The organism is Dokdonella sp., assembly GCF_017744955.1.
Lineage (GTDB): Bacteria > Pseudomonadota > Gammaproteobacteria > Xanthomonadales > Rhodanobacteraceae > Dokdonella_A.
The window spans coordinates 1-56,153 of record NZ_JAGIAG010000008.1; the positions used below are offsets into that span (position 1 = coordinate 1).

The 56,153-nt window shown below is 67.8% G+C and carries 55 protein-coding genes (1 of these 55 running past the window's edge); 16 read left to right on the plus strand and 39 right to left on the minus strand.

The genetic code is table 11. The features are described 5' to 3' along the window. Positions 1–467: 467 nt before the first annotated feature. The 12 genes from J7520_RS15085 to J7520_RS15140 form a co-directional block, all read right to left on the minus strand. Entirely contained in the window at positions 468–1,613 is a 1,146-nt protein-coding gene (locus J7520_RS15085; RefSeq protein WP_291189773.1) for a type III secretion HpaP family protein, read from the minus strand. 4 nt (positions 1,614–1,617) lie between these two features. Continuing rightward, on the minus strand, positions 1,618–2,103 hold the full coding sequence (locus J7520_RS15090) for a hypothetical protein (protein WP_291189776.1): 486 nt from the start codon (positions 2,101–2,103) through the stop codon (positions 1,618–1,620). Continuing rightward, a complete protein-coding gene (locus J7520_RS15095; RefSeq protein ID WP_291189779.1) occupies positions 2,100–3,452 on the minus strand; it encodes a FliI/YscN family ATPase in 1,353 nt (450 codons plus the stop codon). Before J7520_RS15095 ends, J7520_RS15090 begins: the two co-directional genes overlap by 4 nt. Next, complete coding sequence (locus tag J7520_RS15100; protein ID WP_291189782.1) at positions 3,439–4,146, minus strand: FliH/SctL family protein; 708 nt, start codon at positions 4,144–4,146, stop codon at positions 3,439–3,441. The genes J7520_RS15095 and J7520_RS15100 overlap by 14 nt, the downstream gene beginning before the upstream one ends. Beyond that, entirely contained in the window at positions 4,143–4,796 is a 654-nt protein-coding gene (locus tag J7520_RS15105) for a hypothetical protein (protein WP_291189785.1), read from the minus strand. Before J7520_RS15105 ends, J7520_RS15100 begins: the two co-directional genes overlap by 4 nt. Further along, positions 4,786–5,658, minus strand: coding sequence for a type III secretion inner membrane ring lipoprotein SctJ (sctJ, locus tag J7520_RS15110; protein WP_291189788.1), 873 nt, complete (start codon positions 5,656–5,658; stop codon positions 4,786–4,788). The genes J7520_RS15105 and sctJ overlap by 11 nt, the downstream gene beginning before the upstream one ends. An 11-nt stretch (positions 5,659–5,669) precedes the next feature. Beyond that, on the minus strand, positions 5,670–6,059 hold the full coding sequence (locus J7520_RS15115; RefSeq protein ID WP_291189792.1) for a hypothetical protein: 390 nt from the start codon (positions 6,057–6,059) through the stop codon (positions 5,670–5,672). Between the two features lie 166 nt (positions 6,060–6,225). Next, a complete protein-coding gene (locus tag J7520_RS15120; RefSeq protein ID WP_291189796.1) occupies positions 6,226–6,579 on the minus strand; it encodes a hypothetical protein in 354 nt (117 codons plus the stop codon). A 14-nt stretch (positions 6,580–6,593) separates the two neighbouring features. Continuing rightward, positions 6,594–7,781 (minus strand): FHA domain-containing protein, encoded by a 1,188-nt coding sequence (locus J7520_RS15125; protein WP_291189799.1) that lies wholly within the window; start codon positions 7,779–7,781, stop codon positions 6,594–6,596. Continuing rightward, the gene (sctC, locus tag J7520_RS15130; RefSeq protein WP_291189802.1) at positions 7,781–9,721 is read right to left on the minus strand and encodes a type III secretion system outer membrane ring subunit SctC; all 1,941 of its coding nucleotides are present in this window, start codon (positions 9,719–9,721) and stop codon (positions 7,781–7,783) included. Before sctC ends, J7520_RS15125 begins: the two co-directional genes overlap by 1 nt. A gap of 86 nt (positions 9,722–9,807) precedes the next feature. After that, positions 9,808–11,877: a type III secretion system export apparatus subunit SctV gene (gene sctV / locus J7520_RS15135; protein WP_291189806.1), complete on the minus strand. Its 2,070-nt coding sequence runs from the start codon at positions 11,875–11,877 to the stop codon at positions 9,808–9,810. Positions 11,878–12,154: 277 nt separating this feature from the next. Beyond that, a complete protein-coding gene (locus J7520_RS15140) occupies positions 12,155–12,490 on the minus strand; it encodes a flagellar biosynthetic protein FliO (RefSeq protein WP_291189809.1) in 336 nt (111 codons plus the stop codon). Positions 12,491–12,627: 137 nt separating this feature from the next. Between J7520_RS15140 and J7520_RS15145 the strand changes: the two genes are divergently transcribed. Genes J7520_RS15145 through sctT form a run of 6 tightly spaced genes read left to right on the plus strand, consistent with a single transcriptional unit; the run spans position 12,628 to position 17,208 of the window. Beyond that, positions 12,628–13,725 carry an ATP-binding protein gene (locus tag J7520_RS15145; protein ID WP_291189812.1) on the plus strand — a complete coding sequence of 366 codons (1,098 nt, stop codon included), beginning with the start codon at positions 12,628–12,630 and terminating at the stop codon, positions 13,723–13,725. Then, the gene (locus tag J7520_RS15150; protein WP_291189815.1) at positions 13,722–14,351 is read left to right on the plus strand and encodes a response regulator; all 630 of its coding nucleotides are present in this window, start codon (positions 13,722–13,724) and stop codon (positions 14,349–14,351) included. Before J7520_RS15145 ends, J7520_RS15150 begins: the two co-directional genes overlap by 4 nt. Beyond that, entirely contained in the window at positions 14,348–15,442 is a 1,095-nt protein-coding gene (locus J7520_RS15155) for a FliM/FliN family flagellar motor switch protein (protein WP_291189818.1), read from the plus strand. The genes J7520_RS15150 and J7520_RS15155 overlap by 4 nt, the downstream gene beginning before the upstream one ends. Continuing rightward, positions 15,429–16,109, plus strand: coding sequence for a type III secretion system export apparatus subunit SctR (sctR, locus tag J7520_RS15160; protein WP_291189821.1), 681 nt, complete (start codon positions 15,429–15,431; stop codon positions 16,107–16,109). The genes J7520_RS15155 and sctR overlap by 14 nt, the downstream gene beginning before the upstream one ends. 10 nt (positions 16,110–16,119) lie before the next feature. After that, a complete protein-coding gene (gene sctS / locus J7520_RS15165) occupies positions 16,120–16,386 on the plus strand; it encodes a type III secretion system export apparatus subunit SctS (protein ID WP_291189824.1) in 267 nt (88 codons plus the stop codon). A gap of 42 nt (positions 16,387–16,428) precedes the next feature. Further along, on the plus strand, positions 16,429–17,208 hold the full coding sequence (gene sctT / locus J7520_RS15170; RefSeq protein WP_291189827.1) for a type III secretion system export apparatus subunit SctT: 780 nt from the start codon (positions 16,429–16,431) through the stop codon (positions 17,206–17,208). A gap of 115 nt (positions 17,209–17,323) precedes the next feature. Here sctT and sctU read toward each other — a convergent pair whose 3' ends face one another. The 7 genes from sctU to J7520_RS15205 all read right to left on the minus strand — a co-directional run bounded on the left by sctU (position 17,324) and on the right by J7520_RS15205 (position 22,537). Beyond that, complete coding sequence (sctU, locus tag J7520_RS15175) at positions 17,324–18,394, minus strand: type III secretion system export apparatus subunit SctU (RefSeq protein WP_291189830.1); 1,071 nt, start codon at positions 18,392–18,394, stop codon at positions 17,324–17,326. Positions 18,395–18,425: 31 nt separating this feature from the next. Further along, positions 18,426–18,980, minus strand: a complete 555-nt coding sequence (locus J7520_RS15180; RefSeq protein WP_291189833.1) for a DUF6683 family protein — start codon at positions 18,978–18,980, stop codon at positions 18,426–18,428. Between the two features lie 4 nt (positions 18,981–18,984). Next, positions 18,985–19,566 (minus strand): GNAT family N-acetyltransferase, encoded by a 582-nt coding sequence (locus J7520_RS15185; protein WP_291189836.1) that lies wholly within the window; start codon positions 19,564–19,566, stop codon positions 18,985–18,987. Between the two features lie 127 nt (positions 19,567–19,693). Further along, the gene (locus J7520_RS15190) at positions 19,694–20,458 is read right to left on the minus strand and encodes a hypothetical protein (RefSeq protein ID WP_291189839.1); all 765 of its coding nucleotides are present in this window, start codon (positions 20,456–20,458) and stop codon (positions 19,694–19,696) included. A gap of 81 nt (positions 20,459–20,539) precedes the next feature. Further along, a complete protein-coding gene (locus J7520_RS15195; RefSeq protein WP_291189842.1) occupies positions 20,540–21,271 on the minus strand; it encodes a hypothetical protein in 732 nt (243 codons plus the stop codon). A 272-nt stretch (positions 21,272–21,543) separates the two neighbouring features. After that, positions 21,544–22,203, minus strand: a complete 660-nt coding sequence (locus tag J7520_RS15200) for a hypothetical protein (RefSeq protein WP_291189845.1) — start codon at positions 22,201–22,203, stop codon at positions 21,544–21,546. Positions 22,204–22,255: 52 nt separating this feature from the next. Then, a complete protein-coding gene (locus J7520_RS15205; protein ID WP_291189848.1) occupies positions 22,256–22,537 on the minus strand; it encodes a hypothetical protein in 282 nt (93 codons plus the stop codon). A 269-nt stretch (positions 22,538–22,806) separates the two neighbouring features. On the opposite strand from J7520_RS15205, the gene J7520_RS15210 reads away from it, so the two are divergent. The 4 genes from J7520_RS15210 (at position 22,807) to J7520_RS15225 (ending at position 25,691) form a co-directional block, all read left to right on the plus strand. Then, positions 22,807–23,475, plus strand: a complete 669-nt coding sequence (locus J7520_RS15210) for an energy transducer TonB (RefSeq protein ID WP_291189851.1) — start codon at positions 22,807–22,809, stop codon at positions 23,473–23,475. Between the two features lie 63 nt (positions 23,476–23,538). Further along, the gene (locus J7520_RS15215; RefSeq protein WP_291189854.1) at positions 23,539–24,045 is read left to right on the plus strand and encodes a DUF456 domain-containing protein; all 507 of its coding nucleotides are present in this window, start codon (positions 23,539–23,541) and stop codon (positions 24,043–24,045) included. Positions 24,046–24,052: 7 nt separating this feature from the next. Next, complete coding sequence (locus tag J7520_RS15220; protein WP_291189857.1) at positions 24,053–24,745, plus strand: AraC family transcriptional regulator; 693 nt, start codon at positions 24,053–24,055, stop codon at positions 24,743–24,745. A 67-nt stretch (positions 24,746–24,812) separates the two neighbouring features. Further along, entirely contained in the window at positions 24,813–25,691 is an 879-nt protein-coding gene (locus tag J7520_RS15225) for an EamA family transporter (protein WP_291189859.1), read from the plus strand. On the opposite strand, the gene J7520_RS15230 is transcribed toward J7520_RS15225, so the two are convergent. Beyond that, a complete protein-coding gene (locus tag J7520_RS15230; RefSeq protein WP_291190213.1) occupies positions 25,678–26,097 on the minus strand; it encodes a hypothetical protein in 420 nt (139 codons plus the stop codon). The two genes, J7520_RS15225 and J7520_RS15230, sit on opposite strands and share 14 nt — an antisense overlap. Before the next feature lie 164 nt (positions 26,098–26,261). Between J7520_RS15230 and J7520_RS15235 the strand changes: the two genes are divergently transcribed. Both J7520_RS15235 and J7520_RS15240 read left to right on the plus strand, forming a co-directional pair. Then, complete coding sequence (locus tag J7520_RS15235; RefSeq protein WP_291189862.1) at positions 26,262–27,101, plus strand: universal stress protein; 840 nt, start codon at positions 26,262–26,264, stop codon at positions 27,099–27,101. Beyond that, a complete protein-coding gene (locus J7520_RS15240; RefSeq protein ID WP_291189865.1) occupies positions 27,101–27,676 on the plus strand; it encodes a GNAT family protein in 576 nt (191 codons plus the stop codon). Before J7520_RS15235 ends, J7520_RS15240 begins: the two co-directional genes overlap by 1 nt. On the opposite strand, the gene J7520_RS15245 is transcribed toward J7520_RS15240, so the two are convergent. From J7520_RS15245 to J7520_RS15260, 4 genes are all read right to left on the minus strand, one after another. Beyond that, entirely contained in the window at positions 27,673–28,815 is a 1,143-nt protein-coding gene (locus J7520_RS15245; protein WP_291189867.1) for an AAA family ATPase, read from the minus strand. The genes J7520_RS15240 and J7520_RS15245 overlap by 4 nt on opposite strands. Positions 28,816–28,930: 115 nt before the next feature. Next, positions 28,931–29,941, minus strand: coding sequence for a type I glyceraldehyde-3-phosphate dehydrogenase (gene gap, locus J7520_RS15250; protein WP_291189870.1), 1,011 nt, complete (start codon positions 29,939–29,941; stop codon positions 28,931–28,933). A gap of 101 nt (positions 29,942–30,042) precedes the next feature. After that, positions 30,043–31,686, minus strand: a complete 1,644-nt coding sequence (locus J7520_RS15255; protein WP_291189873.1) for a TonB family protein — start codon at positions 31,684–31,686, stop codon at positions 30,043–30,045. Further along, the gene (locus J7520_RS15260) at positions 31,676–32,044 is read right to left on the minus strand and encodes a BlaI/MecI/CopY family transcriptional regulator (protein ID WP_291189876.1); all 369 of its coding nucleotides are present in this window, start codon (positions 32,042–32,044) and stop codon (positions 31,676–31,678) included. Before J7520_RS15260 ends, J7520_RS15255 begins: the two co-directional genes overlap by 11 nt. A gap of 276 nt (positions 32,045–32,320) precedes the next feature. Between J7520_RS15260 and J7520_RS15265 the strand changes: the two genes are divergently transcribed. Both J7520_RS15265 and J7520_RS15270 read left to right on the plus strand, forming a co-directional pair. After that, positions 32,321–32,893, plus strand: coding sequence for an outer membrane beta-barrel protein (locus J7520_RS15265; protein ID WP_291189879.1), 573 nt, complete (start codon positions 32,321–32,323; stop codon positions 32,891–32,893). 38 nt (positions 32,894–32,931) lie between these two features. After that, complete coding sequence (locus J7520_RS15270) at positions 32,932–33,654, plus strand: porin family protein (RefSeq protein WP_291189882.1); 723 nt, start codon at positions 32,932–32,934, stop codon at positions 33,652–33,654. Positions 33,655–33,675: 21 nt separating this feature from the next. On the opposite strand, the gene J7520_RS15275 is transcribed toward J7520_RS15270, so the two are convergent. From J7520_RS15275 to J7520_RS15340, 14 genes are all read right to left on the minus strand, one after another. Further along, positions 33,676–34,992 carry a dicarboxylate/amino acid:cation symporter gene (locus J7520_RS15275; RefSeq protein WP_291189885.1) on the minus strand — a complete coding sequence of 439 codons (1,317 nt, stop codon included), beginning with the start codon at positions 34,990–34,992 and terminating at the stop codon, positions 33,676–33,678. 302 nt (positions 34,993–35,294) lie between these two features. Further along, positions 35,295–36,992, minus strand: a complete 1,698-nt coding sequence (locus J7520_RS15280; RefSeq protein WP_291189888.1) for a BatD family protein — start codon at positions 36,990–36,992, stop codon at positions 35,295–35,297. 5 nt (positions 36,993–36,997) lie between these two features. Further along, positions 36,998–38,920, minus strand: coding sequence for a tetratricopeptide repeat protein (locus J7520_RS15285; protein ID WP_291189891.1), 1,923 nt, complete (start codon positions 38,918–38,920; stop codon positions 36,998–37,000). Beyond that, on the minus strand, positions 38,917–39,921 hold the full coding sequence (locus tag J7520_RS15290) for a VWA domain-containing protein (RefSeq protein ID WP_291189894.1): 1,005 nt from the start codon (positions 39,919–39,921) through the stop codon (positions 38,917–38,919). Before J7520_RS15290 ends, J7520_RS15285 begins: the two co-directional genes overlap by 4 nt. Continuing rightward, complete coding sequence (locus J7520_RS15295) at positions 39,914–40,429, minus strand: DUF4381 domain-containing protein (protein WP_291189897.1); 516 nt, start codon at positions 40,427–40,429, stop codon at positions 39,914–39,916. The genes J7520_RS15290 and J7520_RS15295 overlap by 8 nt, the downstream gene beginning before the upstream one ends. Further along, complete coding sequence (locus J7520_RS15300) at positions 40,426–41,361, minus strand: DUF58 domain-containing protein (RefSeq protein ID WP_291189900.1); 936 nt, start codon at positions 41,359–41,361, stop codon at positions 40,426–40,428. The genes J7520_RS15295 and J7520_RS15300 overlap by 4 nt, the downstream gene beginning before the upstream one ends. A gap of 99 nt (positions 41,362–41,460) precedes the next feature. After that, on the minus strand, positions 41,461–42,447 hold the full coding sequence (locus tag J7520_RS15305) for a MoxR family ATPase (RefSeq protein WP_291189903.1): 987 nt from the start codon (positions 42,445–42,447) through the stop codon (positions 41,461–41,463). Positions 42,448–42,571: 124 nt separating this feature from the next. Further along, positions 42,572–43,732, minus strand: a complete 1,161-nt coding sequence (locus J7520_RS15310; RefSeq protein ID WP_291189906.1) for an EAL domain-containing protein — start codon at positions 43,730–43,732, stop codon at positions 42,572–42,574. A 115-nt stretch (positions 43,733–43,847) separates the two neighbouring features. Continuing rightward, positions 43,848–46,169: a hypothetical protein gene (locus J7520_RS15315; protein WP_291189909.1), complete on the minus strand. Its 2,322-nt coding sequence runs from the start codon at positions 46,167–46,169 to the stop codon at positions 43,848–43,850. 72 nt (positions 46,170–46,241) lie between these two features. Beyond that, positions 46,242–48,506 (minus strand): type IV pilus secretin PilQ, encoded by a 2,265-nt coding sequence (gene pilQ / locus J7520_RS15320; protein WP_291189912.1) that lies wholly within the window; start codon positions 48,504–48,506, stop codon positions 46,242–46,244. 24 nt (positions 48,507–48,530) lie between these two features. After that, complete coding sequence (locus J7520_RS15325; RefSeq protein ID WP_291189914.1) at positions 48,531–49,058, minus strand: pilus assembly protein PilP; 528 nt, start codon at positions 49,056–49,058, stop codon at positions 48,531–48,533. A gap of 1 nt (position 49,059) precedes the next feature. Beyond that, positions 49,060–49,773: a type 4a pilus biogenesis protein PilO gene (gene pilO, locus J7520_RS15330; protein WP_291189917.1), complete on the minus strand. Its 714-nt coding sequence runs from the start codon at positions 49,771–49,773 to the stop codon at positions 49,060–49,062. Continuing rightward, the gene (locus J7520_RS15335) at positions 49,770–50,528 is read right to left on the minus strand and encodes a PilN domain-containing protein (protein WP_291189919.1); all 759 of its coding nucleotides are present in this window, start codon (positions 50,526–50,528) and stop codon (positions 49,770–49,772) included. The genes pilO and J7520_RS15335 overlap by 4 nt, the downstream gene beginning before the upstream one ends. After that, complete coding sequence (locus J7520_RS15340; RefSeq protein ID WP_291189922.1) at positions 50,528–51,586, minus strand: pilus assembly protein PilM; 1,059 nt, start codon at positions 51,584–51,586, stop codon at positions 50,528–50,530. Before J7520_RS15340 ends, J7520_RS15335 begins: the two co-directional genes overlap by 1 nt. 240 nt (positions 51,587–51,826) lie before the next feature. On the opposite strand from J7520_RS15340, the gene J7520_RS15345 reads away from it, so the two are divergent. Together J7520_RS15345 and J7520_RS15350 are read left to right on the plus strand one after the other, a co-directional pair. After that, positions 51,827–54,310: a penicillin-binding protein 1A gene (locus J7520_RS15345; RefSeq protein ID WP_291189925.1), complete on the plus strand. Its 2,484-nt coding sequence runs from the start codon at positions 51,827–51,829 to the stop codon at positions 54,308–54,310. A gap of 1 nt (position 54,311) precedes the next feature. Further along, on the plus strand, positions 54,312–54,935 hold the full coding sequence (locus J7520_RS15350) for a hypothetical protein (protein ID WP_291189927.1): 624 nt from the start codon (positions 54,312–54,314) through the stop codon (positions 54,933–54,935). Positions 54,936–54,989: 54 nt separating this feature from the next. Here the strand turns inward: J7520_RS15350 and J7520_RS15355 are convergent, their stop codons facing one another. After that, a protein-coding gene (locus J7520_RS15355) for a citrate synthase (protein WP_291189930.1) crosses the window boundary here: on the minus strand, positions 54,990–56,153 show its 3' portion. The gene runs 129 nt beyond the window's last position; the window shows 1,164 of its 1,293 coding nt (coding positions 130–1,293); the start codon falls outside the window, past its right edge; the stop codon is at positions 54,990–54,992.

Genomic DNA, 56,153 nt, shown 5'->3' on the forward strand with positions numbered 1-56,153 from the left:
CGTCGCGCGGATGCGCGTGGCGCCCAGGCTGGGATCCACGCGCCCCAGCGAGCTGTCGATGCTGCCCTGGAACTGCGTGTTCTCGGTGAAGTTGCGCAGAGTGGAAATGCCGGTCATGGGAGTCCCCTTCGATGCGTGGATGGTTGAAGCGCGAGCGTGAGTCTGCAAATTTCGTCACGGACGCGACAGCCGGGACTATCCCTAGCTAGGGATTACCCTTGGAGATGATCGACGCGCGAAGGGGCTCGGCAGGGGTGCGAAAAACGGCGATGCGCGCGACGGGAATGTCCGGGCCCCCTGTCTACAATCTCGACCGGGAATACGTGGAGATGTCGATAGGCGGACGCGAGCGGGCGGCAGCGGAATTCGAAGGCGCACCAAGCGAATGCGCGGATCGGGCCTGTTCCGCCGATCCGCGACGAGCCCGCGGGCGCAGTCGCGCTCGCGGAACGTCCCGCGAGCGCCGGCTAGGCGTGGAAGATCGGCTCGATCGTCAGCTTGCCGAGCGCGCTGTCGGCGAAGCGCTGCATCAGCTCGTCCTGGCTCGCGAGCAGCGTGTCGTAGGCGTCGCGCGAGCGCACGTCGGCGCGCAGCTGCCAGCCGTTGTCGGTCTTCGTCAGCCAGAGGTCGGTGCCGGGCAGCACATCGTTCTGCATGCGCAGCAGCACCTCGCGCGAGCGCCCGCGCGTGCTGCGCGGATCGCTGACCAGCATCTGGCGTACGTGCTTCTGCACCAGCTCGGACAGCGCCGGCGCGACGTTGCCGAAGGACGCGGCCGCCTGTGCTTGCTGCGCTCCGTTCGCCGCCTGTTGCTGCGGTTGTGGCGCGTTGGCGGTCTCGGCGGACATCGGCGTCGGCGTGCTGCCGCTGCCGGTCTGCGCCGCCCCTGCGTCGCCGCCTCCCTCCATGTCGTCCTCGCCGTGCGCGACGCGCGCGGTCGGAGCGGCCTGGGTCTCGCCGTCGGCAGCCTTGCGCGCCAACGCCTGCGCCGTCTCGGCATCGCCGGAGTCGACCTTGCGCTTGTTCTCCACGCCCTGCTTGCCGTTCGGCGCGGCGGCGTCGTCCGGAGCGGTCTTGACCGGCTCGCTCCGCGGCGTCGGTGTTTCGCTGCTGCGCATGGGCTGCTGCTCGGTCTCGGCGGTGCGCTGCGCATCGTCGGCGCGGGCCGGATTCGGCGCAAGATCCTGGCGATCCGACTTCGGCGCCGGCGCCTCGTGCGACGGCGATGCCGCGCGCTCGTTGTGGACCGGCTCGTCCTTGCGTTCGTCGACCGGCGCGAAGGCGTTCTGCAGCATCGCGCGGAAGCGTTCGGCCGTGTTGAGGCCGGCCAGCGCGCCGCCGAATTTCGGCGTCGCAGCGCCGTCCGTCGTGGGTCGTGCCTCCGTTCCCGGCGGCTTGCCGGCCAGGGTGCGATCGTCGCGGCCCTGCGACTGCATCAGATTGCGGAACTGCGCGACTTCCTCGCGCGTCGGCGCCTCGCCGGCCTGGCGCGCGACGCCTTCGCGCACGCCGGTCTCGACGGCGACGCGCTCGACCCGCGCCTTCTCGTCGGCGGCGTGGCGGCGCTGGCGATGAGCGGCCTGACTGGTTTGCACGTCGTTGTTGATCAGCATGACGTCACCTCATTGCGTGCGCGGGCACACGGTACAGCTCTTCGCCGTCCTGTTCCTCGCGTCGTTCCTGTTCGGCCTGATGCCGGCGCGACCAGTCGCCGCGGAATTTCTCCAGCGCGTCGACCTTGGCCTGCGCGCGGCGCAGCTGGACGATTTCCTCGCGCAGCTTCGCCTCGGCCTGCACCACGTCCCGCTCCGCCGCGGCGACCGCGGCGTCGCTCCTGACGATCTCGCCGTCGAGCCAGAGCCGATGCCGCTCGGCGCGCTCGAGCCAGTCCGGCGCCAGCCGCTGCGGGTCGTCCAATGCGCTTTCGCACGCCTGCAGATGCGCGCGGCGGCGGTCGCCGACGTCGGAGCGCGCCTGCTTGGCCAGATCGCGGCGCTGCTCGGCCTGCGCGACTTCGGCGCGGCACTCCGAGACGCGCTTCTGTATCGCCTCCAGGCGCAGGTCGCGCACGCGGCACAGCGGTTCGAGCGGGAATCGTTTCATCGGAACATACCGGTCAGGCGCACGACGGCGTCGTCGTAGCCGCTGAGGGCTTCGGCCGGCTGGCGCAGGAAGGCGTTGATGTCGTTGATCTTCGACACGGCGACGTCGGCTTCCGGATCGTTGCCCGCACGATACTCGCCGAGCTGGAGCAGGAGTTCAATGTCGCGATACTTCGACAGATAGCGGCGCAGCAGGCCGGCCGCTTCCTGGTGTTCCTGCGACGCCACGCGCGGCATCACGCGGCTGGCGCTGGACAGGATGTCGATCGCCGGATAGTGGTTCGAGGCGGCGAGCTTCTTCGACAGGTAGATGTGGCCGTCGAGGATCGAGCGCACTTCCTCGCCGACCGGATCGCTGCCTTCCTCTTCCTCGATCAGCACGGTGTAGAACGCCGTGATGGTGCCGCGATCGTTGTTGCCGGCGCGCTCGAACAGGCGCGGCAGCGCCGAGAACACCGACGGCGTGAAGCCGCGCCGCGTCGGCGGCTCGCCCATCGCCAATCCGACGTCGCGCAGCGCGCGCGCGAAGCGGGTGACCGAATCCATCATCAGCAGGACGCGCAGGCCCTGGTCGCGGAAATACTCCGCGATCGCCGTGCCGACGTAGGCGACGCGGCTGCGTTCGAGCGCGGGCCGGTCCGAGGTCGCGACGATGACGACGCTGCGGCGCAGGCCCTCCTCGCCGAGGCTGTCCTCCATGAACTCGCGCACTTCGCGGCCGCGTTCGCCGACCAGCACGATCACGTTGACGTCGCTCTGCGCGCCGCGCGCGAGCATGCCGAGCAAGGTGCTCTTGCCGCCGCCGGCGGTGGCGAAGATGCCCAGGCGCTGGCCTTCGCCGACGCTGAGCATTCCGTCGATCGCGCGCACGCCGGTGGGCAGCGGCCGGTCGATCAGACGGCGCTTGAGCGGATTGGGCGACGACGCGTAGACCGAGGCGCGCTGGCGCGCGTCGAGCGGACCGAGGTCGTCGAGCGGTTCGCCGTGCGCATCGAGGATGCGACCGAGCAGGCCGCTGCCGACCGGTACGCTCGCTTGGCGCCCCGTCGCGGTGACGGTGGTCGCGGCCGAAATGCCTTCGAGCGGACCGAGCGGAGTCAGCAGGGTGTGGTTGCGCGAAATGCCGACGACCTCGGCCGGCAGCTGGAAACCGCTGTCGGCTTGTTCGAGCAGGCACAGCTCGCCGATCGCGGCATTGATGCCAGTCACGCGCACCAGGGTGCCGTAGGCCTCGGCGACGCGGCCGACGCGCTGCAAGGTCTCGCCGCTGGCGAGCGCGCGCAGCAGCGGCTGCGGCGCCGTCGCGGCGATCGCTTCGGTCGTGCCGGCCGGGTCTTCAGTCAGCGGCATCGAGGGATTCTCCGGCGGCGGACGTCGCGGACGGTTCGTCCGGCCGGGTGTCGCTCGGCGCGACCTCGGCGTGCGCGACCTGCTCGCGCGCCATCGCCAGGATCGTGCGCACCTGATCGAGCTGTTCGCGCAGGCCGGCGCGCACGACGCCGCCCTCGGTCTCGATCACGCAGTCGAATTCACCGAACTCCGGCGTCGCGACGATCTCGGTGGTCGGCGTGCCGCCGATGCCCAGGCCGTCTCCGGCGAGGCGCAGCCGCGTCGCTTCGGCGACGTCGGGGTGCACGCGCACGACGAGATTCGGCTCGAACGCGAGCTGCCGCACCGCTTCGCCGACCAGTACCGGTACCAGCTTGTCGGCGCCGAGCGCGGGCGCGATGCGTTCGACCACGGCGACCGCGAGGTCGGTGATCTGGCCGCGCATGCGCTCGGCGAGCTGCTCGCGCGCGGTGTGCAACGCGGCGACCGCGGCGGCGAACTGGTCCAGTCCGTCGCGCCGTCCCTCGGCGAGTCCTTCCGCGCGTGCCTCAGCGCGCGCGGCGTCGAGTTCGCCGTCGAGCGCATGGATCGCCTGGTTGGCCTGATCGACCAGTTCCTGCGCGCGGCTCAGCGGCAGCCAGGCCGAGGCCGGAATCACGCGGCCGTTGACGCCGAGGGCGTAGCGCTCCTTAAGGTCGATGAAGGCCGCGGTCACAGGTGCGCGACGGCCGCGCTCTCGCGCGCCGCTCCGAGATATTGGGTGACGGTCTCCGGCGGCAGCCAGGCGTCGCGGCGCTCGCCGGACGCGCTCGACGGAAACGCGAGCTTGACGCGTTCGGCCAGCAGTGGGTGCTGGTTCGCGGCATAGGTGATCAGTTCGACGCGGCCGCGCTGGCGCAGCAGCTCGGCGATCGCGTCGGCATTGTCGAGCACGCGCGCGAGGCCGGCCAGCGCGCAGTGGCGCACGCCATCGGGCACCGCGCCGCGCCAGGGATCGGTGCTCAGCGCGAACGAGACGCGCGCGGCACCGATCGCTTCGCGCAGGCGCAGCACCTCGCTGCGGTCGACGCGCGCGCGCAGCGCCGGCGAGAACGCGAGCGCGCCGAGATCGAGCGCCGCGCCGCGCAGGCGTTCGCCGGAAAACAGAGCCGCCGGATGCTGCTCGATCCAGGCGGATTCGTTGGCGGCGCCGAGGTCGAACAAGGTCGGCGCCGCGCGCTCGATGCGCAGCGCCAGCATGCGCCTGCCGAGTGGCGTACTGCGCGCGCGCTCGACCAGGACCGGTGGTACGTCGCCGAAACGGCTCGCGTGCGCGCCGTCCAGGCTGGACTTCAACAGCGCGGACCAGCGCGCATCAAGTGCCATCGCGACGGCTCTGATCGGCCGAGCGGCCGCTCAGGAACGCGGCCAGGGCGGAGCGGCTGCGCCACAGCAGCAGCAGCGCGGCGAGCAGGGTCAGACCGGCGAACACGATCAGGAGGCCTCGCGTGACGTCCATGCGCATGGCGAAGCGCTGCAGATCGCCGGGCGCATCCTTGCTCGTGCTCGGTTCGGCGGCGGTCGGCGCCGCGCCATCCTGGAACGCGGCCCGGGTGAAGAACTTCACCGTCACGCGATCGGGATTGTCGAGGCCTTCCACGGCGTCCTTGACGATCGCCTTGATGTCGGTCTCGCGCTCCTGCACGCGCGCGCCCGGCGCCACGACCAGCACCACGGCCGCCGAGGCCGAATCGGTCTTGCCGCCGATCAGGTCGCGGTCCGGCAGGGCCACGTGCACACGCGCGTTGATCACGCCGTCGATCCGCTGCAGCGTGTCGGAAAGCTCCTCGCTGAGCGCGTACAGGTAGCGCGCCTTGTCCTCGGTCGGCGAGGCGACGAAGCCTTCCTTCTTGAACACCTCGCCCATCGACGGGTGCGCGCTGCGCGGCAGGCCGGCGGCCTCCAGGATCGCCATCGCGCTCGGCAGGTCCTTCTTGCCGACCTTGACGGTCCATTCGGTGCCTCGGTCGGCCTTGTTCTTGTCGACGTCGATGCCCATCCGCAGCAGCGCCGCAGCGACCTCGTTCGCCTGCGTCTCGTCGAGGTTGGAGTACAGCACCTGCGAGTCGCTCATGCAGCCTGCGAGCCCGAACGCGAACAGCAGCACGGTCAGGACACGCAGGACGAAGCGCGATCCGGCCGCGCGCGGTTCGGATCGGACGGGGTGTTGCTGGCGGGCCGGAAGCATGGCGGCGATCTCTACGATTGCTGGCGGAACAGCTGCTGCACACCGTCGGACGTGCGGTTGGCGACGTTCGAGGTCATCTCGGCGTGGAACAGGAACTCGTGGCACTTCACGGTCATCTGCATCATCTCGCCCGGCGTGGGTTCGGCGCCGGCTTCGAGATTGGCCGTGATCTCGTTGATGTTGCCGACGCGGCCGTTCAGCGACTCGAAGTTCTGCAGTACTGCCTGGAAGCCCGGCGAAATCGGCTCGATCGCCGGCGGCGCCGAAACCTGGGCAGGCGCTGCGTTCGCGTACGCCTCCTGGAAGCGGGCGACGTCGTAGACCGCGGCCTGGCTCTGTGGACCGCTCACCTGCGGCACTGCGGTCAGCGCCGCCAGGTCGATCGACTGGATCGGTGTCATGAAAGCCTCTCCTCTGATGGCTGCAACACGCCGGTACGGCACCGCGCACGAACTTCGACGCTCCCCGCCCGGCGCCGCCCGGGACGGGCGGCGCGGCCCTTGCGGGCCGGCGGATTTCCGAAGCGACGCCGTTCGCGGCGCGGGCCGGTCGAACCGGCGCGGACGTTTAGTTCTTGCGACCCAGGGTTTCCAGCGCCGAGCCGACCGCGTTGTTCGAGGTCGCCGAGTTGGTCGACAGGAACTGCATCTTCAGCGAAGCCGCGGTCAGCAGCGTCACCGTCGACGGCTGGTCCTGGCCGTTCTCGCCGATCTGCGAGGACAGGTCGGTGATCTCGGTCGCCTGCTTGTCGAGCACCTTGCCCCACGCCTTCGCCATCGCCTGGTACCAGCTGTTGGCGGCCGTGTTCGAGACCGGACCCGGCAGCGAGTTGCCCGGCGGATTGAACGAGCCGGCACCCGGATTCGCGATCGGCGCCGGTGCGCCACCGCCCAGCATCATGTTCGGGATGTTGTTGCTCATCGCAGTTTCTCCTCTCAGAGTAATGCGCCTTTCACGCTTTCGCGCGAATAGCGCTGGATATTGCCCGCACCGTCGCGGACAAGTACTTCACCGTTCTCGACGCCGATGAATGTGTTGCCGCTCGGCAACTTGCCACCCTTGAAGTACGTGGCGCCGTCGGCTCCGCGCAGATACGGATCGTCTTCGGAACCGAAGACGTCCTTGATGCGCTTCGCGTCCGGCACGACGTGCTCCGGCTGCTCGGGATCGAGATTGTTCGGACTCACCTTCAGACCGCGGTTCTTGTTCAGATCCTGAATCGTGCGCGACGCGAGAATCTTCTTCAGCTCCGTGCGGTCGCCGAAATGCCCTTCCACCGCGACCACGCCTTCGCCGATCCATTTCGTCCTGACCGGAAGCGAGCTGAGGCGGAAGGATTCGGAGACGTCGGCCTCGAGCTGCGGACCGCTCTTGACGTCGATCTCGGCCTTGATATTGCGCTGCGCGAGGCGCGTGCGCAGGGTTTCCAGGTCCTGATCGCGCTCGACATAGCCGCTGACGAGCGGCTGATCGGCCTTGCTGCCGGCGTTGATGCGCAACCCCTTGTAGCCCAGCTGGTCGATGATCGCGCGCAGTTCCCCGTCGCGCGGCTGCGCCGGCGCGGGCGCGGCCGGCGGCTGGGCGTTGTTCTGCGCCAGCAGCAGGGCGCCGATGCTGGCCCCCATCAGCGCCATCGCGACGACCAGGGTGGCGATGCGATTGCTGCGCTGACGCGGCGGCTGCTCGCCCGCTTCCGCGCGCGGCGCCGGTTCGAGCTGCGACAGCAGGGTTTGCCAGCGCTCGCTCCAATGCGGACCCAGCGCGAAGCAGGCGCCGCCGATGCGCAGCAACGAGAACGGTTTGATTTCCTGCGGATCGCCCGGATGCAGCACGCGATCGTCGATGCGCACCTCGGCGTCGACCGCGCGCACGGCCAGATCCTCGCCGTTGCGCGTGACGATGCAATGGTGCGCGGCGACGCCGGCATCGCTGAAGATCAGGTCGCAGTCGTCGCTGCTGCCGATCATCAGGAAGCTGCTTTCCTGCAGCTTGCGCTCGGCGCCGGCGTGCACGCCGGCGAGCACGCGCAAAGCCCACACGTCGGCCGCGCTGTGCCCGTTGCCCTTGACCATGGTCTTGGGCGCCTCTTCGGCGGGACGTTTGCGCGTCGACCAGACTTGCATCAGGGCGTTCCTCCAGCGGCTGCGGCGGGCTGGGTCGTCGCCGCAGGGACGACCTCGTGCGCGGGCACCGGTGCAGGAGCGGGTGCCGCATCGCGCGCGCCGTCGGTCGGAATTCCGTAGCGCGCCTTCTCTTCTTTCGACGCCCACGGCAGTTCGGCGTGATCGCGCGCGTCCTGGTCGACGCGGATCTGGTCGACGCTGACGTCGGGCGAGCTCGGCACGCGCTGGTCGGTGATGCGATTCGCGGCGACCAGGCGCGGCGTGATCAGGAACAGGCGCTCGAAGCGCTGGCGGTCCTTCTCGACCTGGCGGAACAGGTTGCCGAGCAGCGGGATGTCGCCGAGCACGGGAATCTTGCCGTCGTGCTTCTCGTCCTGGTCGGTGATCAGGCCGCCGAGCAGCAGGCTCTGGCCTTCGTCGATCAGCGCCTGCGTGTTGACCGCCTTGCGCTGCACCAGCGGGACGTTGACGACCTGGCCGGCGAGGTTGGTCTGGTTGACGTTCACGTTGCCGTCTTCGATCTGCACGATCGTGCGGATGCGGCGGCGGCCGCTCTCGTAGACCAGATGCGGCGTCACGCGCAGCACGGTGCCGGCGACGACGTTGAACAGGTCCACGTCGTACGCGCCGGCGACCGGCACGTAGACGGTCTGGCTGTTCTCGATCACCGCCTCGGTGTCGTTCAGCGTCATCACCTGCGGGCGCGCGACGATGTTGGTGATGTCGTCGGTGGCGAGCGCGTTGATGCGCGCGATGAACTTGCCGGCGTCGCCGACGATCGCACCGATCTGGAAGCCGTCGAGCTGGTTCAGCAGTCCGATGTTGTTCGCGCCGAGCGCGTCGGCCAGCGTGCGGCCGCGCGGGTCGACGCCGCTGCGGCCGAAATTGACCGCGGTGCGCGCGTTCTGCCAGCGCCAGTCGATGCCGTACTTCTTCGCCTTGCCCTTGTTGATGTCGATGATGGTCGCTTCGATCTCGACCATCTGCGGCTCGACGTCGAGCGCCTGCACCAGGCGGTCGTACATGCCGATGCGATCGGGCGCGTCGCGCACGATGACCGCGTTGCGGAACGTGTCGGCGACGATGCGCGCGTTCGGGGTGGCGTCGGCGGCGGCGTTCTGCACCGGTTGCGGCGGGGGCAGCGGAATGTCGCCCTCGTCCTGGCGCGCGGCGTCACCCTCGCCCGGCGGAATCAGCGGCGGCTTGCCGACGCTGGCGAGGCCGCTGCCACGCAGCTTGTTGCCGGAGCGCGGCAGCAGGCGGTCCTGCGCCACGTAGGCCGACTGTGCCGTCGGCGCGACCAGCTCGCGCAGCAGGGTCGCCACGCCCGGCACGGTCTGCTGGCGGTTGCCGATCGTCATCGTCATGTCGGCCGCCCAGGCGTAGCGCAGCTTGTAGTACTTGAATACGGTCGCGTTGCTCGGGCTCTGACCGTTGATCGCGTCGGCGAGCTGCTGCACCTGTTCGACGAAGCGCGGCGCGCCGGTGACCATCACCAGGCCGTTGCCGCTGGTCGCGGTGAACGTATTGCCGTCGTCGCCGAGCTTCATCTTCTGGAACGCGCCGACGAAGTCCTCGACGCGCGCCGGCGGCAGGTTCGCGTAGCGCGTGATGCGTTCGGAGGTCAGATAGACGTAGACGGCGGAACCGTCGTAGTAGCTGATCAGGTCGTTCGCCGCGCAGATCGACGTGAACACCTTCGACGGGCTGCCGCCGCGCTGACCGCTGATCGTCGCGGCGCGGGCGCGGACCTGCTGGCTGACCACCACCGACAGACCCTGGTCGCTGAAGAATTCCTGCAGGAATTCCGCCAGCGGCTGGCCCTGGGGATTGAAGCTGACCTCCGCGCGCTTGAACGGAATCGGCGCGGCCTGGGCCGCGGTTCCGCACAGCATCATCGTGGTCAACAGCAGCGCCATCAGACCGACCCGTATCCGCATTGTGTTCTTCCCCGTTCCCGCTACTCGCATCCTCTACCCCTAGCCTGAATGTTTCCGAAAGTGCCGTTCGAATTCTTCTTACGGCTTCACGCCGCCGCCAGCTGCCCCAATGGCACCAGCTTAACGTCGGGTACCAGCTCCTGATACGACAGCACCGGCAGCGCCGGAAACTCGATTTCGGTCAGCTTGCGCAGATGCCGGCGCACGTCCATCGACGAAAGCAGGACGACGTTCGCGTCGACGCTGCTGCGCACGCGCGCGTGCACCTGCTGCAGCAGGCTTTCCGCCAGCTGCGGCTCGACCGCCAGTTGCGCACTGCCGCCGCTGACGTGCACCGAGCGGCGCAGGCGGTCTTCCAGTTCCGGATGCGCGACCAGCACGTGCAAGGTGCGGCTGGCACCGGCGTAGCGGTCGCTGATGTGGCGCCGCAGCGCGACGCGCACGTATTCGGCGACCAGCACGATGTCCTTCTCGCGGCTCGCCGCGTCGGTGATCGCCTCGAACACGTCGCGCAGGTGGCGCACCGGAATGCGCTCCTCGACCAGACGCTTGAGGATATCGGCGACACGTTGCGGCGAGACGACACGCAGCATCTCGCGCACCAGGTCCGGGTAGTCGCGGCTGAGGCCGTTGAACAGGTTCGAAGTTTCCTGGATGCCGACGAACAGGTTCAGGTGCTGCTCGAAGGCGTCGCGCAGGTGGCGGCGCAGTACTTCCAGCGCGCCGATCGCGCCTTCGCCGCCAGCCGCCTCGGACGTCTCGCGCCACTCGCCGGGGAACGCCGGCAGATAGACCTGGCCGTCGACGTCGCCGCTCGGCGGCGGCAGCGCGGCGCGGTCGCCGCTGCGCGGCGCCGGCAGGAAGCGCGCACCGGGATGCAGGCGGCCATTGCCGACGCGCACGCCGTGCACGAACACGCGGTAGGCGTTCGGCGGCAGGTTCTGGCCAGCCCGCAGCGCCGGTGCCGGCATCGGCACACCATATTCTTCGCGCAGGGTGCCGACCGTCTCGCGCAGCACGTTGCGCACGTTGGCGGGACCGAGCTGCTGCAGGGTCTGCAGATCCATTTCGAGGAGCAGGGCCGGCGGTGCCGACAGCTCGTCGCTGGCGACCACGTCGAGCGGCAGCAGCTCCTTGCTGTCGGAGACGCGGAACAGCTTGCGCAGGAAACCGACGCTGTGGCGGAAGCGCCAGGCACCGAGGGTGGTGAAGGCCAGTCCGAGCAGCAGGAACACGAGCACCGGGAAGCCCGGCACGCTCATCATCAGCAGCGCGATCAGGCCGGTGACCAGGATCACGCGCGGCTCGTTGGAGATCTGCGAGGCGATCGCCGCGCCGAGGTGCTTGTCTTCGCCGTCGTTGGCGGTGCGGGTCACGATCAGGCCGGCCGACATCGAGGCGAGCAGGGCCGGGATCTGCGACACCAGGCCGTCGCCGATGGTCAGGATGCTGTAGGTATGGACGGCCTGGCCGAGGCTCATGCCGCCCTGCAACATGCCGACCGCGAGGCCGCCGAGCAGGTTGATGATGATGATGACGATGCCGGCGATCGCGTCGCCTTTGACGAACTTCATCGCGCCGTCGAGGCTGCCGTGCAGCTGGCTCTCGACCTCGAGCAGGCGACGCTTGCGCTTGGCCTCGTCCTTGTCGACCAGTCCGGAGCGCAGGTCCGAGTCGATCGACAGCTGCTTGCCCGGCATCGCGTCCAGCGAGAAGCGTGCGGCGACCTCGGCCACGCGCTCGGCGCCCTTGGCGACGACGATGAACTGCACCACGGTGATGATCAGGAAGATGACCAGACCGACCACCAGGTTGCCGGAGACCACCACGTTGCCGAAGGTGTCGATGATGTGGCCGGCGTCCGCGTGCAGCAGGATCGAACGGGTGATCGCGATCGACAGCGCCAGGCGGAACAGCGTGGTCAGCATCAGCACGCTGGGGAAGCTGGAGAACGCGGTCGGCGCCGGAATGTAGATCGCGATCAGCAGAAGGCCGATGCCGACCAGGATGTTGATCGCCACCAGCGTGTCGATCACCGGCATCGGCAGCGGCAGGATCATCAGGGCGACGATCGCGACCACGCCGAAAACGAGAACGATGTCGCTGTAACTGCGCGAGCCGCTACCGAACTTGAACAGGGACGCGACCGCGTTCATTGCATGCTCTCCATGGTCCCGCCGGAGACCTCGCGCGTTGTCGCTGGTGCGGGTTCGTCGCGAACGGAATCGCGTCGATTGCCGCGGGAATCCATGTCCATAACCCTGTCCACAAGGAGTTTTGGCATCCATCTCGGCCGTTTAGACGGCCAGACGACGAGTAGGGCTGCTTGTGACGAGCGGTCAACCAAACGCTCGTGTGAACGGCAGACTAGCAGAACGAAGTGACGGTTCGAACCGACCTAGGGAAAACCCTGGGTGTTCTGTCGACTCGTCGTTAACGTGTCGTTTCGATCACGTATTCGTTCGGTGAAGCGCTGGCGTTGGCGGGATTCTTTGCGGCATCCTTCGGCTCCAGATGCGCGAGGAGGCTGATCGCCGTGGGGGTGACGCCGAGCATGAATCGCTGCGTGTCGTGATCGACGATGAGAATGCGTTCACGCGGCCCGACCGCCATGATCTGCACGATGCGTGCGGGTCCGGCAGCGGCGCCGCGGCCGCCCTGTCGGCGCATCACCCACCACAGCGCGGCCAGGGCGAATGCCACCGTCAGCAAGGGCAGCAGCAGCCCCAGCAGCGACGTTTCCGGCGCGGTCGCCGCTGGCTCGGCCATCGCGACGGCACTCCAGACCAGCACGAGGAAAGGTATGACGTAGCGTGACGCGCTTCTCATAACTATCGCTTACTCCATCGGCTTCGGCCGCTGCGCTGTCACGAAAGGGGACGTGGCAGGAGACTAGGATACCGACGATGTCGACGACCCGTTGCGAGCCCGTCCGCATTGATTCTCCCATCACGCCACAGCAGGCCGGCGACGTGCACAACGCGCTGATCGAGGCCCTGCCGCTGCCGTGCGCGTTGTTCCGCCAGCCCGACGGTCGCGCCGTGCTCGGCAACCAGGCGTTCGTGCGCGAGTTCGGCCCGCTCGACTCCATACCGGACCGTATGCACTTCGAGGCGCGCTTCGACTCGCTCAGCGAGGGCGAAGACGGCATCCAGTGCTATGCGCCGCAGACGCGCCGCTGGTACCGCCTGCTCTGGCGCGACCTGCCGTGGACGCGGGCGGCGCGCTGCGATGCGGTCTTCGTCAGCAGCATCAGCGACGAGATCGAGGCCCTGCGCCAGCACAAGGCGCAGCAGGAGCAGCTCCTGTTCACCTCGCGCATGCTCAGCGTCGGCGAGATGGCGACCACGCTGGCGCACGAGCTGAACCAGCCGCTCGGCGCGATCATCAACTATCTGAGCAGTTGCGACAGCATGATCGCGCGCGGCGACGCCGCCAATCCGCGCCTGCGCCAGGGCATCGCGCTGGCGCGCAACCAGGCCGAGCACGCCAGCGCGGTGATCGCGCGCCTGCGCGAGTTCGTGCGCACGCGCAACCCGCAGCGCGAGCCGCATCCGCTCGACGCCCTGGCGCAGACGGTGGTCGAGCTGCTCCGCCTGGAAGCGGAGCAGCACCAGGTCCGCATACTGACCCGGCTGCCGAAATCGCTGCCGCGCGTGATCGCCGACCGCGTCATGATCGAGCAGGTGCTGCTGAACCTGGTCAAGAACGCGATCGACGCGATGCGCGAGACCGCGGCCGGCCAGCGCGAGATCGCCATCGAGGCGCGCCGCGACCTGGACGGTATGATCGAGGTGCGCGTGCGCGATCGCGGCCCCGGCATCGGTTCGGATTTCGCCGAACGCATGTTCGCGCCGATGTTCAGCACCAAGTCCGACGGGCTCGGCATGGGCCTGGCGATCTGCCGCTCGATCATGGAATTCCACGAAGGCCGCCTGTTCGCCGAACCGAATGCGGACGGCGGCAGCAGCTTCATCTTCACCCTGCCGGCGGAGAACGCATGATGTCCGATGCCCCACCCGCGCACGTCCTGCTGGTCGACGACAACGACGAATTCCGCGAATCCACGCGCTGGCTGCTCGAGGACGCCGGCTTCACCGTCGGCGCCTTCGCCAGCGGCGCCGCGCTGCTGCACGAACTCGATCATCCGACGCAGGGTCCTCCTCCGGCCTGCATCGTCAGCGACGTGCGCATGCCGCGCATGAGCGGCATCGAGCTGCAGCAGGAACTCAAGCGCCGCGGCGTGGAGCTGCCGCTGATCTTCGTGACCGCGCACGCCGACGTGCCGCTGGCGGTCGAGGCGATGCGCAACGGCGCGGTGAATTTCATCGAGAAGCCGTTCGATCCGGTTATGCTCGTGCACGCGCTGCGCACCGCGACCGATCGCGCCGCGGCGCTCGGCGCCAATCCGGTCGTGATGGAGAAGCTGACTCCGCGCGAGCGCCAGGTGCTCGAACTGGTGGTCGCCGGCAAGCTCAACAAGACGATCGCCGACGTGCTCGGCATCAGCATCAAGACCGTCGAGCTACACCGTTCCAACCTGATGCAGAAGCTCGGCGCGCGCAACGTCGCCGAGGTAATCCGCATCGCGCTCGGCCACGAACAACCGCACGGAGCGATCACGCGATGACGGTAGCCCCCGCCATGGACATTCCTTCCCGAGAGGCCCGCCCGCTGGGCGAGCGTCTGCGCGCGATCCCGCCGGATCGCGCGGCCGCCGTGACGCGCCTGCTCGGCGCCGGCGAGCGCCTGCTGATCGAAGCCGACGGCACGCGGCTGGAGCTGCGCAGCGACGTCGCGCAGGAAGCCCCGCACGCGACCACGGCCGAACTCAATCACGCCAACGGCCGCCTCAGCCTGGTGCTGACCACCGAGCACCACGAGGCCAGGGTCGGCGAACGCAGCTGGCACGATTTCAGCGGCGACGCGCGCCTGCTGGCCTGGGCGCTCGCCTACGAACCCCTGCTGATGCGCCTGTCCGAACTGCTCGGAACGCCGCTGCTGCCGGCCGAACTGCGTGCCGCGCCGGATCGCCAGGCCGACGTGCTGCACTGGGTCGAATTCCGCTACGGCCAGGGCGAGCGCGAAGACTGCCGCGGCCTGCTCGGTCTCGACCGCGCCGCCCTGGACACGCTCGCAGCGGTCTCCGGCTGGCACCGCGCCGACGCCGAGGCGCGCATCGAGCGCGACGAAGTCCCCTTGCCGTGCCGCCTGCTGCTGCCGGTGCCGGACCTGTCGGCGGCGACGTTGCGCGACGTCGGCGAGGGTGACGTGATCCTGCTCGGTTCGCGCGCGATCGCCACCAGCACCCTGCGCCTGCACGCCGATACCGGCCAGGCCGCGCTCGACGCGCGCCACGCCTGGCTCGCCGCCGCGGTCGCGGGCGGCATCTCGATCACTCGTCCCTTGAGTGCCGCCGAATTCAGGAATCTCACGATGAACGAAAGTGTCGCCGAAACTCCCCCTGCCCTCACCGCCGAGGACGTCCGCGATTCGATCCCGATCCGCGTCGACCTGCTGATCGACACGCTGAGCCTCAGCCTGGCCGACCTCGGACGCCTCGGCGCCGGACAGATCCTCGAACTGCGCCAGCCGGTCGAAGGCGCGCGCGTCGAGCTGCGCGCGAACGGCAAGATCATCGGCAGCGGCGAATTGGTATCGCTGGGCGAGACGCTCGGCGTCAAAGTCACAAGGATCGGTGACGAACGTGGACTTCAGTAACTTTTCACCTGCCCTCGTCATCGCGACGGTCGTCGGCCTTGCGCTGGCGCCGTTCGTCGCGGTGATGGTGACCTCGTTCACCAAAATCGTCGTCGTCATCAGCCTGCTGCGCAACGCGCTCGGCCTGCAGCAGACGCCGCCGAACGTCGTCATCAACGGCCTGGCGATCATCCTGTCGATCTACGTGATGTATCCGGTCATCCTCGACACGCTCGACAACGTCAACGCCAATACCGCGGCGGCGCAGGCGCAGGGGCTGGGCTCGGAGAAGATGACGGTCGACCGCCTCGGCCAGATGATCGGCGCCGGCAAGGAGCCGTTGCGCAAGTTCCTGATCAAGCATTCGCACGAGAACGAGCGCAAGTTCTTCCTGGAAAGCGCCAAGCGCCTGCTGCCGCCGGCGCAGCAGACCGGCCTGACTGCCGACGACTTCATCGTGGTGATGCCGGCGTTCACCGTCAGCGAGCTGACGGAGGCCTTCCAGATCGGCTTCCTGTTGTTCCTGCCGTTCGTCGTGATCGACCTGATCGTGTCGAACATCCTGCTCGCGCTCGGCATGATGATGCTGTCGCCGACGATGGTCTCGCTGCCGTTCAAGCTGCTGCTGTTCGTGATCCTCAACGGCTGGGCCAAGCTGATCCACGGCCTCGTCGCGACCTACCAATAGGCAGCCGCGCATGTATCAGAACGAAATCCAGCTCGCGCGCGAGGCCCTCTGGCTGGTGCTGCTGCTGTCGGCGCCGCCGATCCTGGCCGCCGCGATCACCGGCCTGCTGATCGCGTTCCTGCAGGCGGTGACGCAGCTGCAGGAGCAGACGTTTCCGTACGCGGTGAAGTTCACCGCCGTGGTACTCGCGCTGTTCGCCACCGCGACCGTGCTCGGCGGCACGCTGTACAACTACTCCGACAACCTGTTCAGCAACTTCGCGACGTTGATCCGCTGATGCGCGCGCGTTGCCGCCTCCCCCGCCGCGAGATCGACGCACATGGTCTTTGAGTACCTGCAAGGACAGGCGCTGGCGATCGCGCTGACGTTGCCGCGCATCGCGGCGGCGTTCCTGATCCTGCCGCTGATGACGCAGGAAACGGTGCCGGCCCTGGTGCGCAACAGCTTCTTCGTCAGCCTGGCGATCGTCGCCTATCCGATCGCTGCGGCGGCGTCGCCGAACACCGCGATGATGCAGAGCACCTGGGCGCTGATCGTGCTCAAGGAGATCTTCGTCGGCGCCGCGATCGGCTTCAGCTTCAGCGCCGTGTTCTGGGCGCTCGGCGCCGCCGGCAACGTGATCGACGTCAAGGTCGGCTCCTCGATGGCGAACGTGATGGACCCGATCTCGGGCCACCAGACCTCGCTGACCGGATTGTTCCTGTCGCAGTTCGGCATGTGGCTGTTCATGGCGACCGGCGCGTTCACGCTGTTCCTCGACATTTTGCTGTCGAGCTACAAGCTGTGGCCGGTCGGCAACGCGCTGCCGCCGCTGCACGCCGGCGGCATCGCCTTCTTCGCCGACCAGTTCAGTTATCTGATGACCGCCGTGCTGATGTTCTCGGCGCCGGCGCTGATCATCACCAGCCTGCTCGACATCGCGATGGGTCTGGTCAACCGCTACGCGCAGCAGCTCAACGTGTTCGCGCTGTCGATGCCGATCAAGGCCTGGCTGGCGACCTGGATGCTGCTGCTGTCGCTGGCGGCGATCGTCGAAGCGGTGGTACGCGCGATCGCCGGCAACTCGACGCTGCTGGAAGCGCTGAACAAGATGCTGTGACGCCGGGCGGCACGTCGGCCGCTGCGGGCGACGACGGACCGCATCGGGTGGGACGCCACAGGAATACAGCGATCTTCCGCTCGGCGACGGGCGCGGAAATCGCGCACAGCCGTCCTCACTTGCCGTCGCGCTGCTCGCGCACGCTCTCGGCCCAACGCAGCAGCTCGGCGACCGCCTCGAAGAACTCGCTCGGCAGGTAGTCGTCGAGCTCCGCGCGTTCGTACAGGCCGCGCGCGAGATCGACGTTCTGCATCACCGGAACGCCCGCCTCCTCGGCGGCCTCGCGGATCAGCTTCGCCTCGTAGTCCTCGCCCTTGGCCACGATCATCGGCAGCTCGGTTTCGCCCGGCTCGTACAGGATCGCGATGGCGAGATGGGTGGGATTGGTCACGACCACACTGGAGCGGCGCACGGAGGACAGCATGTTCTGCTGTGCCCACTCCTGATGCAACTGGCGGCGACGGCCCTTGATGTAGGGATCGCCCTCGTTTTCCTTCGTCTCCTGGCGGATGTCGCGGATGCTCATGCGCATCTTCTTCATGAAGGAGAAGCGCTGGTAGAACGCGTCCAGCGCCGAGAGGAAGAAGAACACGAAGATGACCCAGATGCCGATGCGCGTGACGCTGGACCAGAGCAGCTCGCCCACCGCCGTCGGCTGGCCGAACGGCAGCGCGGCGATCTGCGGCAGGAACGTGAACAGCACCGCGATGAAGATGCCGATCAGGGCGGAACTCTTGATGATCGCCTTGGCCACCTCGACCAGGTTGTCCTTCGAGAAGATCTTCTTGATCCCGGACATCGGATTGACGTGCTTGATGTCGGGCTTGACCTTCTTCGGCGCGAGCACCGGACCGCCCTGCAGGAAGTCGGTCAGCGTGGCGATGAACACCGCACCGAACAGCAGCGGCAGGCAGATCCACAGGCCCGTCGACAGCGCCTCCCAGCCCAGCGCCGGGGCGACGATCGCGAACGGTTGCCCCATCGCGCTCATCGAGTGGTCGATCAGCGCGCCGACGCGCTGATTGATCGACGGCAGCATCAGCCAGATCAGCACCAGCCAGATCATGACCAGCACGGTGCTGGTCAGCTCCTTGCTCTTGCTGACGTCGCCGTCCTTGCGCGCCTTCTTCAGGCGCTGCGGAGTCGGCTTCTCGGTTCGGTTGCCGGTGTCGTTTTCTTCAGCCATGGCAGGCTCATCGGATGCGGACGAGCCGCGCTCAGGCGCGCGCCATGCCCGACGCGGTCAGCCGCGTCTTGCGCAGGTTGATGCCGCGCTGGTTCAGCAGGTTCCTCTGCGCGGACTCGGCCATTTCCTTCAGCTTCGCCTTGTCGCCGGATGCGCGCGCGGCCTGCTGCGCTTCCAGCGTCAGCACGGTCTCGTACATCAGCGCTTCGCCCATCAGCTGGCGCTGCGCCGGGTCGGCGGCCTGCGGGCTGGCGGCGATCAGCGTCAGAAGCTGGCGCGACAACGCCGTGGCGACGTCGCGCCCGGGCAGCGTAGTATCGTGCACGACCGTCCACATGGCGATCAGATGCCCGGCCAAGAGGTCCGGCAGGTTGTCCGGCACCAGACCGAGGTCGCCGAGCTGACGCAGGAATTCGGCGTGCACGTCGCGCGAGTTCAGCTCGCGCTCGACCATTGCCGGATCGAGATGGGCGCGCGACTGCAACGTGTCGAGCAGCTCCTTGCGAACCTGCGCCGACAGCGCCGGATCCACGCCGATCGCGAACGGATGCTCCGCCGCGCCATTGCCATTCTGTCCCGTCGCCATCCGCTCACCCCTCCGATGCTTGAATGATGTCGTGTTGCCGCCGCTGCGCAAGCCAGGCGTCGTAGCGCAAGACGTGGCGCAACGCCGGATTGCCGAAATGGAGCGTTTCGCCGTCGACCTCGAAGCCGAGCCGGCGCAGGATCGCCGGCACCGCGGTGTTGCGCGGATGGCACAAGCCGACCAGATACGGCAGACCGACGTTCGAGAACGCATGGTCGCACAGCGCACGCGCGCCTTCGACCGAATACAGCCGTCCCCAGACTTCGCGCAGCAGGCGCGTGCCGAGCTCGACCTCGTCGCTGCCCTCGATCGGCGCCAGCGCGAACACGCCGACGAAGCGGCCGCTGCGGTCGCTCGTGTGCCAGACGCCCAGTCCGGGGCGCAGCAAGTAGTCCCTATTTGCATGAAAGACGATCTTGGCGACGCCGAGGTAGTCCGTCGGACACGGTTCGACCAGCCAGCGCGCGACCTCCGGATCCTGGTTCAACTCGGTCAACGCCGGAATGTCCGTCATGCGCAGGCCGCGCAGGACGAGGCGGCGCGTGCGCAGGAATTCCGTGCCGGGGAAATCTTGGGATGCTTGCATGCGCCGGTCCGATTGAAGGGTCTGCCGCGCGCGGACGCGGCGCAGACCCGCCGCCGTCTTCCGCCGTGGATCCGGCTGTCGTCCTGCGATCTCGCCGGCGTGAACGAAACGGGTACCGCGGTTCTCCTCAGCGCTGGACCAGGCCGTCGCTGGTCAGCGCCATCCGGCGCAATCGATCCCCGCTCTGGACGGAGCCCTTGTCGATCGCCGCGGCCAAGGTATCCATCAGTTCCGGACGTCCCTGCGCCGCCTCGTCGCGCACCGTGACCATCACGCACGTCTGGTACATCATCGTCTCGGCGACCACCTGCCGCTGCTGCGCATCGTCGAGCCGGCCCGCAAGGGTATCGCGAAGCTGCCGCCGCACGCCCTGCACTTGCGCGACCTGCGGCAACTCGACCTGCCGGTTCGCGCCCATCCACATCATGACCGTGTAGGCCGTCATGACGTCGGCGAAATCGTCCGCGCGCAAGCCGTACGGCGTGACGACGCGCGAGAAGGTCGTACGGATGTTGCCGAAACGCCGATCGAGATCGTCGGCCACGGCCTGTCCGCTGCTCTCGGCGATGCCGGATAGAAAGGTTCGCCGCACCTGGTCGGACACCGCCGCATTTCGTCCGAGGCTGAAATCCAGCGCGGACGTGCCTTGCCAATCGGAAGCCCTCGATTGTCCGATGCCGCTGCTTCGGGGCGTCGACATCGACGTCGATGTCGATGAATTGTGCTTCAGCGCTTCCCGCGTAGCGCCGATCATGCCGAGCATATTGGCGTTGCCCATGTAGATCGGCGTCATCGTCTGCGGCACCGACGCGAGGCCTTGCGCCGACACCGGCGCCGCGACGAGGCACGCGAGCAGAGCGACCAGCCGCCATTGGATTCGAGCACTGTGCATGTCGAGCCCTCCATAAAAAATGCCAAGATCGCTTGCGCGATCTTGGCATCGAATGCGTAAACCGATCGTAAAACGATGGATTTACTGGCTGCGCGCCAAGGTGCTGAGCGCCTGGCCCACCGCCGACAGCGCGGTCTGCACCGCGGTCGACAGGAACTGCATCTTCTGCGACTCGCCCATCAGCTTGGTCTGGGTCTCGGCGTTCTTCTTGTCGTCGCCCTGGCCGATCTGATCCGACAGAGCCTTGACCTTGTCGGCCTGCTTCTGCATTTCCTTGCCGAGCGCCTTGGCCATCGCCATGAAGAAGTCGTCACCGCTCGAATCGCTCGAGCTGTCGACGCCGCCCGTACCCGCGCTGCCTTCCGCACCGCTGGCGCCGCCGCCGCCCGTGGCACCGCCACCGCCGCTCGCGCCTTCGCCGCCGCGACCGCCACGGCTGCCTTTGCCGTTCTGCACGGTGTCCTGCATCATCTGGTTGACGAAATCCGTGATCGCCTTCTTCAGGTCGTCGATCGCACGATTGAGATCGCCCACCTGGCTCGGCGTACCGCCGCCGACCTGAGCAATGAAGTCGTTGACCGTGCGCGCGAGGTCGCCGCCCGCCTGGTTGCCGAGGAGCTGCTGACCCGCCTGCTGCGCCTGCTGGCTGACATTGCCGAGCTGCTGGCCGACCTGCTGCAGGACCTGACCGGCCACCTGCTGCAGAACCTGTCCGAGAACCTGTCCGACGATCGCGCCAATCGGGCCGCCGAACATGCCGCCGACTACTCCCGCGATTCCGCTCAGAAGACCACCGCCGCCACCGATACTCATGACCATCTCCTCATGTGATGTTGATTTTGCAAACAGGGCTTGGGGGAGCCGGTCTGTTCGCCGTTGACTTCGGGATGCCTTTTGGAGCGCCCCTCCCACATACCGCTTTCGTCTTCGGCGCAGACTTTGCCGCGCCGCGCGGCGGCGAGTAACTAGGTCGAACCCTAGCTTAGGGTTTACCCCAAGAGGTCGCGGAGCATCTGAGGCGCGCGTCCAGCCGCCGCGGCCGAGCGCGGATGCGGATCGGAGAGGCGTGAAATGCGACCGCTTTCTTACAGGTCGCGCAGGATCCAGCCGCGCGGAATCGCCTGCATGCCGCCTTCGTGGGCAGTCGCGGTGCGGGCGACGTCGGCCGGTGCGGAATCGGCGCTCCAGGACTTCGCGATCGCGGCCAGCGCGTCGCGCGTGACGCGGGTGTAGGCACCCTCGAGTTCGCTGCGGCTGTCGGCGTCGAGCTTGGCCGGATACAGGCGGCGCAGTTCGGCGCTGTGGTTGCACAGCTCGATCAGCAGCGCCAGCGTCTGTGCGTAGTGCTTCTCGTCGAGTTGCGGCAGCTGCGTGCGCTGCGCGTACCAGGCGGTGAGGAATTCGATCGGGCCGAGCTGGCGTCGCGGCGCGGACTCGCCGGCCTCGGCTTCGCCGCTGCCGAGATTCGAGCCGCCCCAGGAGGCGATCTGCCCGCTCGGCAGATCCATGCGATTCAAGGCGAGCACCAGCGCGTCGGCGACCGCGGTCTTGGCGACGTCGTCGTCGCTCTCGGCGATGATGACGAGCAATTTCAGGAAGACCGGATACGCGCCGTCGCCGAGGCGCCGCGCCAATCGCTTCAGGATGGCGAGGCGATATTCCGGATTGCGCTCGCTGCGCAGCGCTCCGGCAAGACGAGCGGCGGTTTCACGCAAACGGGTGGGGGTGAAAATCTCGGTCGACATGAGCCTGCGTCCGCGAACCGGCGGCGCGCGTCGGGACCGATCAATCGGTGTTTCAGGCCAGCGCCGCCAGAATGTAGTTTACATCGCGCTCGACATTGGCGATCAGATCGGGACCGTGCGCATAGGCCGAGGGACTGCTCTGCGGAAGACTGCGCGAGGCGCCGCCCTCCCAGACATCCGCTGCCAGCACCGCCTCTCCGTCGAACGAGGCACCTGCCGAAGTGCCTGCACCGCGCGCATCGCCCAGGCCTCTGATGCCGCCCTGTGCGATGCCGGCGCCTTGCGGCAGATTCAGCGATGTGAGGCCCGGCAGATCCGGGGCTCTGATGCTCATGGCGTTCGACCAGAAGGTTTCGAGGTTGTGACGATTCTAGTCCGTTCCCCGGCCGGCAGTATCGGGGGAAACCCTAGGGCGCGGGATTGTCCTTCCCTGCCCGGAGGCGGCGGACAAGCCACTGACTGGAAAAGAGTTTATTGCAATCTCGCCATCAACGCACGAGCGCGCGACGGCCCGATTCCGCGTACCGAGTACATTTTTTCAAAAACCAACCCCGACGGGAACCACGGCGCGTTGCAGCCGATGGTTTCCACAGGGAGCAGACCATGGCTACGCAACTCGCCTCGTTTCCCGCAGCGACCTTCGACTGGCGCCGCGTCGGCGCATTCAGCACCAGCCTCGCGGCGCATCTCGTCGCGTTCGCGCTGGTCCTGATTCCACTGGCCCCGCCGCTCGAACGCAGCCTGCAACGCGCCATCGAGGTGACCTTCCTCGAAGCGCCGCCGCCTCCGCCGAAGTTTCCACCGCCGCCCGAACCCGAGCCGCTGCGCAAACCGCCGCCGCGCGCGACCCCCGCGCCCTTGCCGCCCAAGCCCCCAGCCCCGGTCGCCGTGACGGAGGCGCCGAGTCCGGTGACGATACCGGCCGCGATCGTGCCGACGGCGCCGACCGCCGTCGACATCGCTCCGGCGACCGAACCTTCCGCGCCGGCCGGCGAAACGCGTCGGCTCGCCTACGACGGCGACCTGCGTTTGCGCTACCCGGCAGTGTCGGTTCGCGCGCGGGAACAAGGCACCGTCGTGCTGCGCGTGCTGGTCGACGCGGACGGCCGCGTCGAACGCGTCGAGATCGAGCGCAGCTCGGGCTACGCCAAACTCGACGCCGCCGGGCGCGACGCCGTGCTGCGCGGACGCTTCAAGCCGGTGCTGATCGACGGCAAGCCGACGCCGGCCTGGGGCCTGGTGCCGATCGAGTTCCGCCTCGATCGCGCCTGACGGCACCTCGGTTAGAGTAGGAGTGCCGCTGCTCGGAAAGCGGCACCGCCGGAGTCCTCGCGCATGGAAGAACTGAAGACGCTGCTCGACCCGCACAGCCTGTGGTACCTGCTCGCCGTGGTGATGATCGTGGTCGGCGTCGTCGGTACCGTGCTGCCGGCGCTGCCCGGCGTGCCGCTGGTGTTCGGCGGCCTGCTGCTGGCGGCCTGGGCCGGCGACTTCCAGCGCGTCAGCACGTTCACCCTGATCGTGCTCGGCGTGCTGACCGTGCTCGCGTTGGTGATCGACTTCGTCGCCGGCGTGCTCGGCGCGCAGCGCGTCGGCGCCAGCCGCCAGGCGGTGATCGGCGCCGCGCTCGGCACCGTGGTCGGCCTCTTCTTCGGCCTGCTCGGACTGCTGCTCGGACCGTTCGTCGGCGCCCTGATCGGCGAACTCGTCGCCGGCGGCGGCCTGCGCAAGGCGACCGGCGTCGGCATCGGCGCCTGGCTCGGCTTCGTCGTCGGCACGGTGGTCAAGCTCGGCGTCTGCTTCGCGATGCTCGGCATCTTCGCGACCGTCTACTGGCTCTGAGGCCCTCGTGTTCAGTCTGCGCACCTACCACGCCGACGTCGCCAGCCATCGGCACGCGTTCCACCAGCTCGTGCTGCCACGCGCAGGCGTCCTGGAGATGGAAATCGAAGGCCGCGGCGGCCGCGTCGAGCGCGGCCGCGCGGCCTTCGTCGGCGCCGGCGAGCGGCATGCCTTCGGAGCGCGCGGAGCGAACCGGTTCGTGGTGCTCGACCTGCCGATAGCGCAGCTCGACGCGCGCGACGAATCGTTGCTGCGCCGCGGCTTCCTCGACCTTCCCCCGTGCGCGCACCTGCTGCTCGACGGCCTCGGCGAGAACCTGCCGCAACGTGCCGAGGCGAGCACCGCGTGGTCGCGTCTGCTGCTCGACGCGCTGCGGCGCGAACCGGTCGGCGCGGACCGCCTGCATGCCGTGCGCCGCCTGCTCGAAGACGAACCGGAGCGCCGCTACGACAGCCGCTGGCTCGCGCGCCTGGCCGGCTCGAGCCGGGCGCAGTTCTACCGCCGCTTCGTCGCCGCCTATGGCGTGACGCCGGCCGCCTTGCAGCGCGAGCGCCGCCTCGCGCTGGCGCTGGCGCGCCTGCACGAAAAGCGCACGCCGATCGCGCGCATCGCCGGCGAGGTCGGCTATTCCGAACACAGCGCGCTGACGCGCGCGCTGCGTCGCGCCTACGGAACGCCGCCGCGTCGCCTGCGCGGATGAGACGTGCGGTCAAGCGGACGGACGCCGCGCGCACTAGCGTGGCACCTCCGACTTCGACCGCGCCGACATGCGCTCGTCACACCACGCCACGCTCGCCGGATTCGGCGCGATCCTGCTCTGGTCGACGCTGGCGCTGCTGAGCCGCGGCGCGGCGCGCATTCCGGCGTATCAACTGCTGGCGCTGAGTTTCGCGGTCGGTGTCGGCGCGACCTTGCTGGCGACGGTGCTGCGTCACGGCCTGCGCGCGGGGCTTGCGCGTTGCGCAGCGCCGCCACGCGCGCTCGCGCTCGGGTTCGCCGCGCTGTTCGGCTTCCACGCGCTGTACTTCCATGCGCTGAAACTGGCACCGGCCGCGTCGGCGAGCCTGATCGTCTATCTGTGGCCGCTGCTGCTCGCGCTCGGCGCCGCGTGGCGCGAATGCGAAGCGCGCAGCACGCGATTGGCCGCAGCCGTACTCGGCCTGTTCGCCGCGATCCTCGTGCTTGGCGGCGATCGGAGCGAAGGCGGCGCGCAGGCCACGCTCGGCTACGGTTTCGCCTTGGCCAGCGCGCTGGTCTGGGCCGGCTACTCGTTGTCGAACCGCCGCTTCGCCGCGCTGCCGGCGGAAACGCTGATCCCGGCTTGCGCGCTGACCGCGTCGGCCGGACTGGTCGCGCATGGACTCGGCGAAACCTGGGTCACGCCCGCGCCGTTGGAATGGTCCGCGATCGCGGCGCTCGGCGTCGGTCCGGTCGGAGGCGCGTTTCTGCTCTGGGACGGCGCGACCAAGCGCGGCGATCTCGGCCTGCTCGGCAGCGCCGCTTATGCGGCGCCGGTGTTGTCGACGTTCTGGCTGGCACTGGCTGGCGAGGCGTCGGCGAGTCCGCGCCTGTTCCTCGCGGCGGCGCTGATCGTCGCGGCCGCCGCCCTCGGACAGCGTCGCGCGCGCGCCGTCAGCGCCGGCTGATGGTGAACTTGCCGAACGCGACGCCGAGATCCCAGCCCTGGCCCTTGCCGGACAGTGCCAGCGAGACCGGTCCCTTGGTCATCGCCTGTGCCTCGCTCGAATTGACGGCGCCGGCATGCGCGGTCGCGCCGACGTAGGTGCCGAGCACGTTGTCGATGTCGTAGATCGCGGTGAACTCGCCGCGGCCGTCGCGGATCTCGGTCTTGCCGAAGGTCAGGCCGCCGCCCTTGGCCTCGATCGTCACGTCGAGCATCTGGCCGTTGCTGCAGCTCACCGTGCCGGTGCCGGAGGCGGTCTTGTAGAAGGCCGACCAGCCGGACAGCGAGAAGGTCAGCTTGCAATCGATCTCCTTGTCGGCGCGCGCCGGTGCGGAAACGGTCAGCGCGACCAGCAGGGCCGCAGCCATGAGCGGAATCATCAGACGCATCGGCTTGTCTCCAGGGAGTGGATGGCACGTGGTGGAATGGCGCGATTGTCGTGCATCGACGGCGCGATTCGCACCCGCAGCACGACGCCACGTTCATACCGCCGTAAGCTTGCGTCATCCGCGAGAACCCGAGGAGAACGGCCATGACGAACTCCGAACGACATCCCTTCGAAGTCGCGATCCATCTTCGCCGCACCGACGCGCCGACGCCCGCCTCCGAGGTCGGGCTGGCGTTGGCGAAACGCCTGGATGCCTGGGCCATCGGCCTGCACGTGGTGCCGCTGTCGCCGGTCGCGTTCGCCTCGCCGGAAGCGGTCGCGCTGTACACCGGCGAGGTCGACGAGCTCTACCGAACCGCGGTCGAGCACGCCGCGCAATGGCGCAGTCTGCTCGACCGCCACGGCGTCGCCGGCGAGTGGCAGGTGACCCAGGGCGACGTGGTCGAATCGCTCTGCCACGCTTCCCGCTGGTGCGACCTGGTGGTGGTCGAGCGGCCACAGCTCGTGCCGGATGCGCCGACCGGCTGGGGCGTCGTCTCGCGCACCGTGTTCGGCGCCTCGGCGCCGGTGGTCGTGGTGCCGGAGAGCGCCAAGCCGGGCAGCGTCGCCACGCGCGTGCTGATCGCCTGGAACCAGAGCCGCGAGGCCATGCTCGCGATCCGCGGCGCGCTGCCGCTGCTCGCGCGCGCCGAGCGCGTGCTGATCCTCGAAGGCGATCTGGTCGAGAACCCGTTCGGCCTGCGCTACCTGCCGAAGTTCGACCTGCGCGCGTGGCTCGCGCGTCACGGCATCGACGCCGAGATCCGCCCGTTCAGCGGCGGCAAGGAACGCGGCGCGGCACTGCTCGACGCCGCGCGCACCGACGCCGCCGACCTCATCGTGATGGGCGCCTGGGGCCATTCGCGCATCACCGAACTGGTGCTCGGCGGCACCACGCGGCACCTGTTCCAGCACAGCGACCTGCCTCTGCTGGTCGCGCATTGATGGACGGCGCGAGCTTCCCGCCGATTCCGGTGCTGGAAGGCGCGCGACTGCGCCTGCGCGCGCTGCACGAACGCGACGTCGACGCGCTGTTCGCGCTGCATTCCGATCCGCAGGTGATGCGCTACTGGAGCTTCCCGGCCTGGAGCGCGCGCGAGCAGGCGGTGGCGCACGTCGCCCGGCTCGCGCGCGAGCGCGAGCTGATGGAGTTCTACCCATGGATCGCGACGCTGCGCGGCGACGACGAGCTGATCGGCACCTGCTCGCTGTTCGGAATCCATCGCGAGCATCTGCGCGGCGTGATCGGCTATGCGCTGCGTCCGCCGTTCTGGGGCCGGGGATTGGCCGGCGAGATGCTGCGCCTGGCGCTCGATTTCGCGTTCGACACGCTGGCGCTCAATCGCATCGAGGCCGACGTCGATCCGCTCAACCTCGCCTCGTGCGCGCTGGCCGAGCGCGCCGGTTTCCGGCGCGAAGGCTACCTGCGCGAACGCTGGCGCGTCGGTGGCGGCGTGCAGGACACCGCATTGTACGGGCTGCTGCGCAAGGACTACGCGCGCGCGCCGTCGTCGTCCTAAGGCCACACCGGCTCGTCGAGCATGCCCTGCCCGACGACGCGCGTTTCGCCGAACTCGCGCGCCAGCTCGACCGCCGGCGCGCCGACGAGATCCTCGAGCGTGTCCGCCAGCGCGCGTGCATGCGTGATGACCCAGATCCGGCTGCGCCCGGCCGCTGAGGCGATCTGGCGCGCCAGCGGACGCAGCAGGTCCGGATGCAGGCTTTGCTCCGGCTCGTTCAGCACCAGCAGTTCCGGCGGGCGCGGACTCGCCAACGCCGCCAGCAGGCAGAGATAGCGCAGCGTGCCGTCCGAAAGCTCCGCGGCGCTCAAGGGCCGCAGCAGGCCTTCGACGGCGAGTCCGACCTGCAGCTGCGCGTCGGCGCCGAGAATGCGCAGGGCCGAGCCCGGGAACGCGTCCTCGACCGCCGCGTGCAAGGCGGGCGCGTCGCCGATCTCCAGAATCGTCTGCAAGGCGGCGGCGAGATCGCGGCCGTCGTGCGCGAGCGCGCCGGTGCGAACGCCGATGCGCGGCTGACGCAGCGGACTTTCGGCATCGGTACGGAAGCCGTCGTAGAAACGCCAGCCGCGCAGGCGTTCGCGCAGCGCGAACAGCTCGGGGAAGCGTTCCGGCTCGCCCAGTTCCGCCAGGATCGACCGGTTGGTCGCCGGTGCGAAATTCAATCGGCTCCAGCCGTCGCGCTCGCGGACGCGCACGTGCAGTCCGTCGCGTTCGAGCCAGGTGTTCGACGAACGCCGCGGCGGTTTCTGCCACACGGTTTCGGTCTTGATTTCCGGATCGAATGCGAAGCGCGAGAGCGACGGCGTCGGCAAGCCCAGCGCGATCTCGTAGGCGACGTCGTCGGCGGCGAAGCCGAAGCTCACGCGCAGCGGCGCCTTCTTCGCCGTGCCCTGGATCGGTACGCCGCGCCGAACCTGCCGGCGGATGTCGGCGGGACCTGCCCATTGCACCGAAGGAATCCCGCCTTCCAGCGCGAGCGCCTCGGCCAGCTTTCCGTCGGCGGCCTGCGCGAGCAGGCGCAGCGCGCGATAGAGATTCGACTTGCCGCTTCCGTTCGCGCCGGTGACGACGGTCAACGGCGTCAGCGCGAGCTTGAGATCGCGCAGCGAACGATAATTGGCGACGGCGAAGGTGTGCATGGGCGGCAATCGTCCCTGATCGCGGCGTTTCCCATCAACCACTGTCGCGCCCGGATCGATCCCGGGCGCGCTTCGGCGCGGCCGTTGCAGCCGCGCCGTTCGGCGGAACCGGCTCTTACGCCTTCGCGAACGCGAGCGTCATGTCGAGCATGCGGTTGGAGAAGCCCCACTCGTTGTCGTACCACGACAGCACCTTGACCAGGGTGCCGCCCATCACGCGCGTCTGCGTCGCGTCGTAGACCGACGACAGCGGGTTGTGGTTGAAGTCGACCGAGACCAGCGGCTTGGTATTGATGCCGAGGATGCCCTTGAGCGCGCCTTCGGCGGCGGCCTTCACTGCCGCGTCGATCTCCTCCTTGCTGGTCGCACGCTTGGCGACGAAAGAGAGATCGACCACCGAGACGTTGATCGTCGGCACGCGCATCGCGAAGCCGTCGAGCTTGCCGTTGAGTTCCGGCAGCACCAGACCCACCGCAGCGGCGGCGCCGGTCTTGGCCGGGATCTGGCTCGTCGTCGCCGAGCGCGCCCGGCGCAGGTCGGAGTGATAGACGTCGGTCAGCACCTGGTCGTTGGTGTAGGCGTGGATCGTCGTCATCAGGCCGTGCTCGATGCCGATCGCTTCGTTCAGCACCTTGGCCAGCGGCGCGAGGCAGTTCGTCGTGCAGGACGCGTTGGAGATGACGCGGTCGCTGCTCTTGATCTTGTCGTGATTGACGCCGAAGACGAAGGTGCCGTCCACGTCCTTGTCGCCCGGAGCCGAGATGATGACCTTGCTCGCGCCGGCGGCGATGTGCGCGCTCGCCTTCGCCTTGCTGGTGAAGAAGCCGGTCGACTCGAGCACGATGTCGACGCCGAGGTCCTTCCACGGCAGCTTGGCCGGGTCGCGTTCGGCGCAGACCTTGATGCGGTCGCCGTTGACGATCAGATCGCCGCCTTCGACGCTGACCTCGCCCGGGAACTTGCCGTGCGCGGTGTCGTACTGGGTCAGATGCGCATTCGTCTCGGCATCGCCGAGGTCGTTGACCGCGACGATCTGGATCTCGCCGTTGCGCTTGCCTTCGTACAGCGCGCGCAGCACGTTGCGGCCGATGCGGCCATAGCCATTGATCGCGACTTTCACAGCCATCAGACGACTCCTAGGAAGAAGGAAGAGGATGAGGCCGTGAATTTTAACGGCCCCGTGCGCTGTGCGCACAGGGCCGGTTGCCCGGAGCCAATTGGCCGGCTTCAGCCGCTCCCTTCCGGAGCGGCGACGAAGATCGCGTCCAGCGCCCCCGGCGCGATCGCCGCCGGCTGCGCCGCGGGCGGCCCATGCAGGGAAAACTCGATCGGCACCAAGGCCTTGCCCGCAATCGGCTTGCCATCCTTGCGGGCCGGATTGAACCGCCACGACTTGACCGTGCCCACCGCCGCATCGCCGAGGATGGCCGCGCCGGGCGGCTCGATGCGATCGACGCGCGCGTCCTGCAGTGCTCCGTCGGCACTGACCGCGACCGCGACCAGTACCCGACCTTCGATGCGCCGCGCGAGCGCCTCGGCCGGATAAGTCGGCGCATTCAACGCACGGTACGTCACGCCCACCGTCGCCGGTTCACTCGCAGCGGCTGGCGCGGCCTGCGCCTGCTCCGCCGGATCCACGAACGCCATCGTCCCTTCGATGCGATAGCCGGCGGGGTCGCCGCGTCCGTCGACGGCCACCGAGAATGACTCGCCGGGCACGGCGACCACGCTGGCCGCGCCGAGCGCCCGCTCGCCACGGTAGATGGAGGCGGCGAGCGAGAGGTTGCCGTCGGCGACCGCTGTCGCGGTCAATGTCGCGCGCCACGGCGAGGTGGGATCGTCGTCGGCGATTTCGAAGCTCTGGTCGACAGGGTTGATGATGCGGACGGGCTTTCCGATCCGGTCACCGACGTCGATGCGCAAGCGGCTCTCCACTTGGCGCGGTCGTTCCGCGCTCGCTTGCGGACGCGGCGACTGGCTGGCCCAGGCGGCGTAGGCGCACAACAGCGTCGCGCCGGCCACCAACGAAAGACCGGCGATGCGCACTGCGCGCCGCGGCCGTGACTGCTTCAACATGATGATGCGCTCCTTGAGATTCCGATCGGACGGCCATCGGCAGCCGACCGGCAGCCGCAGCTCCTGCCGCGGCTGACCGGCCAACTGCACCTTCAACATCGCGTCGGCGTAACGCCGGCGCGCTTCCGGAAAACGGGCGATCACCGCGGCGTCGCAGGCCAATTCCTGGTCGAGGCGGAACGTCGCGGCGGCGTAGTGGATCAAGGGGTTGAACCAGTTCAAGCAGCGCAAGGCGGCGACGAACGCATTGATCGCGGCGTCGCCGCGCCGAAGATGCACGCGCTCGTGGACGAGGATCAGCTCGCGCTCGGCGCTCGTGTAGCGCCCCTCGAAGTCGGCCGGCAGCACGATGCGCGGCCGCCAGGCGCCGACCAGCGCGGGGCCGCCCAGATCGGATTCCGACTGCACGAGGCGCACGCCGTCGAGCGGCCGCAGCCGCCCCAGCCCGCGCAGGTACCGGCGCTGCTGCGCCGCGAACCAGATCGCCGTGAGCAAGACACCGGACAACCAGACGAGGAGCAACGAGGGGCGCGGATCGAACGATGCCGTGGGAGGGCTGGCAGCGGCGGCAGCGGACGCGGCAAGGCGCACGACGGCGCCGACGTTCGGCACCAACTGCATCGGCGCAGGCAGCAGCACGACGGCCGTCGTCACCGGCACCAGCAGCCAGCTCAGGTAGACGAGCTGCGCACCGAAGGCGCGACGCAAGAATCGACGTCCCAGCAGCACGACGAGCATCGCGCAGGAGCCGATCAGGCTCATCCGCAGCAGCGTGTCGAACAGCTCAGCGCTCATCGTCGAGTTCCTCGATCAGCGCGCGGATCTCGGCGATGTCCTTCTTCGTCAGCTTCGCCCGTTCCGAGAAATGCGCGACCAGCGCGGACACGCGACCGCCGTAGAGACGGTCGAGCAGGCTCTTGCTTTCGGCGTGCACGTAGTCGCCGCGTCGGATCAACGGCCGATACAGATAACGCCGGCCATCGCGCTCCGCCGCGACCGCGCGCTTCTTTAGCAATCGATTCAGCAAGGTCTTGATGGTCGCTTCCTGCCAGTCCTGCCGACCGGCCAACGCCCCGGCGACGTCTTCGGCGCTCTGCGGCGAGCGCCGCCACAGCACTTCCATCACCTGACTTTCCGCTTCGCTGATGCGCATATCTGTTTACGCCTGTAATCGACGCCGTGATGATTACGCTCGTAAACGATCCTGTCAAGCAGGTTCGTCGACAGCGCACATTCCGCGGCAGCGCTGCGGATTCAGCTAGCTGAACTATTTATAAACTCTTCAGTATTGAAATCCATGAGGTGAATCCCATCTAACTCCCGCCGCCACGGAATCGAACCCGACGACAGAGGCGACAGTCGAAGCAAGGCGCCGTAAGGAAGCGACGCCGAGGACATCACCACCCCAAGCAGTTGGAGTAGAAAGACCATGAAAAATACAATTCTTGCTATTGCTATCGCCGGCGGCTTCGCCGCGCTCCCGATCGCCAGCCACGCCGCGAACAACAGCGGATTCTTCATCAACGGCAACGTCGGCCAGTCGAGTTTCGACAAGGGCAAGTACAGCGACGACGACACCGGCTACGGCGTCAACGCCGGCTACCGCTGGGCGGTCGCACCGAATTTCCTGCTCGGCGTCGAAGGCGGTTACGTCGACCTCGGCGAAGTCTCGCCCAAGCGCGGCTACGGCCCGCTCGGCAAGGCCGAACTCAGCGGCTGGACGCTCGGCGTCAACGGCCACTGGAACCTGACCGACAATTGGTACCTCAGCGGACGCGGCGGCTACTTCCGCGGCGATCTGAAGGGCGGTTATCTCATTGGCGGCCTGGTTCCCGCGCGCGTCGACGACAACAGCAACAAGTGGTACGCGGGCGCGGGCTTCGGCTACGACTTCAGCAACAACGTCAGCGTCGGCCTGAACTACGACTACTACAAGGCGGAAAAGAGCGGTCTGAAGCTCGACTCCGACCTGGTCTCGGTCAGCGCCGAGTACCGCTTCTGATCGGACCCCCAGTCTCCAACGGGAGCCACAGGGCAAGGATGCACGGGACGGCCCGGCCTGCGCGAGCAGGTCGGGCCTTTTTCTTGCGGGGACGGCGTGCATTCATCCGCACATCCGCATGCTCCGGCCGCCGTCGCCCCGCGACGGCTCGATCGAGTCGCCGCTCGACGAACTCAAAAGAACGATCCGGAGTCATGATGACCGTCAAATCCACCGCACTCGCCGCCAGCTTCCTCGCCGCGTTCGCGATGCTTTCCGCACCCGCCGAGGCCGCCGACACCGGCGGCTTCTTCGTCAATGGCCGCGTCGGCCGGTCCGCCGTCGACAAGGGGACACTGGACGACGACGACACCGGCTACGCCGTGAATCTCGGCTACCGCTGGGCCGTCGCCCCGAACGTTTCGATCGGCATCGAAGGCGGCTACGCCGACCTCGGCGAGTTCTCCGCCAAGGCGCCGCTGGCGAGCACCACGACCCTATCGATCGACGGATGGAACGTCGGCGCGACCGGTCACTTCAATCTCGACGAGAACTGGTACCTCGCCGGTCGCCTCGGCCTCTTTCGTGCGAGCAGCGAAATCGACAACCGCTACTTCCGCACCGACGACACCAGCAACCAGTGGTACGCCGGCGTCGGTTTCGGCTACGACTTCAGCAACCGCTTCAGCGTCGGCCTGAACTACGACTACTACAAGGCCGACCTGCACTCCGCGAAATTCAATCCCGACCTGATCTCGGTCAGCGGCGAATACCGCTTCTGAGGCGGACAGTCACGTCACGGCTCACCCTTCCCGCGCCATCGTGCGCTCGTGATCGGGCGGCGGCGGAATCGCGTCGCCCGAATGCCGGGAGACCACCACGGCGGTGGCGAGATCGCCGGTGACGTTGAGCGACGTGCGGCACATGTCCAGGAAGCGGTCGACACCGAGAATGATGCCGATCGCTTCCGGCGGCAGATTCAGGTAGCCGAGGATCACCGCGATCACCGGCAGCGAGCCGGCGGGCACGCCGGCGGTGCCGATCGAACCGACGATGCACAGGCCAACGACCATCAGCTGCTGGCTGATGCTGAGGTCGAGCCCGAAGCACTGCGCGATGAACAGCGTGGTCAGTCCCTCGAACAGCGCCGTGCCGTGATGATTCGCGCTGGCGCCGATGGTCAGCACGAACCGCGCGATCTGCGGCGGCAGCTTCAGGTTCTGCTCGGCGACCTTGAGCGTGGTCGGCAAGGTGCCGGTGCTGGACGCGGTCGAGAACGCGAGCAGGATCGCCTCTTCGCTGCCCTTGAAGAACTTGAGCGGACTCATGCCGCCGAACGTGCGCACCCACAGCGGCAGCACGACGAACATGTGGATCGCGATCGCCAGGATCACGCACAGCGCGTAGAGGCCGAGCTTCTCCAGGATGTCGGTGCCGAACCGCGCGGTCAGCGAGAACATCAGCGCCGCGACCGCGTACGGCGTGAGCTTGATGATGAGCTCCATCAGCTTCATCACCAGGTCGAGCAGGCCCTGCACGGTGGCCTTGAACGCGGCCGTCGCCGGCGTCGGCTTCAGCACCAGCGCGATGCCGAGCATGACGGCGAAGAACATCACGGCGAGGAAATCGCCGTCGGCCGCGGCCTTGATCGGATTGTCCGGCACCAGTCCGAGGATGATCTTGACGCCGGACAGCGACGGCTTGGTCGCAGTGATCGCCTGCGCATCGGCCGAATGCGCCGCGAGCAGGGCGTCGCGGGTCGCCTGATCGAAACCGACGCCGGGCTGGATCAGGTTGATGACGACCAGGCCGACCACGATCGCGATACTGGTCACCACCACGATGTACAACAACATGCGCAGGCCGACGCGGCCCAGGCTGGCGATGTCGCCGATCTCGGTGATGCCGACGATCAGCGCCGAGAACATCAGCGGCAGCACCAGCATCTTCAGGAACTTCAGGAACAGCATGCCGGCCGGATGCGCGATCGTGTCGACGAAGCCGTTGACCACGCTCGCGTCGCCGCCGTGCCGCGTCCACCAGAACGCCAGCGCGCCGCCGACCGAACCGACGATGAAGCCGATTAGCACGCGCGTGTGCAGGGGGAGACGCGCGCTCATGAACGCGCTCCCGCGCCGGACGTCGAATCGGCAGACCGGTGAAAGGCTGACGCGCGGGAGAGCCGGCAGCGATCGGACATGGAACGTCTCCCCGTCATGGGCATGAGCAAAGCTCGATGGTACACGAGCATCCGCGCGGCGCTTCTTCGGACCGCGGGATGCTCGATCGGGGACCTGGGAAACCGCGCTTCCGGCACGCTTTCGAGCTGCCGGAGCCGGGGCGAATCCGCGCGGCGCTGTCTAGCGCGAGCTCGGCGGGCGCAACTTTGCGCCGCCGGCCCGTCGGCGCTTCTCGACGCGCCCTACGGATGCTCGGGATACAGCGCCGGCAGCGCCGGCTCGGCCGCGCGCCGTGCCCGCGCGTCGGCCCAGACCAGGCCGTTCTTGAACGCCGTCTGCAATCGCGTCGAGAGCCCTTGCGCCGAAGCGCCGGCGTAGCGCGTGCGCTGCAGATCCGCCAACGCCTCGCGCTGCGCGGCATCGGCGAGCCGCGTCGCCAGCTCGCCGAGATTGCGCACGTCGGCCCGCTCGCGGCGCGCCCAGGCGATCAACGCGCGCTCGGCGCCGGCGAACTCGCCGAGCGAACACGCGCGAAGGAACGCGGCGCGCTGCGACGAACCATCGGCGGATGTCGCCGGCGACGCAGCCATCGCCGGCGCCGCGCGCCGACGAGATCGCCACCACAATGCCAAGGTCACCAGCCACAACGCGAAGCCGAGAACGGCCAGCGCCTGCCATGGCCGGACGGAACCGGATCGGCTCGGCAGCGCGGAACTCGGCGATGCCGCGGTCGCCGGCGGCGCGGCGCTCGATGCGGCAGGCGCACTGCCCGTCGAAGGCGCCGGCGGTGTCGCCGCGGCACCTGCGGCCGGCAGCACGTTGACCGTGTGCGTCGGCAATTCCGCGGTCTCGGCGCGGTTCTGCTCGGTGTTCCACCAGCGCACCTTCAATCCCGGAATCGTCAACGTGCCGGGCCGGTTCGGCACGAAGGCGAACTTGCGCACGCGTTCGCCGTACAGCCACTCGCCGTCGTCGCGCGTGCGCGTGTCGGTCTTGTCCGGATAGATCTCGGCGCCCGCCGGCGCGCTCAACGCGAGCTCGGGCAATTGCTCGTAGCCGAGCCCCTGCGCCTGCAGACGGATCGTGCGCGTGACCGGATCGCCGACGCGCACTTCGCCCGGCAATTCGCTCTCGTCCTTCAGCAGCAGCGAAGCGGCCGGCAGCCAGGCCGAGTCTGCCCATTCAGCCGCCTTCGGCTTCACGTTCAACTGCACCGCGTCGGACCGTGCGCCGACCGCACGGCCGCGACTGAAGAAGCCGGTCGGATCGCCGGCGTCGAGCGCATTGCCGCGGAAACTCAGCGGCGGGATCTCGACCGTGCCGCTGCGCTCCGGCGTCAGCGCGTAGTGACGCTCGACGACGTGATAGCGGCGTGCGCCGATCGTGGCGATGTAGGACTTGTCCTGGCCGAGCCGCTGTACGGAGACGCCGTCGGCCTGCGGCTCGCTGAGGTTGCCGTCGGTCAGGTCGAAGGCGTAGTACAGCTTCACCGTGTAACGCACCTGCTGCTGCACGTACGGCGCCAGCGGCTCGGCATTGGTCTCGAGGAACACGTCGTCGCCGGCCTTGCCCTGCGCCTTCGCCTGCTGCGCGAGCACGGTCAACTGCAGCGGCTCGGTCGCCGCCTTGCCGACGGCGAGCGGCGCGATCGCGATGCGCCCTTCGTGCTTCGGTTCGAGCCCGACCGCCCACAGGGTTTTCGACTGGCTGACGCCATTGACGATGCTGATCTGCTGGCTCGACTGCGTGCCGAGCAGATTGAAATCCTGCTTCAGCACGGAGAAATCCGGTTGCGCGCCGACGCCGGCCTGCGCCTCGACGTTCAACGTGACCGTTTCGCCGAGCTGCACGGTGTCGCGATCGAGCCAGGCGCGCACCGCCGGTGCGTCCGCCCAGACGTTCATCGAAACGAGCAGCCACGTCGCCAGGAGCAGTGTCATCCGTCTCACGGTTCGTCTCCTCCGCGTTGCTGGCGGCGCTGGTATTCGAGCTGGAACTTGCGTCGCAGCAGGCCGCCCGGGTCGTCCGGCACGCGCTGCAGCCAATGCTCGAGCGCCTGCTTCTTCTCGCGCGTGGCGTCGTCTTCCTCCGCGATGCCGCGCTGCGGCTGCGCGTTTTCGTCGCCCTTCTTCGAATCGTCGGCGAGCGCCTGATCGATCTGCTTCGACAAGGCTTTCTGCTGCTCGGCATCGGGCTTCTGCGCCTGCTCCTGCTGCGCGCCTTGCTTGCGCTCCTCGTCGCCCTCGCCGGGTTTGGGTTGTTGCGACTGGTCGCCCTGGTCCTGCTTCGATTCGTCCCCTTGTTGCGACTGGTCTTCGGACGAGGGCTTCTGATCGCCTTGCTTCTGCGAATCCTGCTGCGACTCGTCGCCCTGCCCGCCCTGCTGGCTGTTCTGGTCTTGCGGGCTCTGCTGCGGATTCTGCTTGCCGTCCTGCGGCGACTGCTTGGAATCCTTGCCGGAATCGTTCTGCGACGAGGAGTCGTTCTGATCCTGTTGCTGCTTCTGCTTGATGAATTCCTCGACGGCCTGCCGGTTCGCCTTCGCATCAGCCATGTCCGGCGCGGTCGCGAGCGCCCGGTCGTAGGCCGCGATCGCCTCGTCGTAGCGACCGAGCTTGGCCAACGCGTTGCCCTGGTTGTAGGCCGCGTCGGCCCCGTGCGTCTGCTCGTAGTCGCGCAGCGCCGATTCGTAGTCGCCGGCGCGATAGGCCGCGCTGCCGCGCCATTCCGGAGTGCGCGCGAGATCGACGGCGCGCTTCGCATCGCCCTGCTCGAGCGCGCGCGCGGCCTGCTGGTCCGGCCGTTGCCACAGATCGGTGAGCGACGCCGCCCGCACTGCCGGCGACGGCGCAGCGACGGTCAGCACCAGCAGCATCAGCCAGCCGCGACGGAAACCGAGCAGCGCCAGCGGCAGCAAGGCGAGCAGCAGCCACGGACCGCGGTCGAGCCAACGCGAACTCTCCGCCTTGTGTCCGCTGGCGTCCGAGTCCGCCGGCGCATCGATCCGATCGGGCAACAAAGCGTCGAGATCGTGCGCATCCGCGCTGAGCTGCGCGTAACGCCCGCCGCCGGCATCGGCGACGGCGCGCAAAGCCGCCTCGTCGAGCTTGGCGACGACCATGTTGCCGCCGTCGTCCTTGAGGAAATCGCCCTGCGGCAGCGGCACCGGCGCGCCGGCGGTACTGCCGATGCCGAGCACGGAGACGGTGACGCCTTTCTCGCGCGCCTTGCGCGCCGCGGCGACGGCGCCGGAACCGACACTGTCGGCGAGCAGCAGGATCTCGCCGCGATGCAGGCCGGCCTGCGTGATCAGATCCACGCCCTCCTGGATCGCGCGCGCGGTGTCGTTGCCGAGCGCAGGCATCGTGCTCGGATCGAGCGCGTCGATCAGGTTGCGCACGGTACCGACGTCGTCGGTCAACGGCGCGGCGACGAACGCGTCGCCGGCGTAGCCGACCAGGGCGGTCTGATAGTCGCGGCTGCGCGTGAGGATGTCTTCGAGCTTGTAACGCGCGCGCGCCAGCCGGTTCGGCTTGTCGTCCTGCGCATACATCGTCGGGCTGAGTTCGAGCGCGAGCACGCGCGCGGCCTGGTTGTGGTACAGCGGCATTGGCTCGCGTTCCCAGGCCGGGCCGGCCAACGCGAGACAGGCCAGCGTCCACAGCGACGCCGCGAGCACGAGGCCGCTGCGGCCCGGTCCGCCGTCGATGCGTTCGAGCAGATGCGGCAGCAGATGCGCGTCGACCGCGGCACGCCATGCTCCGGCCTCGCTGCGCGCGGTGCGCCAGGCCAACCAGAACAACGGCAGCGCCAGCAGCAGGAGCAGCGCGAGCGGACGCAGGAAATGGAATTCGGCGAACGCGCTCATACCGAAGCCGCTCCGCGCAGGACGCGCGCACGCCAGGCCGGCAACAGGAACGCGAACGCGCCGAATGCCAGCGCACCGCCGAGCGGCATCCAGTACAGCTCGTCGACCGGACGCAGGCTCTGCTTGACGTCCGCCGAGGGTTCGAGCTTGTCGATCGTACGGTAGATGTCGGCCAGTTCCTCGCTGTTGCGCGCGCGGAAGTAGCGGCCCCCGGTCTGCTCAGCCATCGCGGTCAGCATCTTCTCGTCGAGATCGGCGGAAGGATTGACGACACGGCTGCCGAACATGCTGCTGACCCGCATCGAGTCGGCGCCGATGCCGATCGTGTAGATGCGCACCTGGTTCGCTTCGGCGAGTTCGGTCGCCTTCTTCGGATCGAGCTCGCCGGCGGTGTTGACGCCATCAGTCAGCAGCACCACCACGCGCTGCGGCTGCGGCCGCTCGCGCAGGCGCTTGACCGCGAGGCCGATCGCGTCGCCGATCGCCGTCTCGCGCCCGGCGAGGCCGATCGCCGACTCCATCAGCTGGGTGCCGACGGTTTTCAGGTCGAAGGTCAGCGGCACCATCAGATAGGCACGCGAACCGAACAGGATCAAGCCGACCCGGTCGCCTTCGCGTCGCTGCACGAAGTCCGAGGCGATCGCCTGGATCGCGGAAAAGCGCGGCACCGGCGCACCGCCGAGCTGCATGTCCTCGATGCTCATGCTGCCCGAGGTGTCGACCGCGAGCAGCAGGTCGCGGCCCGAGCGCGGCACGTCCTCCGGCGCGCCGAGCCATTGCGGCCGCGCCGCCGCGAACACCAGCAGCGCCCAGGCGAGCAGCGCGAACCAGCGGCGCGCGTGCGGTACTCGCGAGCCCTCGGCCTGCTGCGGCAGCGCAAGACCGAGGTGCGGCAGATGCAGGGCCGCGCTGATCAGACTGCGCGCGCGCGGCAGCAACATCGCGGCGACGAACGGCAGCGGCAGCAGCGCGAACAGCCAGGGCCAGGCGAGTTCAAGCACGCGCGGGCCTCCGCGGCAGCGCGTGCGCGAGCCAGTCGCGCGCGAGATCGAGCAAGGCGCGCGCGTCGAGCGCGGCGGTGGCCGGATCGTCCGCGCGCCGATACGGCGCGTCGATCAGCGCACGTCCGGCACCGCGCTGGAACGGCGCCTGTGCGGCCCGTTCCGGCGGCAGACGCTGGTCGAGAAAACCGAGCCATGCTTCGTCGCGCAGCGCGACCGCATGCGGTTCGATCAGGCGCGAGGCGCGACGCAGCAGTTGCGAAACTTCGCTGGCGAGCCGCACCGGATCGGGTAGCGTCGCATGCGTCATCGCGATGCGCTCGAGCTCGGCCTGCACTTGTCGGCGCCAGCGGCGCTCGCGCGCGCGACGCAACATCCAACGTACGAGCAAGAAGGCCAATGCGCAGACGACCAAGGCGAGCAGCCACCAGCCCGGCGCCGGCGGCCACCACGACGGCGCCGGCGGCAGGTGAATGTCGCGCAGATCGGGGCCGGCGGCGGGGTTCATGCGACCACCGGGGAATGCAGGCTGCGCGCGAGCAGCGGGCCGAGCGCGCGACGCAGGTCGGCATGGCCGTCGAGTTCGAGCACGCGCACGCCGACCTTCGTGCTCAGGGTGCGCAGTTGTTCGCGCGAAGCGGCGAAGCGTTCGGTCCAGGTATTGCGCACCTGCGCGTCGGTGAAATCGACGATGCGCTTGGCGGAGCCCAGATGCAGCGCGTAGCGACCCGGCGGCGGCGCGTGGAGTTCCAGCGCATCGCGCAGTACGACGACCGCGATGTCGTGACGACCGGCCAGCTGCGACATCAGTTGCGCGGCTTCCGCGTCGGTGCTGAAGCCGTCGGTCAGCAGGACCAGCCGCATGCCCGGTCGCAGCAGGCGGCGCACGCGCGACAGCGCGCGCGACAACGGCTCCTGCGTCGCGGAGTCGGCGGCCGCGTCCCAGTCGCGAATCGCGCGCAGCACACGCAGCACGCCGCGCCGTCCTCCAGCCGGCTTGACCTCGCCGTCGACGCCACCGCCGAAGCCGAGCGCGCCGACGCGGTCGCCTCCGGCCGAGGCCATCCAGGCGAGCAGCGCGGCAGCGCGCGCGGCCTGCACGCTCTTGAAACGGACACGCGTACCGAAGCGCATGCCGGGATTGAGGTCGAGCGCCAGCAGCAGGCCCTGCTCGCGCTCCTCCTCGAACAGTTTGGTATGCGGCTTGCCGCTGCGCGCGGTGACCCGCCAATCCATGTGACGGATCTCGTCGCCGGGCTGGTAGACGCGCGATTCGCGGAAATCGACGCCGCGGCCGCGCCAGCGCGAGGTATTGCCTCCGGCGCGCAGGGCCGGGCTACGCCGACTGCGCGCGAGACTGGCGCCGTGCGCGAGCGCGGCGAGCGAGATCAGCTCGTCGAGCGCGACGCGGGTGCCGTTGTTGTTGACGGAGGAAGCCATCGAACGTCTTCAGTCCATGATCCGAGAATCGGTATTCACCACGAATGCGCAATCCATCGACCGCTCCGCTGCGAATCCCGACGCCCGGCCGCGACCCGATTAGGGCAGCGGCACGCGTTCGAGCAGCAGCGCAACGATCTTGTCCGCGCTGACGCCCTCGGCCTCGGCCTCGTAGCTGAGCAGCACGCGGTGGCGCAGCACGTCGGGGGCGATGGCGTGCACGTCCTCCGGCGTCACGAAATCGCGCCCGGCGAGCCAGGCGTGCGCCCGCGCACAGCGATCCAGCGCGATGGTCGCCCGCGGACTCGCGCCGAAGGCGACGTACCGGGCGAGCTCGGCGCCGTACGCGGACGGGTCGCGCGTCGCCAGCACCAGCTGCACCAGGTACTCCTCCAGCGGCGGCGCCAGGTGCAGGCCGAGCACTTCGCTGCGCGCGGCGAACACCTGTTGCTGAGACAACAGACGCAGCGGGGCCGGCGGAGCGGTCAGCGCTTCGCGCGCGCGTTCGCGGGCGAGCTTGAGGATCGCCGCTTCCGCGGCGGCCTTCGGGTAGTCGACGCGCACGTGCAGCAGGAAACGGTCGAGCTGCGCTTCGGGCAGCGGATAGGTGCCTTCCTGCTCGATCGGGTTCTGCGTCGCCATCACCAGGAACAGCTTCGGCAGCGCGTAGGTGTCGCGGCCGACCGTGACCTGGCGTTCGCCCATCGCCTCGAGCAGGGCCGACTGCACCTTGGCCGGAGCGCGATTGACTTCGTCGGCGAGGATCAGGTTGTGGAAGATCGGTCCGCGTTGGAATTCGAACGCGGTCGTCTGCGGGCGATAGATTTCGGTGCCGGTGAGGTCGGCCGGCAACAGGTCGGGGGTGAACTGGACGCGGTGGAAATCGGCTTCGATGCGCGCCGCAAGTTCCTTGATGGCGGTGGTCTTGGCCAGACCCGGCGCCCCCTCGACCAGCAGATGGCCGTCGGCGAGCAGGGCGATCAGCAGGCGGTCGATCAGGGCTTCCTGGCCAATGATGCATTGACCGAGTTCGTTGCGCAGCGCGATGAAGGCGGCCGAAGCCGTCGCAGGTGTAGGCATGTCCATGGAGATCGTGGCGTTCCGCTAATGATCGCACGCCGAGGTGCGCGCCTTGGGACCGTGACGCAGGCGATAAGTTGCGCGCCCGTGTGCATCGACCGGGCCGGCGTACGGAATTGCCGACCAGCCCTCAGTTTTTGTTCAGAACTTCCGTCCAGGCCAGCGGCTTGCCGACCAGCCAGCCCTGCGCGTACTGGCAGCCGAGCCGATGCAGGATTTCGCGCTGCTCGCGCGTCTCCACGCCCTCGGCGACGAGATCGCAACCGAGCGCACGTGCCATCGCGACGACGACGCCGACCAGAGCCGCGCCACGCTGCATGCCGAGCGCTCTGACGAAGCGGCCGTCGAGCTTGATCTGGTCGAAGTCCAGTGCCAACAGTGCGCCGAGATTGGAATATCCGGTGCCGAAATCGTCGAGCGCGACACGCATCCCGACCGCGTGGCAGCGCGCCATCAGCGCGGTGACCCGGGGGTGATCGAGCACCAGGCTCTCGGTGATCTCGAGCTTGAGCCGATCCGGCGGCAGCTCGCGCTCGCGCAACTGCGCGAGGATGCGTTCCACCAGGCCGTCGTCCTCGAGTTGCCGCGCGGACAGGTTCAGCGCGATGAACGGCAGCGGCTCGCGGCCGCTCCGGCGCAGCTCGGCCAGCATCTCGCAGACGCGCACCAGCACGTAGTCTCCGACCGGCAGGATCAACGAGGTTTCCTCGGCCAGACGGATGAACTCGCTCGGCGACACCGCGCCGCGCTGCGGGTGTGACCAGCGCACCAACGCTTCGTAGCCGGCGATGCGGCCGCTGATGATCTCCTCGATCGGCTGCAGGCGCACTTCGAGCTCCTTGCGTTCGAGTGCCGTGCGCAGCTCGCTTTCGAGGCGGATCTTGTCGAGCGCGAAGGCGTCGCCGGCCGACATCGCACTGTCGCCGCGAACGACCGCCGCATGGCCGCTCAACGTCGCCAGCATCGTGCGGTAGCGCGTCAGCTGGCTCATCAGTAAGGCGCGGACGATGGGGTCGGCGGCGGCGAGGCGGTCGGCGAACTGGTCCGCGTCGATGCGCGTCAGCATGCAATCCGTCAGCGCGCGGGCGGTGGTGGTGCGCGGCGATTCGTCGATCACCGACATCTCGCCGAGCAACATGCCCGGGCCGAGTTCGGCCAGTACGCGACGCTCGCCGAATTGCGTGGTGCTGATTTCGACCCGTCCGGATTCGATCAGGAACGCGCCGCGCGGGGGATCGCCTTCGGCGAACAGGATGTCGCCGGTCCGGTAGCGCTCGCTGTAGGACTGCACGCCGAGATTCCCCCGAATCTGCTCCGGCGCCGATGTCGCCGGCCGGTGCGGCGTCCGGCCATCCTACACAAAAAAGAAGGGCCGCATCGCTGCGGCCCTTCGAGGTCGGATGCGGTTACGGTCCGCAGTTCGGCGGCCGCGGGCTGTCGCCGCAGCTACGCGGAACACCGCTGAACTTGACCGTCGCGCTGGCGGAGCCTTCGCTGGCGAACACGCACTGTCCGCTGCCCAATCCGATGTTGTCGTCCGCGACGAACCCGCTCGCTTCCGCCGAGAAATCGGCCGCTCCGGAGGTGTTGGTCGTCGCGGTGTCAGGCGACAACGTGATCGCGGCGCCGGAACCGCCCGAGGCGCTGCAGGTTCCCGTGATCACCGCGCCCGGCACCAGGACGCCGTCGGCGGTCCGCGCCGTCACCGTGATCGACTTGGTGATGCCCGCGGCCGGCACCGAGACGGAGTTCGGCGAGACCTGCAGGGTGGCCACCTGCACCGCGATGCCGACGCTGGTGGTCTGACCGGCAGCGGACAGGTTCAACTTGCTGTTCGGGCCATCCGCCGGTGTGGCCGGCACGCCGGTCGTGACGACGGTACCGGTCGCGCAGCCGTTGACGCCGGTGAGGCTCGAGAAGCTGCCGTTGCCGCTCTGGCCGTCGACGGAACCCGTACCCGCGGCGAGGTCGAACTCGAACGACACTTCCAGGCCGCGCAGCGGAATGCCGAGCGCATCGGCGACGCAGACGGTGACGTGATCGGTGGTGTCGCCGAGGATCGGATCGGGCGAGGCCGAGATCGTCGCCGGCGCGACGCCCGGATAGACCAGCGTACCGGCAGCCGTGACACGGCGCGGCCCGTTGTTCACGCGGTCGATGCCGTCGCCCTGGGCCCACACCGCCATCGCATTGCCGACCGTGTTGACGGTGTAGGTCAGCTCCGCATGGACGATGCCCTTTTCATCGGTCGTCGCGCTGGTGGTGATGTTGCCGTGCATCGCACGGCCGATCAGGTACGGCAGGACCGAGCCGGTGTCGATCGGCGCGTCGTTGCGGTAGTTGTTGTTGAAGGCCGGCGTCACGTTGAGGCTGGTCGCGCTGTTGACCGACGTCACGGTCACTGCGCTCTCGAGGTCCGAGTTGCCTTCCACCGCGCGGCCGAAGACGAGCAGCGCGTCACCGGCATTCGCGCCGTTCACGCCCGCCGTGGTAAAGCGGCCGGTCGGCGCGGTGAACAAGGTTCCGCCTTCCAGCGGATTGCCGTCGGTACCGGAAAGCAGGAACCGGTTGTCGTTCGGCGTTCCCGGCGCACCTACCGGCTGGTCGACCAGGCCGAAGCGAACCGGCGTGCCCGGGAGCGGAGGATTGCCCTGGCGATCCTTGGCCAGCGCGGTGATCGTCAGCGTCAGCGTCGCATCCGGGTCCGGAGGAATCTGCGTGTCGCCGTTGGTACCGACATTGCCGGAGACCGAATTGATCGTGATGCCCGGCAGGTTCGGCGCGAAGACCGGCGACGTCAGCTCGAGGCTGTAGAGCTTGCCGTCGGAAACGATGACCGAAGTCGTCGAAGTGATCGGATCCTGGATGCCGTTGGTCACGTTGTTGTCGGCGCGATCGACCGTTGCGCGGATCTGCAGCGAGCCCTGCGGGGTCGCGCTGCCGGCCTGGAACGAGGCGACGGCCACACCGCTCACCGTGTGCGACATCACCGACTTGCCGGACGCGGGGCCGGACACCGAATTGCTGCTGAGGATCGCGTCGCCGGTTTCTCCGACGAGCTCGAACTTGACGTTGTCGTAGCCGTTGTTGCCGCCGGCCGGGTCGGAGACGAACTGTCCGCCGCCGTCCCTGACCATCGCGTTGATCGAAGAACTGTTGTTGCCGCCGGAGCTCGGCAGGTAGACGTTGGCCGGAGCTGCGGACAACGCGACCGTCGCCGGCTGCGGGCCGACGCCGGAGGTGACGTTGATCGCCAGGGTTCTCGTCACCGTGTTCCCGGTTTCCGGGTCCTGGGCGGAGGCCGTGAGTGTTGCGGTTCCGGCGGTGACCCAGGACGTCACGAAGATCGTGGCCGACCCATTGTTGAGAGTCAGCGGGATCGAGGCATATCGCTGCGTGAACTCATTGATGTCCTCGGTCGACGGATCGTCCGGAATCGAGATCGTGGCGATATTCGGATTGTCGATCGTGAACGTTCCATCGCCACGCGGCGCCATCAAGGTGCCATTCGCGTTGCGGAACGCGACGCTCACCGTCGCCATGTACGGCGAGCCGATTGCAGGCGGCGTGCTTCCCGCATTCAACGGCAGGCTGGTGCGGTCCGCGGTCAGCGTGATCGAACCGCTCTGCGGCTGCGAGAACGTGCCGCCGTCACTGCCACCGCCGCCGCAGCTGGTCAGCGCAAGGCTGACGAGCAGCAACCCAAGGGTCTTGCCAAACACTTTCATTGAGATTCTCCAGGACTGCAGTTCAGGGTGCGCTTGGATTGCACATGCCGTCGGAAGACCGAGGGCGAAGGATCATTTCAGACTGTCGCTCAGAATGCGGGGCGTCACGAAAATCAACAGCTCCGCCTTGGTGTCGCTGCGCGTAGTCTTCTTGAACAGGTTTCCGAGGACCGGCAGGTCACCGAACAGCGGCACTTTCGTCAATCCATCGGACTTGTTGACCTCGTAGACGCCGCCGAGCACCACGGTTTGACCGTTGTCGACCAGGACTTCCGTGCTGATTTCACGCTTGTCCAGCGTCGGCACACGGCCGCCGCCGGGGTTGTCGACGAAACCTGCGATCGCATCCTTCTTGACGTTGAGGTTCAGCACGACGCGGTCGTCCGCGGTGATCGTCGGCGTGACCTTGAGCTCGAGGACGGCTTCCTTGAATTGCACCGTCGCCGTGCCGAGACCGCCGGCACCGGAGTTCTGATAGGTGACGTAGCCGACTTCCTGGCCTTGCTTGATGTCGGCTTCCTGCTGGTTCGCGGTGATCACGCGCGGGCTCGAGATGACTTCACCGCGCCCTTCGGTTTGCGCCGCCGACAATTCCAGATCGAGCAGATAGTCGGCGCCGAGAATCGCCAGACCGAAGCTGCCGGCCGGAGTGGTCACCGGCAGGTTCACGTTGTAGCGATTGTCCAACTTGTTGCCGGTCTGAGTGACGCGGCCTCCATCCAGACCCGGCGGATAGATCGGATACGGACGGCCGCGATCGACGCGCCCTGCGAAAGCCTGATCCACCATGTAGTCGGTACCGGCAGAGTTTCCGCCTGTCACCACGACGTTGCCGTTGCGATCGGTGCGCGCCGCGTTGACGCCGAACTTGACGCCGAGCTCTCGCGCGAAGCTGTCCGTTGCAATGACGATCCGCGATTCGATCAATACCTGCTGTACCGGGCGGTCGAGCACTGCGACGAGCTGACGAATTTCCTGAATCTTGGACGGAATGTCGCTGACCAGCAGAGTGTTGGTACGGTCGTCGAAGGTCACACTGCCGCGTGTGGACAGGAATCCTCGCTGCGCATTCTGCTGGCCCTGGCCCGCGGTGGCACCGCCAGCCTGGTTCGTCTGCGCTTCTTTGGTGAGCAACGCAGCAATGTCCTTCGCCTTGCCATAGCTGATCGGAATGAAATCGGAGACCAGCGCTTCTTTGTCTTCCATCTTCAAACGCGCATCCGCGATCGCCTCTTCGCGTTCGGCAATCTCCTTCTGCGGCGCGACCCAGATCACGTTGCCGCGCTTGCGCTTGTCGAGTCCCTTGGCCTGCAGCACGATGTCGAGGGCCTGATCCCACGGAACGTTGATCAAACGCAGCGTGACGTTGCCCTGCACGCTGTCGGCGACGACGATGTTGAGATCGGACACGTCGGCGATCAGCTGCAACACCGAACGCGCCGGGATGTCCTGGAAATTGAAGGTGACGCGGCTGCCGTTGTACTCGGGCTCGGCATTGCGGCCTTTGAGTTTGGGATCGTCCTTCTTCGGCGCGACTTCGACGACGTACTCGTTGCCGGTCTGGTAGGCCGACTGCTCGAACGGCTGCTTGGCGACGATTTCCATCCTCGTGCCGCTGCCGCGCGAACTCGTGCTGATCGACTGCACGGGCGTCGCAAAGTCCAGCACGTCGAGTTTCTTCGCTTGCGCCGGCGGCAGCTTCACATTGACCAGATCGAGCAGGATCGTGCCGCCTTCACGCTTCAGATTCACGCCGGCACCGGAACCGCTGAAGCTGACGACCACCCGACCTTCCCCGTTCTTGCCACGGCGAAAATCGACATTGGACACTTCGATTTCATTCGCGGCGCGCACGGTCTTGGTCGGATCGGCCTTGCCTGCGGCCGCGGCGGCGCTGGTGCTGCCGATCAAACCATTGTTGATGGCGACGACCAGGGTGTTGCCGTTGGTACGCGTGTCGTAACCGGCAACGCGGAACAGATCGACGACGACGCGTGTGCGTCCGGCCGCCTCGATGGCCGATACCGCGGACGTTGCGCCGGCGCCGATGTCGATGCGGCGCTTGCTGAGACCATTGCGTGTGTCGGGAAAATCCAGCGCGATGCTCGGCGGCGTCTCGGTCGAGAACACCTGCGGCGCGCCGACCGGCTGGGCGAACTTCAGCGACAACTCGACCTTGCCGCCGGGCAGGGCCGTGTAGCTGACGTCTTCGAGGACGTTTTCCGCCTGCGCAGCGCCGGCGAGCGCAAACCCGAACAGGGCCGCGATGCGAAGCATCCAAGGTCGTAACGCGTGGACCGATCCGGACGCGGGCTTTGTCGTGACTGTCGTGCTCATCTGATTGATTCCCCCGTTGGATCGCTACTGCTTGCCGTCGCCCAAAGCAATCGTCGCCGCACGCTCCATCCAGCCGCCTCCGCCGTTCGGAATCAGCTCGACCAGGTCGATCCGATCCTCGGCGATGGCGCTGATGCGGCCGTAGTTCTGCCCGAGATAGTTGCCGACCCGCACGCGATGGACGACGCCGTCCGGATCGCGTATCAAGCCTTCCATCGACTTCGCCAGCCCCAGCGTGCCGGACATTTTCAAGCCGTCGAGCGGAAACGCCTCGAGCGGCTCGCGCGGACGATTCGGATCCGGCTGCGGTCCGCTGATCGCTGCCTGCTCCTGTTCTTCGGCGCTGAGTTCGAAAGGATTGCGCCGGTCCTTGTCGTTGTAGACGAACGTCTCGAATGTCTTGATGACTGGCAACGGCGTCAAGGGCGCGCCTTTCTTTGCCTTTTCCTGCGCGACCCATTGGCGCAAATCATCGGTCGGCGCGCAGGCGGCGACACCGGCAATGACGACTGCGACCAAACCCGCCCGAGACACGAACTGGAAGGCCTTCATCTCAATGTTCTCCCGCCGCCGGCTTGGCAGCCGGTTTGGCTGGAGCTTTGGCTCCAGGCTTCGCCGCTTCCGCCGCGCGCTGAACCGCCGCCGCTTCTTCGTCGTCGAGATAGCGGTACGTCTTCACCGTGCCTTCGAGCATCAACTGCTCGGGCCCGACTCCCTTCGCCGGAGCGCCTTGCGCCGGGGCGGCAGGACGCAGCGAAACGTCGTGCATGGTCAGGATCACCACACGCGGCAGGGCGGCGACGCTACTGATGAAGTTGCCGAATTGATGGTAAGTGCCGAGCATCTTCAGCTGGATCGGCTTCTCGGCGTAGAAATCTTTCATGACTTCGGCGCCGGGCTGGAACAGCTGGGTTTCGATGCCCGCGCCGAGCGCGGCGTCGGAAATGTCGTTGAGCAGGTCCGGCATCTCCGTCTTGCTCGGGAGCTGCCGCAACATCGTCTGCAGCATCTCCTTCATGTCGTCGAGCTGCTTGCGATAGGCCTCCAAGTTGACGACCTTGGCTTGCTTGTCGCTGAAGTCCTTCTTCAACGTGACTTCTTTTCTGCGCAGGTTTTCGAGCTCCTCCTGCTGGCCGCTGATCTGCAGATACCAGCCGAAGAACAGGATCAGCACGACGATGATCGTGGCGAAGAACACCTTGACCGACTTGGGCCAGCCGCCGACGTTGTGGCGATCGAGATTGCGCAGATCGTCGAGGAAGCTCATTTCTTGTCTCCCGCGGCCGGAGACGTCGGCGCCTGCTTGGCTGCGTTGTCGGCCGGCGGCGCCGGCTTGTTCATCAGCTTGGCAGCGGCGCTGTCGAGCTGGGCACCGAGATCGGCCGGCTTCTTTTCTTCTGCCTGCGGTGCCGGTGGTGCCGGCGGCTGCTTGGCCGGGTCCGTGCCCTGCCCGTCACCCTGCATGTCCTCCGGCTTGCGCAGCTTGACGTCGAGCGAGAACAGGTACGGCAGTTTCTTGTCCGCATCCTTGGCATTGGCCTTGTTCTCGGTCTTGCGCAAATCGCTGCGGCCCATCCACGGCGAAACGTCGATGTTGCGCATGTAGGTCGCAACGCGCGCGTTCGACTCGGCCAGACCTTCGAGCGTCAAGGTGCTGCCGACCTGCTTCATCGACGACAAACGCGCACCGTCCGGAATGGTCTTCACCATTTCGTCGAACAGATGCACCATCTGCGAGCGATTCGACTGCAGTTGCTCGATGATTTCCTTGCGCGTCAGAAGCTGCGAGCGCGTCTTGTCGAGCTCTTTGATCTCCTCGATCTTCTTCTCGAGCCCTTTGATCTCGCCCTGCAGATACGTATTGCGCTCGGTCTGGTTGTCGATCAGATGGCTCATCCAGTAGATCGCGGCGAACAGCACGGCGAACGCCGCCACCGCGGTCATGAGCAGCATCATGTAGAACTCGCGCTCGCGCAGCTTGCGGCGGTCGTTGCGCCAAGGCAGTAGGTTGATCTTGGCCATCAGTCGAAACTCCGCAGCGCGAGCCCGCAGGCGATCATCAGCGCCGGTGCGTCCTGCGCCAGCGTCTGCGCCTGCACGCGGGTGGACAGCGACATGTTGGCGAGCGGATTGGCGACCACGCAGGGTACGCCGAGATGCTCCTCGACCATTGCAGCCACGCCGCCGATCGAAGCGCAGCCGCCGGCGAGGACGACCTGGTCGACGCGGCTGTATTCGCTGCCGGCGAAGAAGAACTGCAGCAGGCGACTGATCTGCTGGACCATCGCCTCCTTGAATGGCTCCAGCACCTCGATCTCGTAGGATTCGGGCAGGCCGCCCTGGCGCTTGGCCAGACCGGCTTCCTCGTAGCTGAGACCGTAGCGGCGCATGACCTCGTCGGTCAGTTGCTTGCCGCCGAACACCTGTTCGCGCGAATAGATCGTGCGCTGGTTCTTCAGGACGATCAGGGTGGTCATCGTGGCGCCGACGTCGACCACCGCGACGACGGCATCCTTCGGCACTGCGAGCTGGTCGGCGATCAGGCGGAACGCGTTCTCCATCGCGAACGCCTCGACGTCCATGATCTTCGCGCCGAGCCCGCCGAGATCGAGCGCGGCGACGCGCAACTCGACGTTTTCAGTACGCGAGGCGGCCAACAGCACGTTGACCATGTCCGGGTTGTCCTTGATCGGGCCGACCACCTCGAAATCGAGGCTGACTTCCTCGATCGGATACGGGATGTACTGGTTGGCCTCGACCTGGATCTGCGCCTCCATGTCGTCCTCGGACAGGTCGGCCGGCATCGGGATCATCTTGGTGATGACGGCGGACCCGGCGACGGCGGCCGCGGCGAACTTGGTCTTGGCGCCGGAACGGTTCAGCGCGCGCCGGATCGCCTCACCGACGGCTTCGACCTCGACGATGTTCTTCTCGACGACGGCATTCGGCGGCAGCGGCTCGACGGCGTAGTGTTCGACGCGGTAGCGCTGACCGACTTGGCCGAGCTGGAGCAACTTGACGGCAGTCGAGCTGATATCGACGCCGATCAGCGACGGCGCTTTCGGTGTGAACAGGCCCACACTTTTCCCCTTTCCCACGCGCCCTTACGAGCGAAAGATGCGCCGCCACATTAGATACAAGTGTTAACGACTTTTCAACGACCACCGTCACAAATGGCAAAGACGAGTGGAATCAGTGGCTTTCTTCTGGAATCCGGTCCCCGCGACCCTTCCGGGCCGGTCCCGGCGGGCGACAGACAATCTATACTCTGGTCCTTCGCGCACGTACCTTGACTGGCATCACAAGTTCTTAACCCTGCAATGACCCTATTCCTCCGCCTGCTGCGCTATGCGCTGTATCTGGTGCTGGCCGGCGTCCTCCTCGGCGGACTGGCGGTAGGCACCGCCTATTGGCTGATCGCGCCGCGCCTGCCTTCCGTCGAGACGCTCAAGGACGTGCGCCTGCAGGTGCCGCTCAGGATCAAGTCCGCCGACGACAAGCTGATTGCAACCTTCGGCGAGACCAAGCGCACCCCGGTGCGCATCCAGGACGTCCCCGAACGCTTGAAGCTCGCCTTCCTCGCCGCCGAAGACGCCGACTTCTACACCCATCGCGGCATCGACATCGGCGGCATCGCGCGCGCGGTCTGGTTGACGCTGAGCACCGGCAGCAAGCACGTCGCCGGCGGCAGCACGATCACGCAGCAGGTCGCGCGCATGTTCTTCCTCAGCCCGGAAGTCAGCTACACGCGCAAGGTGTCGGAAATCTTCCTCGCCTTCCGCATCGAAAGCGCGCTCAGCAAGGACGAAATCCTCGAGCTCTACCTCAACAAGGCCTTCTTCGGTCATCGCTCCTACGGCATCGCCGCCGCAGCCGAGTTCTACTACGGCAAGTCTCTCGACCAGCTCGATCTGGCCGAGTGCGCGATGCTCGCCTCGATCCCGAAATTCCCGTCCACCGGCAATCCGCTGAGCCGCCCGCAACGCGCGCTGGAACGCCGCGGCTACGTGCTGGGCCGCATGCTCGAGAACCGTTTCATCAGCCAGGCCGACTACGACGCCGCGATGAAGGAAACCGACCTCGCGCAGGCACACGAAGCGCCGGTCGAGGTCGACGCGCCGTATTTCGCCGAGCTGGTGCGCCAGGAAGCGATCGAGCGGCTCGGCAACAACGCACTGACCGACGGCTATGTGGTCAAGACGACCCTGAATTCGGCCAACCAGGAAGCCGCCAATCGCGCGCTGCGCGAGGCCCTGACGACCTACGACCGTCGCCACGGCTGGCGCGGCGCGGAAGGCCACGTCGACCTCGCCGCGGACGCGGCGCGCGAGCAATGGGACCAGGCGCTTTCCGATTTCCGGACGATCGCCGGGCTGGTGCCGGCGCTGGTCACCGAGTCGGCCAAGGATCACGCGACCTTGCAGCTCGCCGACGGCCAGGCCGTCTCCCTCGCGCTCGGGGCGATCGAGTGGGCGCGCCCGCGCATCGACGAGGATCGCCGCGGCGCCGCGCCGAAGAGCGTTTCCGACGTGCTCAAGCGCGGCGACGTCGTGCGCGTGCAGCTCGACAACGAAGGCAACTGGAAGCTCGCGCAGATTCCCACGGTGGAAGCGGCGATCGTCGCGCTGAATCCCGAGGACGGCGCGATCGAGAGCATGGTCGGCGGCTTCAGCTTCCTGCGCAGCAAGTTCAACCGCGCGACGCAGAGCGCGCGCCAGCCCGGTTCCGGCTTCAAGCCGTTCCTGTATTCGGCCGCCTTCGATCACGGCTTCACTCCGGCCTCGGTGCTCAACGATGCGCCGGTGTCGTTCCCGGACCCGTCCAAGCCGGACGGCGTGTGGACGCCGAAGAACGACGACGACAGCTTCCGCGGGCCGATCCGCCTGCGCGAAGCCCTGGTCAAGTCGGTCAACCTGGTCTCGGTACGCCTGCTCGACGCGATCGGCGTGCGCTACGCCCGCGAGTACATCACCCGCTTCGGCTTAAGCCCCGACCAGATCCCGCCGAACCTCTCGATGGCGCTCGGCACCGCTGCGGTCGCGCCGCTGGCAATGGCGCGCGGCTTCGCGGTGTTCGCCAACGGCGGCTACCTGGTCGACCCGTACTACATCAGCGAGATCGCCGACCGCGACGGACAGATCGTTTACCGCGCCGATCCCGGCGTCGCGTGCGCGAGCTGCGCCGAACGTCAGCTCGCCGATTCGTCGACTCCGAGCACGCCATCGCCGCCGCAAGCGTCTGCCGCCGATGCGCTGAATCCGATCGGCAGCGCGCATGCGACCACCACGCCGGCCGCTCCCGGCAAGCCGCATCTGGCGCCGCGCGCGATCGACCCGCGCAACGCCTATCTGGTCGCTTCGCTGATGCGCGACGTCGTGAAGCGCGGCACCGGCTCGGCCGCGATGGTGCTCAAGCGCAACGATCTCGCCGGCAAGACCGGGACGACCAACGACCACCGCGACGCCTGGTTCACCGGCTTCAACTCACAGCTCGCGGTCAGCTGCTGGGTCGGCTTCGACGACTTCAGCTCGCTCGGCCGCGGCGAATTCGGCGCCAAGGCCGCGCTGCCGATCTGGATCGACTTCATGCGCACCGCGCTGAAGGACGTGCCGGAACAGCCGTTCGACATGCCGCCCGGCGTCACCCGCGTGCGTATCGACCCGGCCAGCGGCTATCTCGCCGGCGCCGGTGACGGCAGCGCGATCCTGGAAGTCATGAAGACCGAGGACGCCACGCGCTTGGCCGAACGGCCGCCGCCGACGGAAGACGCCGACAACGAGCAGCCGGCCTACGACGTGTTCTGAGATGAGCGGGCGTCACGGCAGTCACGCGCAGATCCGCACGAACGAGCAACGCCGGCGCATCGCGGTCGAAGCCGCGCGCCTGATCAGCGAAGGAGGTCTGCGCGACTACGGGCAGGCCAAGCGCAAGGCGGCCGAGCGGTTGGGTCTGTTCGACGAGATCAACCTGCCGAACAATCGCGAGATCGAGGACGCGCTGCGCGAGCATCAACGTCTGTTCCACGCCGAGGATCAGGCGACGAGCCTGCGCCGTCTGCGCGAGGTCGCTCGCGAGGCGATGCGTTTCTTCGCGCCGTTCGAGCCACGCCTGGTGGGTGCCGTGCTCGAAGGCACGGCCGACGAGCATTCGGCCGTCTGCCTGCACCTGTACTCGGATCAGTCCTACGAGGTCGAAGCGCTGCTGCACGAACGCGGCATTCCGTTCGAAGCGCAGACGCGGCGCCTGCGCATCGACCGCGACACCGCGCAGGACTTTCCGGTCCTGCTGTTCAGCGCCGACGACACGGCGGTCGATCTGACCGTGCTGCCGTACGATCTGCTGCGCCAGGCTCCGCTCGACCGCATCAGCGAGAAGCCGATGCAGCGCGCAACGCAAGCCACGCTCGACGCATTGCTGGAAGAGCCCTAGGCACGTCCGCGGCAAGCTCACCGTTCGGCGGCTTGCCACTCACGCGTATCTCGATCAGCGCTTGTCGATCGCGACGTAGTCGCGCTTGATCGAGCCGGTATAGATCTGGCGCGGACGGCCGATCTTGGTCTCCGGATCGAGGTGCTGTTCGAGCCAATGCGCGACCCAGCCGGCAGTGCGCGCGATCGCGAACATCACGGTGAACATCTCGGTCGGCACCTTCAGCGCCTTGTAGATGATGCCGGAATAGAAGTCGACGTTCGGGTACAGCTTGCGCTCGACGAAGTACGAATCCTTCAGCGCGGCCTGTTCGAGCTCCATCGCGACGTCGAGCAGAGGATCGCTGACGTTGAGATCAGCCAGCACCTTGTGGCACATCTCGCGGATGATCGTCGCGCGCGGATCGAAGTTCTTGTAGACACGATGGCCGAAGCCCATCAGGCGGAAGCCGGAGTTCTTGTCCTTCGCCTTCTCGATCGCCTTGCCGACGTTCTTCGCATCGCCGATTTCGCCCAGCATCTTCAGCACGGCCTCGTTGGCGCCGCCGTGCGCCGGCCCCCACAGTGCGGCGATGCCGGCAGCGACGCAGGCGTACGGATTCGCGCCGGTCGAGCCGACCAGACGCACGGTCGAAGTGCTCGCGTTCTGCTCGTGGTCGGCGTGCAGGATGAACAGGAGGTCGAGCGCCTTCGCCGCTACCGGCGACAGCTGCAGCGGCTCGCTCGGCACTTCGAACATCATGTGCAGGAAGCGCGTGACGTATTCGAGATTGTTGCGCGGATAGCGGATCGGCCAGCCGATCGAGTAGCGGTACGCGGCCGCGGCGATCGTCGGCATCTTGGCGATCAGGCGGATCGCGGCTAGGCGGCGCTGCTCCGGATCGTTCATGTCGAGCGTGTCGTGATAGAACGCCGACAGCGACGCGATCGACGCGCACAGCATCGCCATCGGATGCGCGTCGTAGTGGAAACCGTGCAGGAAGTTCTTCAGCGCCTCGTGCATCATCGTGTGATGCGTGACTTCGTGCTCGAAGGCGGAGAACTGGCCCTGGTCGGGCAGTTCGCCGTTGATCAGCAGATACGCCACTTCGAGGAAGCTCGACTGCTTGGCGAGCTGCTCGATCGGGTAGCCCCGGTACATCAGAACGCCCGCGTCGCCGTCGATGAAGGTGATCGCGCTGCGCGTCGCAGCGGTCGACATGAAACCGGGGTCGAACGT

Excerpts from the sequence above, each read along its gene's own strand:
- J7520_RS15085 (WP_291189773.1), bottom strand. The coding sequence starts at position 1,613 with ATGCTGATCAACAACGACGTGCAAACCAGTCAGGCCGCTCATCGCCAG.
- J7520_RS15090 (WP_291189776.1), bottom strand. The coding sequence starts at position 2,103 with ATGAAACGATTCCCGCTCGAACCGCTGTGCCGCGTGCGCGACCTGCGC.
- J7520_RS15095 (WP_291189779.1), bottom strand. The coding sequence starts at position 3,452 with ATGCCGCTGACTGAAGACCCGGCCGGCACGACCGAAGCGATCGCCGCG.
- J7520_RS15105 (WP_291189785.1), bottom strand. The coding sequence starts at position 4,796 with ATGGCACTTGATGCGCGCTGGTCCGCGCTGTTGAAGTCCAGCCTGGAC.
- sctJ (WP_291189788.1), bottom strand. The coding sequence starts at position 5,658 with ATGCTTCCGGCCCGCCAGCAACACCCCGTCCGATCCGAACCGCGCGCG.
- J7520_RS15115 (WP_291189792.1), bottom strand. The coding sequence starts at position 6,059 with ATGACACCGATCCAGTCGATCGACCTGGCGGCGCTGACCGCAGTGCCG.
- J7520_RS15120 (WP_291189796.1), bottom strand. The coding sequence starts at position 6,579 with ATGAGCAACAACATCCCGAACATGATGCTGGGCGGTGGCGCACCGGCG.
- J7520_RS15125 (WP_291189799.1), bottom strand. The coding sequence starts at position 7,781 with ATGCAAGTCTGGTCGACGCGCAAACGTCCCGCCGAAGAGGCGCCCAAG.
- sctC (WP_291189802.1), bottom strand. The coding sequence starts at position 9,721 with ATGCGGATACGGGTCGGTCTGATGGCGCTGCTGTTGACCACGATGATG.
- sctV (WP_291189806.1), bottom strand. The coding sequence starts at position 11,877 with ATGAACGCGGTCGCGTCCCTGTTCAAGTTCGGTAGCGGCTCGCGCAGT.
- J7520_RS15140 (WP_291189809.1), bottom strand. The coding sequence starts at position 12,490 with ATGGCCGAGCCAGCGGCGACCGCGCCGGAAACGTCGCTGCTGGGGCTG.
- J7520_RS15145 (WP_291189812.1), top strand. The coding sequence starts at position 12,628 with ATGTCGACGACCCGTTGCGAGCCCGTCCGCATTGATTCTCCCATCACG.
- J7520_RS15150 (WP_291189815.1), top strand. The coding sequence starts at position 13,722 with ATGATGTCCGATGCCCCACCCGCGCACGTCCTGCTGGTCGACGACAAC.
- J7520_RS15155 (WP_291189818.1), top strand. The coding sequence starts at position 14,348 with ATGACGGTAGCCCCCGCCATGGACATTCCTTCCCGAGAGGCCCGCCCG.
- sctS (WP_291189824.1), top strand. The coding sequence starts at position 16,120 with ATGTATCAGAACGAAATCCAGCTCGCGCGCGAGGCCCTCTGGCTGGTG.
- sctT (WP_291189827.1), top strand. The coding sequence starts at position 16,429 with ATGGTCTTTGAGTACCTGCAAGGACAGGCGCTGGCGATCGCGCTGACG.
- sctU (WP_291189830.1), bottom strand. The coding sequence starts at position 18,394 with ATGGCTGAAGAAAACGACACCGGCAACCGAACCGAGAAGCCGACTCCG.
- J7520_RS15180 (WP_291189833.1), bottom strand. The coding sequence starts at position 18,980 with ATGGCGACGGGACAGAATGGCAATGGCGCGGCGGAGCATCCGTTCGCG.
- J7520_RS15185 (WP_291189836.1), bottom strand. The coding sequence starts at position 19,566 with ATGCAAGCATCCCAAGATTTCCCCGGCACGGAATTCCTGCGCACGCGC.
- J7520_RS15190 (WP_291189839.1), bottom strand. The coding sequence starts at position 20,458 with ATGCACAGTGCTCGAATCCAATGGCGGCTGGTCGCTCTGCTCGCGTGC.
- J7520_RS15195 (WP_291189842.1), bottom strand. The coding sequence starts at position 21,271 with ATGAGTATCGGTGGCGGCGGTGGTCTTCTGAGCGGAATCGCGGGAGTA.
- J7520_RS15200 (WP_291189845.1), bottom strand. The coding sequence starts at position 22,203 with ATGTCGACCGAGATTTTCACCCCCACCCGTTTGCGTGAAACCGCCGCT.
- J7520_RS15205 (WP_291189848.1), bottom strand. The coding sequence starts at position 22,537 with ATGAGCATCAGAGCCCCGGATCTGCCGGGCCTCACATCGCTGAATCTG.
- J7520_RS15210 (WP_291189851.1), top strand. The coding sequence starts at position 22,807 with ATGGCTACGCAACTCGCCTCGTTTCCCGCAGCGACCTTCGACTGGCGC.
- J7520_RS15215 (WP_291189854.1), top strand. The coding sequence starts at position 23,539 with ATGGAAGAACTGAAGACGCTGCTCGACCCGCACAGCCTGTGGTACCTG.
- J7520_RS15225 (WP_291189859.1), top strand. The coding sequence starts at position 24,813 with ATGCGCTCGTCACACCACGCCACGCTCGCCGGATTCGGCGCGATCCTG.
- J7520_RS15230 (WP_291190213.1), bottom strand. The coding sequence starts at position 26,097 with ATGGCTGCGGCCCTGCTGGTCGCGCTGACCGTTTCCGCACCGGCGCGC.
- J7520_RS15235 (WP_291189862.1), top strand. The coding sequence starts at position 26,262 with ATGACGAACTCCGAACGACATCCCTTCGAAGTCGCGATCCATCTTCGC.
- J7520_RS15240 (WP_291189865.1), top strand. The coding sequence starts at position 27,101 with ATGGACGGCGCGAGCTTCCCGCCGATTCCGGTGCTGGAAGGCGCGCGA.
- J7520_RS15245 (WP_291189867.1), bottom strand. The coding sequence starts at position 28,815 with ATGCACACCTTCGCCGTCGCCAATTATCGTTCGCTGCGCGATCTCAAG.
- gap (WP_291189870.1), bottom strand. The coding sequence starts at position 29,941 with ATGGCTGTGAAAGTCGCGATCAATGGCTATGGCCGCATCGGCCGCAAC.
- J7520_RS15255 (WP_291189873.1), bottom strand. The coding sequence starts at position 31,686 with ATGAGCGCTGAGCTGTTCGACACGCTGCTGCGGATGAGCCTGATCGGC.
- J7520_RS15260 (WP_291189876.1), bottom strand. The coding sequence starts at position 32,044 with ATGCGCATCAGCGAAGCGGAAAGTCAGGTGATGGAAGTGCTGTGGCGG.
- J7520_RS15265 (WP_291189879.1), top strand. The coding sequence starts at position 32,321 with ATGAAAAATACAATTCTTGCTATTGCTATCGCCGGCGGCTTCGCCGCG.
- J7520_RS15270 (WP_291189882.1), top strand. The coding sequence starts at position 32,932 with ATGCACGGGACGGCCCGGCCTGCGCGAGCAGGTCGGGCCTTTTTCTTG.
- J7520_RS15275 (WP_291189885.1), bottom strand. The coding sequence starts at position 34,992 with ATGAGCGCGCGTCTCCCCCTGCACACGCGCGTGCTAATCGGCTTCATC.
- J7520_RS15280 (WP_291189888.1), bottom strand. The coding sequence starts at position 36,992 with ATGACACTGCTCCTGGCGACGTGGCTGCTCGTTTCGATGAACGTCTGG.
- J7520_RS15285 (WP_291189891.1), bottom strand. The coding sequence starts at position 38,920 with ATGAGCGCGTTCGCCGAATTCCATTTCCTGCGTCCGCTCGCGCTGCTC.
- J7520_RS15295 (WP_291189897.1), bottom strand. The coding sequence starts at position 40,429 with ATGAACCCCGCCGCCGGCCCCGATCTGCGCGACATTCACCTGCCGCCG.
- J7520_RS15300 (WP_291189900.1), bottom strand. The coding sequence starts at position 41,361 with ATGGCTTCCTCCGTCAACAACAACGGCACCCGCGTCGCGCTCGACGAG.
- J7520_RS15305 (WP_291189903.1), bottom strand. The coding sequence starts at position 42,447 with ATGGACATGCCTACACCTGCGACGGCTTCGGCCGCCTTCATCGCGCTG.
- J7520_RS15315 (WP_291189909.1), bottom strand. The coding sequence starts at position 46,169 with ATGAAAGTGTTTGGCAAGACCCTTGGGTTGCTGCTCGTCAGCCTTGCG.
- pilQ (WP_291189912.1), bottom strand. The coding sequence starts at position 48,506 with ATGAGCACGACAGTCACGACAAAGCCCGCGTCCGGATCGGTCCACGCG.
- J7520_RS15325 (WP_291189914.1), bottom strand. The coding sequence starts at position 49,058 with ATGAAGGCCTTCCAGTTCGTGTCTCGGGCGGGTTTGGTCGCAGTCGTC.
- pilO (WP_291189917.1), bottom strand. The coding sequence starts at position 49,773 with ATGAGCTTCCTCGACGATCTGCGCAATCTCGATCGCCACAACGTCGGC.
- J7520_RS15335 (WP_291189919.1), bottom strand. The coding sequence starts at position 50,528 with ATGGCCAAGATCAACCTACTGCCTTGGCGCAACGACCGCCGCAAGCTG.
- J7520_RS15345 (WP_291189925.1), top strand. The coding sequence starts at position 51,827 with ATGACCCTATTCCTCCGCCTGCTGCGCTATGCGCTGTATCTGGTGCTG.
- J7520_RS15350 (WP_291189927.1), top strand. The coding sequence starts at position 54,312 with ATGAGCGGGCGTCACGGCAGTCACGCGCAGATCCGCACGAACGAGCAA.